Origin of the sequence: Kluyvera sp. (genome assembly GCF_047971185.1) — a bacterium.
Taxonomy (GTDB): domain Bacteria; phylum Pseudomonadota; class Gammaproteobacteria; order Enterobacterales; family Enterobacteriaceae; genus Kluyvera.
Genome location: NZ_JBKDZH010000049.1, coordinates 54,483 through 105,105 on the forward strand (window position 1 = coordinate 54,483; position 50,623 = coordinate 105,105).

Genomic DNA, 50,623 nt, shown 5'->3' on the forward strand with positions numbered 1-50,623 from the left:
CTTTGGTAATAAACCCGCCCAGCGGCGGCCCGATAATGGGGGCGATCAGCGCGGGCCAGGTGAGGGTGGCAATGGCGGTGATGAGCAGGTGTTTAGGCGTGGTTCGAAGCACCGCTAGCCTGCCCACCGGGACCATCAACGCGCCGCCTACGCCCTGCAGGATCCGCATCGCCACAAAGCTGTGGGCGCTGGTGGCGAGGCCGCAAAATACGGAAGAGACGGTAAAGATGGCCAGCGCGAGGCTGAAGATGGTGCGGGCGCCGAAGCGATCGGCTATCCAGCCGCTGGCGGGGATCAGCACCGCGAGGGTGATCAGATAAGCGCTAATGCCGATATTCAGGTCAACGGCTTCGACGCCAAAGGTTTTCGCCATGTCTGGCAGGGCGGTGGCGATCACCGTCCCATCAAGGAACTCCATAAAGAACGCACCGGCCACCAGCAGCGCGGCAGGGGATACCCCGCGGGTCGCCTGGGCCTGGAGAGGCTCATTCATCGTTATGTTACCCTATCAAAATAATGCGTAAAATTTATAGATTTTGTAGATGTCGTAAGTAGTAGATTTTTATAACAAAAATTTTATAAATTTAACTTTTATGATGATTATTATGTGATGCAGCTCGTAAAATGGTTGATTTTTGTGATGGTGGTCATATTATGTACCTAAAGACAATAACACCTGCATAACAAAAAACCGGAGCATCAACATGAAACAGCGCATGCGTAAAATCCTCAAAAGCATGTTTGAAAACTATTGCAAGACTTTCAAAGACGTACCGCCAGGCGCTATGTTCTGATAAAAAAAACCTGCTGCGGCAGGTTTTTTTATCTTCAGCAAAAGTAGGTTACTATTACGCTCCGCAAAATAGGAGCAAAAAATGTCTCAGAACCTCACCCCTAACGATGAACTGGTTTCCGACGTCGTTGCCTGCCAGCTCGTTATCAAACAGATCCTTGACGTTATCGACGTCATCGCCCCGGTTGAAGTGCGCGAAAAGATGGCGACTCAGCTGAAAGCGATCGACTTTGCCTCTCATCCGGCAGGGGCGGACCCGGTCACGCTGCGGGCGATTCAGAAAGCGATTGCGCTGATTGAGCTGAAGTTTACGCCGCAGGATACGACGCACTAAATCTGAATTGACGGCTTCAGGACACGGTCCTGAACACGGAAAGAACAAGGGCGGCCATGGCCGCCCTGGTTGCGTTATTAATGATGCTGTTGGTTGACGATATTCAGCAGATGCTGGTCGGTTTGCTGGATGCAGAGGCCGGCTTTACGCGCGCTGCGCACTTCATCCAGAATAGTCTTCAGCAAGATACCATCCTGTTCCTGCTCTTCTTCCAGCGCATTGAGGAAACTCAGGGTGCTATCGTCATGAAGCACTTTTGCCTGTTCGGTCAGCTCAGACAGCGTCGAGCTACGCTGCGCATGATCTTCAATGGTTTTCAGGAAAAGATCTTCGAGAGTTGCGCACTTATCTTCACTGGCTTCAAAGGCTTTCACCACCGGATACGCGCCGGAGTTCTTCATATATTCGAACACCCGCATCATTTGCGTGACGCTGGACTGTGCCCGGGAACGTAAGAACGTCGCGGTACCATTCAATCGATGTTCTGAGCACCACTCGCTCAAACGCAAATAATGATTAGATGCATAAAATTCGAGATTCATCTGAGCATTAAGCTTTTGAGCCATTCCTGGAACTGCCATATAAATATCCTTATTACTGGTAGGAACGATACGCGTGACACCGCATAGTTCTAAATAGCCGCTTACCATGCGCTATTTACGCGTTTGAGTGTAACTACATATTACTCGTAGTCTTCAACCATGAACAAAAGATATAAATTATCCTGTGTTCAAAAAAAGAATACTCTTAGTTTGGATATAAGAAAACTCTTACGCGCCGCTTTTTACGTTTCGTTACAACCTATATTGGCATTACCTTAATTCACAAAACAATATTTTTGTAACTGTATGAATAATAGAGAATATAACTTTCCGGCATACACTCGGTAAGGCTTTGTTAACATACGGATTCTGTCTTACATCGTGTGCATTAAGAAGTGTGATCTGAATCTAATTTTTAGGCTGCCACCGATCGCTCGCATAGGCGCACTACGCTTTATTTGCTATCAATAGCGTATCATGAATAATAATCCTCATTTATAAATCATGATATGAGTCTGGACTCCCAATATTAGAATGAGAATAAATTTGTTTTAGATCATTTTTGATAATGGCCGGCGAGAGGATTATGTTCGCGGTAATGATCAGTACGACAAATTCTTCCCCAATCGTCACCTGGCGGGAGTCGTTTATATGAATTTACAGGAGTTAAAATGAAACAGGTTGCTGTACTGCTGGCCCCGGGTTTTGAAGAAGGGGAAGCGATTGTCACTATCGATATCCTGCGTCGTCTGCATATCGGCGTTGAGTTGGTATCGTGCGCTGAATCTCGCGCAGTGGTGAGCTATCACGATATCCCGATGGTGGCCGATGCCACGCTGGCAGAACGTCTCGATACCCTGTACGACGCGGTTGTTCTGCCGGGCGGCCCGCAGGGCAGCGTCAATCTGGCGGCGAATAAAGACGTCATCAATTTTGTGGCCGCCCACGATGCCGCCGGTAAATTCATCTGCCCAATCTGCTCTGCCGCCGCGCGCGTGCTGGCCGGTAACGACCTGCTGAAAGGCCGTCGCTATGTCTGCTCCGGCGATCTGTGGAAGGACGTCAAAAACGGCGAATACGTTGATGCGCCGGTCGTTGAAGACGGCAATCTGATCAGCGGTAAAGGCTTTGGCCACGTGTTTGACTTTGCCTTCACCGTGGCGGCGCGCCTGCTGGGTGACGAAGCGCCGGTTCGCGACCACGCCGACCATATCTATTACCGCTGGTAATTGATCCCACTTTCAGCGACAGGGATATCTTCGCTGAGAATATAGATAAAATAGCTATTCTTCAGCGCGAATTGTCTGACAATTCGCGCTTCTTATATGTACTCATCTGCTGAATATATGCATCACCCTACTGTTATTCTGCGGTGTGATGGCGCTCTCTTATGGATGATTAATTCCGGGCTATTAATGTTTCAACAACGTTAAGGCTGTTGCAGTACAGCTAATACTTTGTTTTATGTCTGATTTAAATCGTGAGTCTGATTTTTCCCTACATAAAAGAACATTAAGGCTGGAGTTAACCATGCACAAATTCACCAAAGCGCTGGCGGCCATTGGTCTGGCAGCGGTTATGTCACAATCGGCTATGGCCGAGAATTTAAAGCTCGGTTTTTTAGTTAAGCAACCGGAAGAACCGTGGTTCCAGACGGAATGGAAATTTGCCGATAAAGCCGGCAAAGACCTTGGTTTTGATGTCATTAAAATTGCCGTCCCCGACGGTGAGAAAACCCTCAACGCCATTGATAGCCTGGCGGCCAGCGGCGCCAAGGGCTTCGTTATTTGTACGCCGGATCCGAAACTCGGGCCCGCTATCGTGGCGAAAGCCCGTGGCTACGACATGAAGGTCATCACCGTCGATGACCAGTTCGTCAACGCCAAAGGCAAACCGATGGAAGATGTACCGCTGGTGATGATGGCGGCGAGCGAAATCGGCGCGCGCCAGGGGCAAGAGCTGTACAAAGAGATGCAAAAGCGCGGCTGGGACGTCAAAACCACCGGCGTGATGGCGATTACCGCCAACGAACTCGATACCGCACGTCGCCGTACTTCCGGCTCGATGGACGCGCTGAAGGCCGCCGGTTTCCCGGAAAAACAGATCTATCAGGTCCCGACCAAATCTAACGATATTCCTGGCGCCTTCGATGCCGGTAACTCGCTGCTGGTGCAGCATCCGGAAGTGAAGCAGTGGCTGATCGTCGGCATGAACGATAACACCGTGCTCGGCGGCGTACGCGCCACTGAAGGCCAGGGCTTCAAAGCCGCCAACGTGATTGGTATCGGCATCAACGGCGTAGACGCGGTGAACGAACTGTCGAAAGCGCAGGCCACCGGCTTCTTTGGCTCGCTGCTGCCGAGCCCGGATATTCACGGCTATAAAACCAGCGAACTGCTGTACAACTGGGTAGAGAAGGGCGTTGAACCGCCGAAATTTACCGCGGTGACCGACGTGGTGCTGATTACCCGCGACAATTTTAAAGAAGAGCTGGCGAAAAAAGGCCTCTGAGTCCTGATGGTTCTCCTCCCGCACGGGCGGGGGGAGAGGGATCGTGTCATTGTGGAGGTTGCGATGCAACAGTCTACCCCTTATCTCTCTTTCCGCGGTATCAGCAAAACCTTCCCCGGCGTTAAGGCCCTGACCGATATTAGCTTTGATTGCTATAGCGGGCAGGTACATGCGCTGATGGGCGAGAACGGCGCCGGTAAGTCGACGCTGCTGAAAATTCTTAGCGGTAACTATGCTCCGACGTCGGGTACGCTACTGCTGCGGGGAGAAGAGATCTCTTTTGCCGATACCACCGCGGCGCTGAACGCGGGTATCGCCATTATTTACCAGGAACTGCATCTCGTCCCGGAAATGACCGTGGCAGAAAATATCTACCTTGGCCAGCTGCCGAGCCGTGGCGGTATCGTCAACCGTAAGCTGCTGAACTATGAGGCGCGCATCCAGCTGGAGCACTTGGGGCTGGATATCGACCCGGATACGCCGCTTAAGTATCTGTCGATCGGCCAGTGGCAGATGGTCGAAATCGCCAAAGCGCTGGCGCGTAACGCCAAAGTGATCGCCTTCGATGAACCGACCAGTTCGCTCTCTGCCCGTGAAATCGACAACCTGTTCCGGGTGATCCGTGAACTGCGTAAAGAAGGGCGGGTGATCATCTACGTCTCTCACCGTATGGAAGAGATCTTTGCCCTGAGCGACGCCATTACCGTATTTAAAGACGGCCGCTATGTCTGCACCTTCGCCGACATGATGGAGGTGAGCCACGACCGGCTGGTACAGGCGATGGTGGGGCGCGACATCGGCGATATCTACGGCTGGCAGCCGCGTCAGTATGGTGAAGAACGTCTGCGCCTGTCGCAGGTGAAGGCGCCGGGCGTACGCACGCCGATTTCACTTACCGTTCGCAGCGGCGAAATCGTCGGCCTGTTCGGGCTGGTGGGGGCCGGGCGCAGCGAGCTGATGAAGGGGATCTTCGGCGGGACGAAAATAACCGGCGGTGAGATCTTTATCGACGGCGTGCCGGTCACCATCGACAAACCGGCGCAGGCGATTCGCGCGGGGATGATGCTGTGCCCGGAAGACCGGAAAGCCGAAGGGATTATCCCGGTGCATTCGGTGCGCGACAATATCAACATTAGCGCCCGTCGCAAACACATTCATGCTGGCTGTCTGATCAACAACGATTGGGAGGCCACGAACGCCGACCATCACATTCAGTCGCTCAATATCAAAACGCCGGGTGCCGAACAGCTGATTATGAACCTGTCCGGGGGAAATCAGCAGAAGGCGATTCTTGGCCGTTGGCTATCAGAGGAGATGAAAGTGATCCTCCTCGATGAGCCCACGCGCGGCATCGACGTTGGGGCAAAACATGAGATCTACAACGTGATATACGCGCTGGCGGCGTCGGGCGTGGCGGTGCTGTTTGCTTCCAGCGACCTGCCGGAAGTGCTGGGGGTTGCCGATCGGATCGTGGTGATGCGTGAAGGGGAAATCGCCGGCGAGTTGCTGCATGAGAGCGCCAATGAACAACAGGCGTTAAGCCTGGCTATGCCTAAAGTCAGTCAGGCCGTCGCCTGAGGAAGGAGGTTATGATGTCATCTGTTACTACGCCTGGCGCCCGCCGCTCGTCGTTGAGCTTTAGCCGTATCTGGGATCAGTACGGCATGCTGGTGGTATTTGCGGTGCTGTTTATCTGCTGTGCGATTTTCGTGCCAAACTTTGCCACCTTTATCAATATGAAGGGGCTTGGGCTGGCGATTTCGATGTCGGGGATGGTCGCCTGCGGGATGCTGTTCTGCCTGGCGTCCGGGGATTTTGACCTGTCCGTCGCGTCGGTGATTGCCTGTGCCGGCGTGACCACGGCGGTGGTGATTAACCTCACTGAAAGCCTGTGGGTTGGCGTGTTTGCCGGGCTGCTGCTGGGCGCGCTGTGCGGGCTGGTTAACGGCTTCGTGATTGCCCGACTCAAGATTAACGCCCTGATCACCACCCTTGCCACCATGCAGATTGTGCGCGGTCTGGCCTATATCATCTCCGACGGTAAAGCGGTCGGGATTGAGGACGAACGTTTCTTCTCGCTGGGCTACGCCAACTGGTTTGGGCTGCCGGCACCTATCTGGCTGACCGTCGGCTGTCTGATTATCTTCGGTCTGCTGCTCAACAAAACCACCTTTGGCCGCAATACGCTGGCCATCGGTGGTAATGAAGAAGCGGCGCGACTGGCGGGGGTTCCGGTGGTGCGCACCAAGATCATTATCTTTGTGCTCTCGGGTCTGGTGTCCGCCGCGGCGGGGATTATTCTGGCCTCACGTATGACCAGCGGCCAGCCGATGACCTCGATAGGCTATGAGCTGATCGTGATCTCGGCCTGCGTGCTGGGCGGCGTATCGTTGAAGGGCGGGATTGGCAAAATCTCATACGTGGTCGCCGGGATCCTGATTCTGGGCACCGTCGAGAACGCGATGAACCTGCTGAATATTTCGCCGTTCTCGCAGTATGTGGTGCGCGGGCTGATTCTGCTGGCGGCGGTGATTTTCGACCGCTACAAGCAGAAGGCGAAGCGTAGCGTATAAATTTGCCGGCAGGCGAAAGCAAACGTCATGAACCGGGGGAGCGCAAGCCACCCCGGTTTTTTATGTCGCTTATGCTGGTTTGTTACAACGTCACGAGTAAAACATCTACGCCGCTGTTGCCGACCACGCTTTTGGCAGAGCAGGTCGCGCGGGAAAAGAAGCTTTGGTTATGATTACCGCAGATAACCAGGTCAACCTGGTACTTTTTGCTGAAGGCGTTGATGTGCTCGCCCAGCTCGCCGCAGGCGATTTGGGTTTTCCAGATAGGGTAGTCGACCGCCTCAGCGAGGCTAAGCAGAAACTGCTGGGTCTCTTCGTGCATCAGTTCGCGCAGGTTTTCCATCATCGGCGCGGCAAACTGATTGTACATTTCCGGATCGGTAGCCAGAGTGATAAGGCTAACGCGTGCGTTGAGCGGTCGCGCAATCGCGACGGCTTTCCGTAGCAGGGCCTGACTTTCCGGCGTCGGCGCAACGGCCACTAATAGATGTGAGTAAGACATCAGACCTCCTTGCTCGAATAATACGCACTCTCTCTTTATTCTCTTACTCTTTTTGTCTCCCCCCTGCAAGAGGAAACCAGAATATGGCTGTTTAGAAATTAACCCAATACATAAGTTTTTTTTATGCGAATAATTGTGTGAATAGTGCACAGCTTGCATAAGCAGCGCTGGATATATCATGTAATCAACACCGGCAATAAACATTTAATTTTTGCTGAATTAATGTTAACGAGAAGTAAATAATATGCAAATGAATATGCGGCAAATGATTTAACTTTTCAATTTATTGAATTTACGATGAATTTTATATATCAGATGAAACCATGATCTGTGATAATTTTTTCGTAAATGTCTCACGTAAAGTTGCCGATCGTCGATCGTTGTTTAATAGTTTCGGTGAATGAATATCAGCCAGACAGGAATAAAATGGCGTTTTAAATGATTATTTATTGTTCAAAATACAACTATGACTGATGGATACGGTGAAAAAATGCGGTTTGATTTTGTGATGGCGATCACATAAATTTCAAATTAACAGCGAAGTAACATTGTATGTGTCACATCTGGCGAGTAAAGTTGCGTCGAATTAGGAAAAATCTTAGTAAATTGTAAGAAATGTTTAGATTTGTCGGGCCATGCGGTCAAAACGTTACCCGGCAATGAAGCAGAGATTCACCTAATCGGCTATGCATTTCGACCGATTCTTTTTTTTATCGGGCCTTGCCCGACGACATCACGGGGTATGCGGATTATCCGCATAAAGTACTAATTGGTTATTCGGGATGGGGAAAATGCATACATCCGAGTTGCTAAAGCACATCTATGACATCAACTTGTCTTACTTGCTTCTTGCACAGCGTTTGATCGGTCAGGATAAGGCTTCCGCCATGTTCCGCCTCGGTATCAACGAGGAGATGGCTAAAGTCCTTGGGGAACTGACGCTCCCACAGATGGTGAAGCTGGCCGAAACCAATCAGTTGGTTTGTCAGTTCCGTTTTGATGACTCCCAGACCATCACCCGTCTGACGCAGGAATCACGCGTCGACGATTTACAGCAAATCCACACGGGGATTCTGCTCTCCACCCGACTGCTGAACCAGGCCACGAAATCAGGCGAACCCGCCCGTAAGAAAAGGGCCTGACGATGAGCGAAAAAAGCATTGTTCAGGAAGCGCGCGATATTCAGCTTGCTATGGAGCTGATTACACTAGGCGCGCGTTTGCAGATGCTGGAAAGCGAAACACAGCTTAGCCGTGGCCGCCTGATTAAGCTCTACAAAGAACTTCGCGGCAGCCCGCCGCCGAAGGGAATGCTACCGTTCTCCACGGACTGGTTTATGACATGGGAGCAGAATATTCACTCTTCCATGTTCTGCAACGCCTGGCAGTTCTTACTTAAAAGTGGGCAGTCTTCCGGCGTCGACGCCGTGATCAAAGCTTACCGTCTCTACCTTGAGCAGTGCCCGCAACAGGATGCCGGGCCGTTGTTAGCCCTGACCCGCGCGTGGACCTTAGTCCGTTTCGTGGAAAGCGGCATGCTCGAACTCTCCAGCTGTAACGCCTGCGGTGGGAACTTTATTACCCACGCACATCAGCCCGTTGGCAGCTTTGTATGCAGCTTATGCCAGCCGCCATCACGGGCCGTAAAAAGACGTAAACTTTCCGGGGATCTTGCCGATAGTAATCCACAACTGCTGGATGAACAGATAGAGCAAGCTGTTTAGCCCCCACACGGTGTGGCGAAAACACGCCAGCAGCGGTCATTACGACCGCTGCTTTTTTTTACCCGTGCGCCGGTGAAATTGCTCATCTGTCTCCTCTCTTAGTCAACAGTGGAAGGATGATAGCGTGCTTATCTTAATAGGTTACCTGGTTGTTTTGGGGACAGTTTTCGGCGGTTACATGATGACCGGCGGACACCTTGGAGCACTGTATCAACCGGCCGAGCTGGTTATTATCGGCGGGGCGGGGGTTGGCGCTTTTATCGTGGGTAACAACGGCAAGGCCATCAAGGGCACGCTGAAAGCGCTGCCCTTATTGTTCCGCCGCTCGAAGTACACCAAAACGATGTATATGGATTTGCTGGCGCTGCTTTATCGCCTGATGGCCAAGTCGCGCCAGCAGGGGATGTTTTCGCTTGAGCGGGATATCGAAAACCCGAAAGAGAGCGAAATTTTCGCCAGCTATCCGCGCATTCTCGCCGATGCGGTGATGCTGGAATTTATCGTCGACTACCTGCGCCTGATCATCAGCGGCAATATGAACACCTTCGAAATTGAAGCGCTGATGGACGAAGAAATTGAAACCCACGAAAGCGAAAGCGAAGTGCCGGCCAACAGCCTGGCGCTGGTGGGCGACTCGCTGCCGGCGTTTGGTATCGTTGCTGCGGTGATGGGCGTGGTACACGCCTTAGGGTCTGCCGATCGTCCGGCGGCGGAGCTGGGGGCGCTGATCGCTCACGCAATGGTGGGCACGTTCCTCGGGATCCTGCTGGCCTACGGCTTTGTCTCACCGCTCGCCAGCGTGCTGCGGCAGAAGAGCGCGGAAACGACGAAAATGATGCAGTGCGTGAAAATCACGCTGCTGTCGAACCTCAACGGCTATGCGCCGCCGATCGCCGTCGAATTTGGCCGTAAAACGCTTTACACCAGCGAACGTCCGTCGTTTATCGAGCTGGAAGAGCACGTCCGCGCGGTGCGTAACCCGGCGGGGCAGCAGCAGACGACCACCGAGGACGCATGAAGAATCAATCGCATCCCATCGTCGTCGTTAAGCGGCGTAAACATAAATCTCACCATAGCGCTCATGGCTCGTGGAAGATTGCTTATGCCGACTTTATGACCGCGATGATGGCCTTCTTCCTGGTGATGTGGCTGATCTCCATCTCCAGCCCGAAAGAGCTGATTCAGATAGCCGAGTACTTCCGCACGCCGCTGGCAACCGCGATTACCGGCGGCCAGCGCATGGCCAACAGCGACAGCCCGATTCCCGGCGGCGGTGACGATGTCACCCAGCAGCAGGGCGAAGTACACAAGCAGCCGAATATGGAAGAGCTGCAAAAACGGATGGAAACCAACCGTCTGAAGCGTATTCGCGGCGAGCTGGACCAGCTTATCGAGGCCGACCCGAAGCTGCGCGCGCTGCGTCCGCATCTGAAGATCGATCTGGTGCAGGAAGGGCTGCGAATTCAGATTATCGACAGCCAGAACCGCCCGATGTTTAAAACCGGCAGCGCCGAAGTGGAGCCGTACATGCGCGACATTCTGCGCGCCATTGCGCCGGTGCTTAATGAGATCCCCAATCGTATCAGTCTCTCTGGTCATACGGATGACTACCCGTACGCCACCGGCGAGCGCGGCTACAGCAACTGGGAGCTGTCGGCGGACCGCGCCAACGCCTCGCGTCGCGAACTGGTGGCCGGTGGGCTGGACGATGGCAAAGTTTTACGCGTGATCGGGATGTCAAACTCGATGCGCTTATCAGAGCACGGCGGCAACGATGCGATTAACCGTCGCATCAGCCTGCTGGTGCTGAACAACCAGGCGGAGCAGGCCATTCTTCACGAGAATGCCGAGAGCCAGAATGAACCTTTAAGCGTATTACAGTCGCCGATGGCCCCGCCGTCTGCGCCAGGTACTACGACGCCACAACCCGACTCGAGGTGATAGCGTGAGCATGGATATCAGCGATTTTTATCAAACCTTTTTTGATGAGGCCGACGAGCTGTTGGCCGATATGGAACAGCATCTGCTGGATCTGGCGGTGGATGACCCTGACGCTGAACAGCTGAACGCGATCTTCCGCGCGGCGCACTCGATCAAGGGCGGAGCGGGCACCTTCGGCTTCTCGGTGCTGCAGGAAACGACGCACCTGATGGAGAACCTGCTGGACGAGGCCCGCCGGGGCGAGATGACGCTCAGCACCGATATTATCAACCTGTTTTTGGAAACCAAAGATATTATGCAGGAACAGCTCGACGCCTATAAAAGCTCCACCGAACCGGATGCTGCCAGCTTCGAATACATCTGCAACGCTCTGCGCCAGCTGGCGCTGGAAGCAAAAGGCGAAAGCGTCCCGCCGGTGGCCGGCAGCGCCCGCCTGAGCGTGGTCGACAACGCTCCGCAGGGCGAGACGGCGCCAATTGACGCCGCCGCGGCGGGCAAAACCCAGATCGTACTGTCGCGTCTGAAGCCCGGCGAGCCGGAAATGCTGGAAGAGGAGCTGGGCAATCTGGCGACGCTGAGTCAGGTCCAGAAAACTGCCGACAGCCTGACGGCGGTCCTTGACGGTAGCGTGGATCAGGACGACATCGTCGCCGTGCTCTGCTTCGTGATTGAGGCTGACCAGATAGCGTTCTCTACCGTCGCGGTAGCAGCAGAGCCTGTGGCGGTGGAAACCATTGAAGAAGAAACGGCCGTTGAACTGCCCGTTGCCGTACCGGCGGCTGCGCTGGCGACCACCAGCCCGGCGACGCCTCGCACCGAGCGTGAAAAACCGGCGGCGCGCAGCAGTGAATCCACCAGTATTCGCGTCGCGGTAGAGAAGGTCGATCAGCTGATTAACCTGGTGGGCGAGCTGGTCATTACCCAATCGATGCTGGCTCAGCGCTCCAGCGCGCTGGATCCGGTTTCGCACGGCGACCTGATCACCAGCATGGGCCAGCTCCAGCGCAACGCGCGCGACCTGCAGGAGTCGGTGATGTCCATCCGCATGATGCCGATGGAGTATGTCTTTAGCCGTTTCCCACGTCTGGTGCGCGACCTGGCGGGTAAGCTGGGTAAGCAGGTGGAGCTGACGCTGATGGGCAGCTCTACGGAACTCGATAAGAGCCTGATTGAACGCATTATCGACCCGCTCACGCACCTGGTGCGTAACAGCCTCGACCACGGGATCGAGCTGCCGGAAACGCGTCTGGCAGCGGGGAAATCCGCGGTGGGCAACCTGATTCTTTCCGCCGAACATCAGGGCGGCAATATTTGCATTGAAGTGACCGATGATGGCGCGGGGCTGAACCGCGAACGCATTCTGGCCAAAGCGTTGTCGCAGGGGATGGCGGTAAGCGACAGCATGACCGATGAAGAAGTGGGCATGCTGATCTTCGCGCCGGGCTTCTCCACCGCCGAACAGGTGACCGACGTCTCCGGGCGCGGCGTCGGCATGGACGTGGTGAAACGTAACATTCAGGAGATGGGCGGCCACGTCGAGATTCAGTCGAAGCAGGGGGCGGGCACCACGATCCGCATTCTGCTGCCGTTGACGCTGGCGATCCTCGATGGCATGTCGGTGAAGGTCAGCGAAGAGGTGTTTATCCTGCCGCTGAATGCAGTGATGGAATCGCTGCAGCCGCGTGAGGAAGATCTGCACCCGCTGGCGGGCGGCGAGCGCGTGCTGGAAGTGCGCGGCGAATACCTGCCGCTGGTGGAACTGTGGAAAGCCTTCGATGTGCAGGGCGCGAAAACCGAAGCCACGCAGGGCATTGTGGTCATCCTGCAAAGCGCCGGCCGCCGCTATGCGCTGCTGGTCGATCAGCTGATTGGTCAGCATCAGGTGGTGGTGAAAAACCTGGAGAGCAACTATCGCAAAGTGCCGGGCATCTCGGCGGCGACCATTCTTGGCGATGGCAGCGTCGCGCTGATTGTTGACGTCTCGGCCCTGCAGGGACTGAATCGTGATAAACGTCTGGCGAATACAGCCGCCTGAAACGCAGAAAAAAGGTAGAAAACATGACCGGTATGACGAACGTAACAAAACTGGCGGGTGAACCGACAGGACAGGAATTTCTGGTATTTACCCTCGGCAACGAAGAGTACGGCATTGATATCCTGAAAGTGCAGGAAATTCGCGGCTATGACCAGGTGACGCGTATCGCCAACACGCCCTCCTTTATTAAGGGCGTCACCAATCTGCGCGGCGTGATTGTGCCGATTGTCGACCTGCGGGTGAAGTTCAGCCAGCAGGACGTCGAGTACAACGACAACACCGTGGTGATCGTGCTGAACCTCGGGCAGCGCGTCGTCGGGATCGTGGTCGACGGCGTTTCCGATGTGCTGTCGCTGGCGGCGGAACAGATTCGCCCGGCGCCGGAATTTGCCGTGACGCTGTCGACGGAATATCTCACCGGGCTTGGCGCGCTGGGCGACCGGATGCTGATTCTGGTCAACATTGAGAAACTGCTGAACAGCGAAGAGATGGCGCTGCTGGATAGCGCGGCAAACCACGCCGCGTGATCGGGTGTGGGCTTAGCGTCCTGATCGCTAAGCCCACACAAACCGGCGTGAAAGGCCCGTAGCGTAAATCCAATTCATTTTAAAACGATAAAAACAAGAAGTGTGCGCTAGCGACGTGCAGCGATAACATTTTAACGATCATCTTTTCCTCGCGGTAAATTCCATTTTTCTCTATTTTTAAAACGTGTATTTGCTTGGTAAATATTACCCAAAGAACAATTCTTTAAATATATATCTCCATCCGGATAATGTATTTTTTATTTATTATGAATAAGCATTATTGAGGTTTTTCTTATCATGACGTTTGATAAATTAGCCTGCTATGATAATTTGTTGTTAAAAATTGGCGTGTTTAATGATGATTTTGCTATTTTATAGTGTTCCTTAATTATTATAATGAGGTGAGGTATTTACGTCCGGTAACACTTTATTTCATTAAATAGGTAAATTCTCAATAATTAGAATTAAATAATCATGTAGTTGTAAAATAATGGCCATTTTTGTGATGACTGGAAAGGAAATAATTCTTAGTGATCGCTCTCTTATTTTTTAATTTTAGACATAGAAAGTTATTCCCTCCTGTTATTAATATTTTGTCAGCGGAAATAATTAAACGTTCCCGCTTTATTTAATTTAAACAGTCTAAAAACAAACTTAAATATAAGTTAAGGGATTTCTATGCGCGTAAAAACAGTCATGATTAAACCGTCGATTATTGCTCTGGCGATTGCTGCGGCGGTCGGCGCTCCGGCCTGTGCGATGGCGAGCAGCGGCGACTATGCCGCGCCAGCGTATACGGCGACGCAAACCAAAGGCGAAATGGTCTATAAAAGCGATGATACCGCCGTATCGATTATGGGGTCGGTGCGGTTAATGGCGAAAGACGATTCGGCGCATAGCGTAGAACATAATATTCAGAACAATGACTCACGTCTGGGCGTGGCGTTGCGGCAGAAAATTAATGACAAAGGCTACTATGCGGTCGGCTATTACGAAACCGGGATGCACGGTCTGGATTCCGCGACCGACGATCAGGGCAACGACGTTTATACCCGTCAGGCCTATGCCGGTCTGGGCAACGACCAGTACGGCGTGGTCACTTTTGGTAAACAGTATGCGCCGACCGACTGGGGCCTGGGGATTGATACCACCTATGCGTACGGCGGTAAGGCCAAACACGACACCGCCGGGATGTCGACGGATATCATCAACTCTGCCGCCATTTATTACTACAACACGCAGGCATTTACCGTTGGCGTGATGGGCCAGGGCAATGACGACGTGGATAAAATTGGCTTCGGCAGCGGCTACGGCGACGGCCCGGATATGCACGACGCCTATCACGACGGTTCGGCTACCGTTCACGGCGGTGCGGCGCTGGCGGCGCAGTATCGCTTTGACAACGGCTTCGCGATTTCCGGCGCGGCGGCGTACAACAACTATACGGTCAATCAGGGAACCACGACGACCAATATGACCTATTACGATCGGAACGGTAACCCGATGGGCACCGTACCGGTCACTAACGTCACCGGCCCGTCCTACGACGGTAATACCTATTCGATGGGCTTAAACGCGAAATACACCGCGAACTTCGATGGTTTCAGCTGGTATAACGCCGCGCAGGCGACCTACTACGTCAACAAAGTTGACGACGTACATGCGGCGGTCAGCGGCACCAGCAACGCCACCGACGATCAGGAAACCATTCTCGGTCTGGAATATGCGTCGCAGTTTAAAATTACCCCGGAGTGGAGCGTTTACGCTAACTTCGACTGGACGGAAGGCGGCGATGCGATGGACGGGCAGCACTTCCAGTCCACCACGCTGGGCACCGATTACTGGTTAGGTAAAAACGCAGTGACCTATATTGAATACGGCTATGAGAAAGCCAGCGGTAATACCGATGATTCTTATAACGTCTCCGATCACCTGGCGGCGGTTGGCCTGCGTATCTTCATCTGATTGCTGTAAACCCCTGTCTTATGCCAGTGGGGTGGGGGTCGTACTTTTCATTTGCTCTTGTTATTTTTGTGCTGATATTGCCGGGGGAGAGAGAAGTGCTTCGCGGTAGTGATGGCAGCTTGCTGACTGATTTAGCCAGACCCTGAGGTCTGGCTTTTGTTTTGTGCGTTGATCCGCCGCTTACATATTCTGCTGCGCGACCTGCGCCAGCTCGCCTTCGTTCTGCGACAGCATTGCCGTCGCCACGCCGTTGCCCAGCACGTTAATCGCCGAACGGCCCATATCGAGGAAGTGGTCAATGCCCATCAGCAGCAGAATGCCCGCCACCGGAATATTGAAGCTCGGAATGGTCGCCGCCAGCACCACCAGCGCCGAACGCGGTACCCCGGCAATCCCTTTGGAGGCCAGCATCAGCGTCAGCATCAGCACCGCAATCTCGGAGAAGCTCAGCTGGATGTTATAGGCCTGGGCGATAAACATCGACGCGAAGGAGCAGTACACCATTGAACCGACCAGGTTAAAGGAGTAGCCAATCGGCAGCACGAAGGAGACGATGTTGCGCGAGCAGCCGAATTTGGTCAGCTGTTCAAGCGTTTTCGGATAGGCGGCCTCAGAGCTGCTGGTGGTGAACGCGACCAGCACCGGATCTTTGAGCATGCTCAGCAGGCGGAACACCTCTTTTTTCAGCACCATGTAGCCGATGGCCACCAGCACGCCGCAGGTCAGCACAATCGCCACGTAGTAGCCGCCGATAAACGAGGCGTAGTTCAGCAGGATCCCCAGCCCTTCGGTCGCGATGACCGACGAGATGGCGGCGAAAATCGCCAGCGGCGCAACGTACATCACGTAGCCGGTGACCTTCAGCATGATATGTGAGACCACGTCGAGCGACGCCACCAGCGGCGCGTTGAACTTCTGGCCCAGCGACGCGCCGCCGATGCCGAAGAACATCGAGAACACCACAATCTGCAGAATTTCGTTATCGGCCATTGCGCCGACGATGCTGGTTGGGATGGTATGCGACAGGAAGCCCTTCAGGCTCATGCCGCTCACCGCCAGACCGGTATCTACCGTGTCCTTTGGAATCGTCAGATTCAGACCGGCGCCCGGATGCTGCAGGGTGACGATAAACAGGCCTACCAGAATCGACAGCACCGAAGAGCTGATAAACCACACCATCGCTTTACCACCGATGCGGCCAATGGTGGAGGTTTCACCCAGCTTCATGATCCCGACCGTTAAGGTGCTAAACACCAACGGTGCAATGACCATTTTGATTAGCCGGAGGAATATATCCGTCAGCAGAGTGATGTTGCTGGACCAGACTTCGATGGTGGTTGCTGATGCGTAAGAATGGATCATTGCGCCGGTGAGAATCCCCGCCAGCATGAAAATCACGATAAAAATCGTGAGCTTGTTTGCGTTTGCCACAAAAAATTACCCCGTCAGATTACGAAAATGCCCTGCGATGAAGAAATGATTTTTTAGTTATGTAATACATCAATTCATTCACTATATAAATTGTATGAAAGTAAGGGTATTTACAACTTTTTTTTATATTTTATAAAAAGCGTTGTGATTCAGTGGCTCGCCAGCACCGCCGCTCCGCCGGCTGAGAAGGCTCACGATTTTTAGCCCCCGTGCGCATAAAGTTTCTATTTGGGATGCCGATAACACCGAATAACAAGTCATTGGGAAGGTGTTGTATGTTAAACCGTATCCGCGTTGTCACGCTGCTGATGTTGGTGCTGGTGGTCTTCGCACTTTTGCAGTTGATCTCCGGGGGCTTTTTATTCTCCTCGCTGCATCAGAACCAACAAAGCTTTGCGCAATCCAACACGCTTCGTACGCAACAGGCCGAGCTCACCACCGCGTGGGATCTGCTGCTGCAAACCCGCATCAACCTCAGCCGTTCCTCGGCGCGGATGATGATGGATACCGCCAATCAGCAGAGCAGCGCCAAAACCGAACTGCTGAAAAACGCGCGCACCACGCTGGCGCAGGCGGCCGACCACTTCGCGCGCTTTAGCGAGCTGCCTTCGCAGCCGGCGATGAATGACGCCAGCGCGCAGGTGAGCAAAACCTACCAGAACTACTTTGCGGCGTTGCAGGAGCTGGTGGGCTTCCTGGAAGGCGGCAATATGGACGCCTATTTTGCCCAGCCGACGCAGGGCATGCAGAACGCGATGGGCGAGGCGATGAACCTGTACGCCCGCCAAAGCGAAGCGCTGTATCAGCGCGCCTTTACGACCAGCAGCAGCGATTATCAGATTGCCCGCTGGCAGCTGGCGATACTGGCAGTGGTGCTGGTTATCGTGGTGGTTGGCGTCTGGTTCGGCATCCGCGCGATCCTGCTCAAGCCGCTGGCCTCGGTCATGGGCCACATCCGCCAGATTGCCGCCGGCGATCTCACCCAGCGTCTGACGCTGAGCGGGCGTAACGAAATTACCGAGCTGGCCGATACCGTCACCCATATGCAGAGCGCGCTGATTGATACCGTCACCCACGTGCGGGAAGGCGCGGAAGCTATCTATCACGGCTCCAGCGAAATTGCCGCGGGCAATAACGACCTTTCCGCCCGCACCGAGCAGCAGTCGGCGTCGCTGGAAGAGACGGCGGCCAGCATGGAACAGCTGACGGCAACCGTGAAGCAGAACGCGGAAAATGCCCGTCAGGCATCGCAGCTGGCGCAAAGCGCGTCAGAAACCGCCCAGCACGGCGGCAGCGTGGTGAAGGGCGTGGTGAACACCATGCACGAGATTGCCGCCAGCTCGCAGAAAATTTCCGATATTACCGGCGTTATCGACGGTATTGCCTTCCAGACCAATATCCTGGCGCTGAACGCCGCGGTGGAAGCCGCGCGGGCGGGCGAGCAGGGGCGTGGCTTTGCGGTGGTTGCCGGCGAAGTGCGTAATCTGGCAAGCCGCAGCGCGCAGGCGGCAAAAGAGATTAAAGCGCTGATTGAAGACTCCGTCGCGCGCGTCGAAAGCGGTTCGGCGCAGGTGGAAACGGCGGGAGAAACGATGACTGATATCGTCAATGCCGTGACCCGGGTGACCGACATTATGGGCGAAATCGCCTCGGCGTCTGACGAACAGAGCCGCGGGATCGATCAGGTGGCGATCGCCGTCGCCGAGATGGACAGCGTAACGCAGCAAAACGCCTCGCTGGTGGAAGAGTCCGCCACCGCCGCCGCGGCGCTGGAAGAACAAGCCGAACGCCTCAATCAGGCCGTAGCGGCATTTCGATTGAACGTCGCCTCAGGAAATAGAGCGACGGCATCTGTCCCGGCAGCCCCCGCGCTGGCGTCTAAACGCCTCGCATCCGCCGCCGAAAATACCTCTGATTCAAACTGGGAAACTTTTTAATTTTATCCGCGGTCCAGGGCCGCCTGTAGGAGTGTGGTGATGCTTTATCGTATTCGAATCTCTACCACGTTGTTTCTGATTTTGATTCTCTGCGGCATTTTGCAGATTGGCAGTAACGGACTCTCTTTTTGGGCTTTTCGCGACGGACAAAATAATATTTATCAGGTGGATCAGAGCAGCCAGCAGTTGAGCACGCTGACGGAATCGCGCGCCGCGATGCTGCAGGCCAGCACCATGCTGAACAAAGCCGGGACGCTGGCGGCGCTGAGCTATCCGCCGAATGAAGTGCGCGGCATGATTGACGACGTGAAGCAAAATCTATCGCAGGGCGAGGCGCTGTTTCAGGGCTTTATGGCGTTGCCGCTGATGAGCGAGCGCGATAAGGCATTGCAGGAGCAGACGGCGGCCAGCTTTACCACCTGGCATGAGATGCTGGCGCACCAGGTGGCCTGGCTCGAAAACAATCAGCTGTCCGAATATGTCGCCGCGCCGGTGCAGAAAACCCAGGACCAGTTTGACAACAACTATGAAAGCTGGCGCAAGAACATTGAGCACTATGTCGCAGAAGCGAAAAACGAAAGCCAGAGCGATTATGCGCGCTCAACGATGATGTTTATCGCGATGGTCATTATCTCCGTGGCGATCACCATCGCCGCCCTGTGGTGGGTACGCCGGATGGTGGTGAAACCGCTGGCGATTATCAGCAGCCACTTCGACAGCATCGCGAAAGGCAATCTGGCACGCCCGATTGCGGTCTACGGCAAAAACGAAATCAGCGCCATTTTCGGCGGGCTAAAGTCGATGCAGCAGTCGCTGCGCGAAACCGTGGGCGAAGTGCGTCAGGGCAGCTACGCGATGCACACCGGGATCTCGGAAATCGCCGCCGGCAATAACGACCTCTCGTCCCGCACCGAACAGCAGGCGGCGTCGCTGGCGGAAACGGCGGCCAGCATGGAGCAGCTGACGGCGACCGTCGGCCAGAACGCCGACAACGCGCGTCAGGCCTCCCATCTGGCCCACGGCGCGGCGGATACCGCTAAACGCGGCGGCGAGCAGGCCAACCATGTCGCGCAGACTATGCACAATATTGCCACCAGTTCGAAGAAAATCAGCGACATTATCAGCGTTATCGACGGAATTGCTTTCCAGACCAACATTCTGGCGCTGAACGCCGCCGTCGAAGCGGCGCGCGCCGGTGAGCAGGGCCGTGGCTTTGCGGTGGTGGCGGGCGAGGTGCGTAACCTGGCCAGCCGCAGCGCCCAGGCGGCCAAAGAGATCAAAGTGCTGATCGAAGAGTCCGTTGCCCGCGTGCAGGAAGGATCGGCGCTGGTAGAAACCTCGGCCAGCACCATGAATGAGATCGTGCAGTCGGTCACCCGGGTAAACGACATCATGGGCGAAATCGCCTCCGCGTCGGACGAGCAGCGCCGTGGCATCGAACAGGTGGCGCTAGCGGTCAGCCAGATGGATCAGGTGACGCAACAGAACGCCGCGCTGGTGGAAGAGGGGGCCGCTGCCACCGAACAGCTGGCCGGCCAGGCCGATCGCCTAACCTCGGTGGTATCGGTGTTTCAACTTGAAGAAGTGCAGGTAGCCGCCGAGCGTGAACACGTTCCGTTGGCCGCCGTACCCGCAGTTTCCTGAATGATGTGATGTAAGAAGGCGCTATGACTGTATCTCTGCCAAATGGGCAATCGCAATTACTGAGCCAGCTGACGCAGCGCCTGACGCTCACCGACGCGCAGTTTCGTCGGATATGCCAACTGATCTACCAGCGCGCCGGGATCGTGCTGGCGGATCACAAACGTGACATGGTTTACAACCGCCTGGTCCGGCGCCTGCGGGCGCTGAATCTGGACGATTTTGGCCACTACCTCGGCCAGCTGGAAGCCAATGGCGACAGCGCGGAGTGGCAGGCGTTTATCAATTCGCTGACCACCAACCTGACGGCGTTCTTCCGCGAGGCGCACCACTTCCCGACGCTGGCGGAACACGCCGCGCGTCGGCAGGGGGAATACCGGGTATGGAGCGCGGCGGCGTCGACGGGGGAAGAGCCGTACTCCATCGCCATTACCCTTGCCGATACCCTGGGCACCGCGCCGGGGCGCTGGAAGGTGTACGCCACCGATATCGACACCGAGGTGCTGGAAAAAGCGCAGAGCGGTATTTACCGGCTGGACGAGCTGAAAACGCTCTCCCAGCAGCAGCTACAGCGCTATTTCATGCGCGGCACCGGCCCGCATGCCGGGCTGGTGCGGGTGCGCAGCGAGCTGGCGAACTACGTGGATTTCAGCACCCTGAATCTGCTTAACGCGCACTACAACGTTCCCGGACCGTTTGATGCGATCTTCTGCCGCAACGTAATGATCTATTTCGATAAAACAACGCAGCAGGCGATCCTCAAGCGCTTCGTCCCCCTGCTGAAACCCGACGGACTGCTGTTTGCCGGACATTCGGAGAACTTTAGCCATCTCGCCCGTGAGTTCACCCTGCGCGGCCAGACGGTCTATGCGCTAAGTAAGGGAAGAGCATGAGTAAAATCAGAGTGTTGTCGGTCGATGATTCGGCGCTGATGCGTCAGATCATGACGGAGATTGTTAACAGCCACGACGACATGGAGATGGTCGCTACCGCGCCGGATCCGCTGGTCGCGCGCGACCTGATTAAAAAATTCAATCCGGACGTGCTGACGCTGGACGTAGAAATGCCGCGGATGGACGGCCTCGATTTTCTCGAGAAGCTGATGCGCCTGCGGCCGATGCCGGTGGTGATGGTCTCCTCGCTGACCGGCAAAGGGTCGGAGGTGACGCTGCGCGCGCTGGAGCTGGGCGCGGTGGATTTTGTCACCAAGCCGCAGCTGGGCATTCGTGAAGGGATGCTGGCCTACAGCGAAACCATTGCCGATAAAGTGCGCGCCGCCTCCCGCGCGCGCATTAGCGCCCATAAGCCATTAGCCGCGCCGGCGACGCTAAAAGCCGGCCCGCTGCTCAGCTCTGAGAAGCTGATTGCTATCGGCGCGTCGACCGGCGGCACCGAGGCGATTCGCCACGTGCTGCAGCCGCTGCCGCTCTCCAGCCCCGCGCTGCTGATTACTCAGCATATGCCGCCGGGCTTTACCCGTTCGTTTGCCGAGCGGCTCAACAAGCTGTGCCAGATTACGGTGAAAGAGGCGGAAGACGGCGAGCGCGTGCTGCCGGGTCACGCCTACATCGCGCCGGGCGACAAGCATATGGAGCTGGCGCGTAGCGGCGCGAACTATCAAATCAAAATTCACGACGGGCCGCCGGTTAATCGCCATCGCCCGTCGGTTGATGTGCTGTTTCATTCGGTCGCGAAGTACGCGGGGCGCAACGCCGTGGGGGTGATCCTTACCGGTATGGGCAACGACGGTGCGGCCGGGATGCACGCGATGTACCAGGCCGGAGCCTGGACCATCGCGCAGAATGAAGCCAGTTGTGTGGTGTTCGGCATGCCGCGCGAGGCCATCAATACCGGTGGCGTCAGCGAAGTGGTCGATCTTAGCCAGGTAAGCCAGCAGATGCTGGCGAAAATCAGTGCCGGACAGGCAATACGTATTTGATCAGGAGAATTATTTTATGGCGGATAAAGAGCTTAAGTTTTTGGTTGTGGATGACTTTTCCACCATGCGTCGCATCGTACGCAACCTGTTAAAGGAACTGGGATTTAACAACGTTGAAGAAGCGGAAGACGGCGTTGACGCGTTGAACAAATTGCAGGCGGGCGGTTTTGGTTTTGTCATTTCTGACTGGAACATGCCGAACATGGACGGCCTGGAACTGCTGAAAACCATTCGCGCCGACGGTGCGATGGCGGCGATGCCGGTGCTGATGGTGACTGCGGAAGCCAAGAAAGAGAACATTATTGCTGCCGCGCAGGCTGGCGCTAGCGGATATGTGGTGAAGCCGTTTACCGCCGCGACGCTGGAAGAGAAGCTGAACAAGATCTTCGAGAAACTGGGCATGTAAGGTGACGAACATGATGCATTCTTCCATCAAGCCCGGCGATGAACACTCCGCCGCGGATATTATTAGCCGCATCGGCAATCTGACCCGCATGCTGCGCGATAGCCTGCGCGAGCTGGGGCTGGATCAGGCCATTGCGGAAGCGGCAGAGGCGATCCCCGATGCCCGCGACCGTCTTGATTACGTGGTGCAGATGACCGCGCAGGCGGCCGAGCGCGCGCTCAACAGCGTTGAAGCGTCGCAGCCGCATCAGGACGAAATGGAAAAAGGGGCGAAGGCCCTGACGCAGCGCTGGGACGCATGGTTTGAGAACCCGATTGAACTGTCGGATGCCCGCGAACTGGTTAGCGATACGCGTAAATACCTGGGCGACGTGCCGGGGCATACCAGCTTTACCAACGCCCAGCTGCTCGACATCATGATGGCGCAGGATTTCCAGGACCTTACCGGTCAGGTGATCAAGCGCATGATGGATGTGATTCAGGAAATTGAGCGCCAGCTGCTGATGGTGCTGCTGGAGAACATGCCGGAGCAGGGCGCGCGACAAAAACGCGAGAACGACAGCCTGCTCAACGGGCCGCAGGTCGATACCTCCAAAGCGGGCGTTGTCGCCAGTCAGGATCAGGTGGACGATTTGCTCGATAGTCTGGGGTTCTAGTCCCACCGCACAGGTTTGTGCCGGGTGGCGCTATCGCACCCGGCAATTCCTTTTCCCGTACGATCATTTCTCAAAATGAAACCGCCATCACGGCGGATTACGTCTAAGTGCCACCCCGATATATAGACTTGTCATAACTATTGCGCTTAAATAGTTATCAATGAGACCTGAGGTAATATTTATTTTTCCAACCTTATTATTTAGTAAGGTCACGGCGTTATTGTCTAAATAAACTCGGGAGTACACATGCGAATACTGCGGGATAGTGAGTTCTTTCATTCTGAGCAGCATGCCTTCTGTCTTTTTACGATGAATAACCAGCTAATGGAAGGCGTTCACGGACATGAATTCGATGAACTTGTTATTGTCCGCAACGGGAGTGGTTTTCATATTATTAATGACGTGGTGAAATTTATTTGTCAGGGCGATTATTTCCTTGTCACCACCAATGATACCCACAGCTATGTTTCGACCAACCATCTTTCAGTTATTAATATTCTGATCCGCCGGGCTCCTCGTTTTCATTTTCTGCAAGCCGTCGACACGCTGCTGGTGCGGGTGAAAGCCCAACTGCACCAACATGATAGAACGCTTTCCCCCGCCTCGCTGGCCAATATTGAGCGCTGGAGTCAGGAGATACTGGCCCGTAACGAGAGCCATTATGATGCGCTCTATTTCTCCCTGTGCGAGGCGGCATTACTCAATATCATTAACACCTTATGCGAGTGCGGCTGCCAACCCGCATCGCAGACTGCCGAAGAACGCGGGCGTGCCAATCTGATTAAGGCGTTAAAAACCAGCAGTCTGCGCCAGCTCGACTGGAATGCGCTGAGTGAGGATAACGGCGTGGCCCGGCGTACGATGTTCCGTTTTATTAAGCGCATTACGGGCTATACCCCGGTGAAATTCCAGATGTTGTACCGTGTTTTAAAAGCTCAGGAGTTGCTACGAACCACCGATAAGACCGTAAGCGAAATTGCTGCCCGCTGCGGATTTATGAATGCAATAAGATTAACCGAATCATACAAACGTTATTTTAAATACTCGCCAACTCACGAGCGAGAGCTGCACTCAAGGGTGCTGACGAATATCTGATTTTCTGGCTGATAACGACTTAAAAACAGTAGGGATTTTATCGCAGCAGGTGCTGTGAGGGAGAAACGCACCGTTTATTTCTCCCTTCATCTTCTATGGATTAAAGGAAACGTTATGTCAAAAAATAAAACACCCAACCCCTGGTATGTCGGGGTGGTATCAGGGATGGCATCGTATATAGATTCGGCGGCGATTGTCTCGAATGGCACCGCGCTGGTTATTTATCAAAAGACGATCGGTATTACCGCGCTGGAAATTGGCATTTTATCCGGATTGTTAACCCTCAGTATTGCCGCAGGGGCCTTTGGCGGTGGACGCCTCGGGGATCGTATTGGGCGGCGAAACGTCTTTATCATCACCATGGCGATGATTCTCCTTGGCACGCTGGCGCTGGCCTTTGGTCAGAGCTTCTTCCTGCTGGTGGTTGGCACGCTGCTCGTCGGGCTGGCGACCGGTGCGGACCTGCCCGTTTCGCTGGCGACTATCTCTGAAGCGGCCAGCGACCAGAACCGCGGCAAAATTATCGGCCTGTCGAATCTACTGTGGCTGGTGGGCATTGGCGCCACGATGGGTATTTCCGCCATCGTGGGCGACTGGGGGCGGGTTGGTGCGCAGATCATGTATTTGCACGTTGGCCTGGTGGCGCTGGTGCTGCTGGTATTGCGCTGGTCTATCCCGGAGTCGCCGCTGTGGCTGGCGGCGCGTGATGAGCAACGTCGGGGCGTGGCCACCGTACGCGCGCAGAAAAACGGCTGGCGCGATCTGCTGGATGCGAAATACCTGTGGCCATTTCTCTCGCTGTGCGCCTTTTACACCTTCACCAACCTGGCGGCCAATACCGGCGGGCAGTTTGGCACCTTTGTGGCCGTCAACGTGGTCGGTATCTCGGTCAGCACTAACTCGCTGTGGGGATTGTTGATCCTGCCCGTTAGCGTCGCCTCGGGGCTGCTATTTATGCGCATTGTCGATACCTCAAAGCGCATCCCGTTCTTTATTTTCGGCGCGGTGATGATGTCCGGCGGCTACTTTGTGCCGGTACTGCTCAACTTCTCGCCGCTGTCGTGGTTTTGCTGCCTGTTATTCACCAACATCGGCACCGGTTTTGCCTTTGAAGGCATTATGAAAGTGTGGGCCCAGGAGTCGTTTCCGACCATGCTGCGCGCCACCGCCCAGGGCGTGATTGTCGGCGTCGCCCGCCTGACCTGCGGGCTGCTGGCTTTCGTCACGCCGGTGCTGCTGAACGCCGGGCCAACCGTCCTTTACTGCCTGCTGACGGCGATTGTGGTAGCGGGGATGGTGATTGGCTGGCTCTGTTTCCACGGTAAGCAGCGCAATGAGTTCAACGCCGAAACGGAAATGGTTGCGACGCCGGATGCGCGCCGCGATTCGCACGACACTCTGCGGGCGAAAGCCTGAGATAGGGATCATTGAGGAAATCACTATGTTGGCAATAGAAAAAATTACGCTCAATTATGAAAGCACGCTTGCGGGCTGCGAAATACTCCCGGTTTTTGGCTGGACTATCGCCAGCGATCGCCGCAACGTGGAACAGCGCAGCTGGCAGCTTCAACTGTCGGCGGATGAACGCTTTAGCGAGCTGCTGTATGACAGCGGCGAAGTGCCGGACGACCATTCGAACAATATTACGCTGCCCGCGCTGACGTGGGCGTATTCGACCCGTTATTTTGCGCGCGTACGGATCAGCGACAACCACGGTGAGTACAGCGGCTGGAGCCCTGTGGCGACGTTAATTACCGGGCTACCGTCAGCGCAGTGGCAGGGCGTATTTATCTCAGCCGAAACGCCGCAGGATAAAGATAACTCGGCAGGTACGCTGCTTCGCCACGACTTTACGCTGCCGGAACGCCATGACATTGTCTCTGCGGTGGTACATGCCAGCGCGCTGGGGCTGTATCAGCTGTGGTTGAACGGCGAGAAGGTGGGGCATGACGAACTGGCTCCGGGTTGGACCAGCTATCATCATCACCTGTTGTACCAGACCTGGGATGTGACCCATCTGCTACATGACGGCGACAACGCCATCGGCGCGATGGTTGGCGCGGGCTGGTACAAAGGCGATATGAGCTTTAACCGCTACCGCAACTACTATGGCGAGCAGACCGGGTTTATTTGCCATCTAGTGGTGACTCTGCGTGACGGCAGCCAGCAGGTTATTGCTACCGACGAGAACTGGCTGGCCAGCGATTCGGCGATTCTGTTTTCGGAAATCTATGATGGCGAAACATATGACGCACGCCGTGAGCAACAAGGCTGGAGCGAGCCGGGCTATACGGCGGACGGCTGGCGCGCGGTAAATCTGCTGGCAGCAAACAAAACGGTGTTGCAACCGCAAACCGCTTGCCCGGTACAGGAAATTGAGCGACTCACACCCTGGAAGCTGTTTACTACGCCGAAGGGTGAAACGGTGCTCGACTTCGGGCAGAACCTTAGCGGCTGGGTGGAATTCCGCGTCCGCGGGGCGGCGGGCGATAACGTTGTGTTGCGCCATTTTGAGGTGCTGGATGCCGAGGGCAACGTCTATCTGGCCAATCTGCGTACCGCCAAACAGCGCATTGACTACACGCTGCGCGGCGACGAGGAAGAGCGGTACCATCCGCACTTTACCTTCCAGGGTTTCCGCTACGTGCAGATTGAGCGCTGGCCGGGTATCCCAACGCTGGACGATTTTGTGGCCGTTGTGCTGCATTCCGCCATGACGCCGATCGGCAATATGGAAACCTCTAACCCCGAGTTGAATCAGCTGCATCACAACATCCTCTGGGGGCTGAAGGGCAATTTTGTTGATATCCCGACCGACTGCCCGCAGCGCGATGAGCGGTTGGGCTGGACCGGCGATGCGCAGATTTTCTGCCGTACCGCTAGCTACCTGATGCAGACGCACACTTTCTTCGCGAAATGGCTGGCCGACCTGCAACATGACCAGACTCCGGAAGGCGGCGTGCCGCACGTAATCCCGGATATTCTTACCGGCAAATGTGATAACGACCGCTTCCTGTCGCAGGGGCGTACCCATTCGGCAGCCGCGTGGGCCGACGCGGCGGTTATTAACCCGTGGACGCTGTATCTGATGTACGGGGATACCCAGACGCTGGCGCGCCAGTACGGCAGCATGAAGGCGTGGGTGGAATTTATGCGCGCCAATGCCGTCGACAATATCTGGTCGTGGAAGCTGCAGTTTGGCGATTGGGTGGCGCTGGATGCCAAAGAAGGCAGCTATTTTGGCGCAACGCCGAATGAGCTGACCTGCATGGCCTACTACGCGCTTTCAACGCTGCTGCTGGCGAAGTCGGCAAAAGTCCTGGGGCATGAGGAGGATTACGCCAGCTACGTGGCGCTGCATGAATCGATCGTTGCTAGTTTCCGCAATGAGTTTTTCACCCCCAGCGGCCGCCTGGCGGCTCGCACGCAAACCGCGCACATTCTGGCGCTGTACTTCCAGCTGGTGCCGGATGCTTACCGTGAACGTACCGTGCAGACGCTGCTGGAACTGCTGGCGGAGCACGACGGGCATCTGGTGACCGGATTTGTGGGCACGCCGTACTTCTGCCATGCGCTGAGCGAAAACGGCCAGGCCGATGCCGCATGGCAGCTGCTGCTGAAAGACGATTTCCCGTCCTGGCTGTACCAGGTGAAGGCGGGCGCGACCACCATCTGGGAGCACTGGGACGGCGTCAAGCCGGACGGTACGATGTGGAGCCCGGATATGAACTCCTTTAACCACTACGCCTACGGCGCTATCGGCGAATGGCTGTATCGGGTCGCGGCAGGGATCAATACCCGGGAAGATGAACCTGGATTTAAGCATTCCATCTTGCGCCCGATGCCCGGTGGCGGCCTGGCGTGGCTGAAGGCGCGCTATGGCTCGGTGTATGGTGATATCCGCGTGCACTGGCAGCAGCAGGCGCAGAGGGTCACGCTGGAGGTGGAGATTCCGGCCAATACCCGCTCGACGCTGATTCTGGACGGCGCGCAGGCGCTGCTGGAGGCTGACGGTATCGACTTTACCCCGACGCAGGATGGCTACGCTGGCGAAATCGGCTCCGGTCGCTATCGGGTTATCTTCCAGCGTTAACGTCTCGTGATTAACGGCGGCCATCGTGCCGCCGTGACCGGCTAACGGCTAAACTCCTCCCTTTTCACACCTCTATTCTGCGCATTGGCCTCCCTGCGCCTCGCGATAATACTCGTGACCGTATTTGCGAGAGTGATGCCGTGGCAGAAGAAAGCGACGACGACGACAAAACAGAAGACCCCACACCCCAACGGCTTGAAAAAGCGCGTGAGGAGGGGCAGATCCCGCGTTCCCGCGAGCTGACATCGCTGCTGATGCTGCTGGTGGGCGTTTGCGTGCTCTGGCTGGGCGGGGAATCCCTTGCCCGTCGGTTGGCCAATCTGCTCTCGGGCGGGCTGCGTTTTGACCACTGCATCGTCAGCGATCCCAATCTGATCCTCGGACAAATCATTCTGCTGCTCAAAGAAGCCATGCTGGCGCTGCTGCCGCTGATAGTCGGCGTGGTGACGGTGGCGCTGGTGGCGCCGATGATGCTCGGCGGGCTGGTGTTCAGCACCAAATCGCTGGCCTTCAAGCTCGATAAGCTCAACCCGCTGCCGGGCATTAAGCGCATGTTCTCGGCGCAGACCGCGGCGGAGCTCACCAAAGCCATTATGAAAGCGGTGCTGATGGGCACCGTGGCGGGCTTTTTCCTGTGGATGCACTGGCCGCAGATGATGCGGCTGGTCAGCGAGTCGCCGCTGTCGGCGATGGGGGATGCGCTGAACATGGTCGGGCTGTGCGCGCTGCTGGTGGCGCTTGGCATCATTCCGATGGTGGGGTTCGACGTCTTCTGGCAGATCCACAGCCATCTGAAGAAGCTGCGCATGTCGCGCCAGGATATCCGCGATGAATTCAAGCAGAGCGAGGGCGACCCGCACGTGAAGGGGCGTATTCGCCAGATGCAGCGGGCGGCGGCGCGGCGGCGGATGATGGCGGATGTGCCGAAGGCCGACGTGATCGTCAATAACCCGACCCACTACTCGGTGGCCCTGCAGTACGACGAAAACAAAATGAGCGCGCCGAAGGTGGTGGCAAAAGGCGCGGGGCTGGTGGCGCTACGCATTCGCGAAATTGGCGAAGAGAACCGCATCCCAATGCTGGAAGCGCCGCCGCTGGCGCGCGCGCTGTATCGCCATGCCGATATCGGCCAGCAAATACCCGGCCAGCTTTATGCGGCGGTCGCCGAAGTGCTGGCGTGGGTATGGCAACTGAAGCGCTGGCGGCTGGCGGGCGGCGAGCCGCCGAAAAAACCGGATAACATACCGGTGCCTGAGGCACTGGATTTTTTGAACGAGAAGGACTCCGATGGCTAATCTTGTCGCAATGCTGCGTCTTCCCAACGACCTGAAAACCACCCAGTGGCAGGTGCTTGCCGGGCCGGTGCTGATCCTGCTGATTTTGTCGATGATGGTGCTGCCGCTGCCGGCGTTCGTCCTCGACCTGCTGTTCACCTTTAACATTGCGCTCTCCATTATGGTGCTGCTGGTGGCGATGTTCACCCAGCGCACGCTGGAATTTGCCGCTTTCCCCACCATTCTGCTGTTTACCACGCTGCTGCGCCTGGCGCTGAACGTGGCTTCCACGCGTATCATTCTGATGGAAGGCCATACCGGCGGCGCGGCGGCGGGGAAGGTGGTCGAAGCGTTCGGCCACTTCCTGGTGGGCGGCAACTTCGCCATCGGGATCGTGGTGTTTATTATCCTCGTGATCATCAACTTTATGGTTATCACCAAAGGCGCGGGCCGTATCGCGGAAGTGGGCGCGCGCTTCGTGCTGGATGGTATGCCGGGTAAGCAGATGGCGATTGACGCCGACCTTAACGCCGGGATTATCGGCGAAGACGAGGCGAAAAAGCGCCGCGCCGAGGTAACGCAGGAAGCCGATTTCTACGGCTCAATGGACGGTGCCAGTAAGTTCGTGCGCGGCGACGCCATCGCCGGGATCCTGATTATGGTGATCAACGTCATTGGTGGTCTACTGGTGGGGGTATTGCAGCACGGGCTGGAGTTGGGCAAGGCGGCGGAGTCGTATACCCTGCTGACCATCGGTGATGGGCTGGTCGCCCAGATCCCGGCGCTGGTTATCTCCACGGCCGCGGGCGTGATTGTGACGCGGGTGAGCACCGAGCAGGACGTCGGCGAACAGATGGTGGGGCAGTTGTTCAGCAACCCGCGCGTGATGCTGCTGAGCGCCGGGGTGCTCGGCCTGTTGGGCCTGGTGCCGGGGATGCCGAACCTGGTGTTTCTGCTGTTTACCGCCGCGCTGCTGGGGCTGGCCTGGTGGATCCGTGGGCGCGAAATGAAAGCGCCGGAGCAGCCGCAGCCGGTGAAAGCGCCGGAAAGCAGTTCACAGGCGGTTGAGGCCACCTGGAGCGACGTGCAGTTGGAAGATACGCTGGGGATGGAGGTGGGCTACCGGCTGATCCCAATGGTCGACTTTCAGCAGGACGGCGAGCTGCTGGGGCGTATTCGCAGCATCCGTAAGAAGTTTGCGCAGGAGATGGGCTTCCTGCCGCCGGTGGTGCACATCCGCGACAATATGGACCTATCGCCCGCGCTGTACCGCATTTTACTGAAGGGCGTTGAAATTGGCAGCGGCGAAGCCTACCCGGGCCGCTGGCTGGCGATTAACCCCGGCACCGCTGCGGGTACGCTGCCGGGCGAGGTGACGACTGACCCGGCGTTTGGGCTCGACGCCATCTGGATCGAAAGCGCGCTGAAAGAGCAGGCGCAGATTCAGGGCTTTACGGTGGTGGAGGCCAGCACGGTGGTGGCGACGCACCTGAACCATCTGATTAGCCTGCACGCCTCCGAGCTGTTTGGCCGTCAGGAAGCGCAGCAGCTGCTGGACCGCGTGACCCAGGAGATGCCGAAGCTGACCGAAGATTTAGTGCCGGGCGTGGTGACGCTGACCACGCTGCATAAAGTGTTGCAAAATCTGCTGGACGAGAAAGTGCCGATTCGCGATATGCGCACCATTCTGGAAACGCTGGCGGAGCACGCGCCGATTCAGGCCGACCCGGGCGAGCTGACCTCGGTGGTGCGCGTGGCGCTGGGCCGGGCGATTACCCAGCGCTGGTTCCCGGGCAATGACGAAGTGCAGGTGATTGGCCTCGATACTCCGCTGGAGCGATTATTGCTCCAGGCGCTTCAGGGCGGCGGTGGTCTGGAGCCGGGGCTGGCGGACCGGCTGCTGGCGCAGTCGCAGGAGGCGCTGGCGCGTCAGGAGATGCTGGGCGCGCCGCCGGTGCTGCTGGTTAACCACGCGCTGCGCCCGCTGCTGTCGCGCTTCCTGCGTCGCAGCCTGCCGCAGCTGGTAGTGCTGTCGAACTTGGAGCTCTCCGACAATCGCAACATCCGCATGACCGCCACCATCGGAGGCAAATAATGCGTCGACTTCTTGCGCTACTGTGCCTGTTACCGTGCCTGGTGCAGGCGGCGGGCGAGGGGGCCTGGCAGGCCAGCAATATCGGCATAACCCTTAACCACCGCGGCGTGGCGGCCTCGTCGCGGCCGCTGGCGTCATCACAGCCGGCGCAGGGGGCGATTACCCTCGTTGCCTGGCGCTACGAGCTGAACGGGCCGATTCCCGCCGGGCTGCGCACGCGGCTGTGTTCGCTCTCCCGCTGTACCGAGCTGGATGCCCTTAGCGGCACCACCATGGCGTTCCATCAGGTTTCCGCCGCCGAGCCGTTTCGTTTTATTTGGGAAATCCCCGGCGGTGGGCGATTAATTCCTGCTCTGAGTGTGAAAAGTATTCAAATTATCGTTAACTACCGCTAATCGCCGCATAATCCTCCACTCGCCGCTGGATTCTGGTGGCGAGCTCGCATTTCTGACCCTCGCTTTTGATCGTAAAGAAACGTTGTTTTATAAATCAGTGATGCATATGCCACGACTCTTTGCATTTTTGCCAATCCGACGCCCGCACTGGCAGAAATAGGAAGGTATCCCTTAACGCATACTTTTACTGTAGCCGTGTCAGTACTCCTTTTGGCTAAGCCTTAGCTAGCGAAGGAGATTCATAATAAAAGGCACAGGATTGACGGCTAATGAATAGAACGCGAAAAATAGGACTGGTAAACTACTTCGCCTACGGATCGGGAGATTTTCTCGGCGCGGGTACCACCGCGCTGACCGCAGCATGGCTTCTCTATTTCTACACCACTTTCTGTGGGTTAAGCCCCATCGAAGCCACCTTTATCTTTGCCACCGCCAGGGTTCTGGATGCGGTGGTTAGCCCGCTGATGGGCTTCTTGACCGATAACTTCGGCTCTACCTGGTTGGGTAAGCGCTTTGGTCGTCGTAAGTTCTTTATTCTGTTGGGTATACCGTGCGTGTTTAGCTATTCCTTTATGTGGATAGGGGATATGGGCTTCTGGTATTACCTCCTGACCTACCTGATTTTTGACGTGGTCTACACCATGATCCTGGTACCGTACGAAACGCTGGTACCGGAAATGACCGACGACTTCAAACAGAAAACCAAGTTCTCCGGCGCGCGCATCGGTATGGCGCAGATGTCCGCGATTCTGGCCTCCTTCCTGCCGGGTATCCTGCTGACTCACTTCGGCAAAGACAACGCGATTTCCTTCTTCTACGCCAGCCTGGTGTTCTCCGTGCTGTGCGCGATGATGCTGACCTTCGTCTGGTTCTTCACCTGGGAACGTCCGCGTGAAGAGTGGACCGCCGCGGCGCTGAAGGCGGAAGAAGAGAAGAAACACCTGACCTTCGGCCAGAGCATGAGCCGTCTGTTTATTGAACTGAGCTCCACGCTGCGCATTAAGATTTTCCGTCAGCATCTGGGCATGTACCTCGGCGGCTATATCGCCCAGGACGTGTTCAACGCCGTCTTCACCTACTACGTGGTGTTTGTGCTGATGCAGGAAGCCTCCATGGCCTCTAACCTGCTCGGTACCATGGCTATCTTCCAGTTCATCGCCGTTATCGCCATGATCCCGCTGTGCATCCGCTTCGGACCGGCGCCGTCTTATCGCATGGTGGTGGTGCTGTTTGGTCTGGGATCTTTCTCCTACGCGGCGCTGTACTACGCTGGTATGAGCGATATCTATGCGCTGCTGCTGCTGATCTCCGCTATCGCCGGTCTGGGCCGTGGGGGCATCAACTACGTACCGTGGAACACCTACACCTACATTTCTGACGTTGATGAAGTGATCACCGGTCAGCGTCGCGAGGGGATCTTCGCGGGCATCATGACCCTGACGCGTAAAGCCTCTCAGGCCGGTGCGGTCATGCTGGTGGGGATCATCATGCAGCTGTCCGGCTTCGTCTCCGGCCAGAAAACGCAGCCGCCTGAAGTCAGCCACACCATCCTGATGATCCTCAGCATGGGCACCATCATTGTACTGGCTTTGGGTTTCCTCGTTTCCCTGCGCTTTAAGCTGAACCTGAAAACGCACGGCGTGCTGCGTGAAGAGACCGCGAAAATGCGCGAATCTGGCCACGTGGTGCCGGAAACCGTTACGCCGCAAGCGCGCGCGACGGTCGAAATGCTGGCGGGGATGCCGTACGAATCCCTGTGGGGCAACAACAACATTGGCTACCTGAATCGTAACAAACCTGCTGCACCTTCGCTGAAGCAGGCTGCAACATTGAATTCGACTTACAACAGAGGTTAAGAATATGAAAGTTTGGCCCGTCAAACATAGCCCATTATTACGTCAGCCGGAGCGTTTTATCTCCCGGGAAGAGCTGAAAGCCTTGATTCAGACGGTGACGAACAATCTGGTGAATATCAAGGATGAGACAGGTCAATTTCTGCTGCGCCTGGACGATGGCCGCGTGATTGATACCAAAGGATGGGCAGGCTGGGAATGGACGCACGGTGTTGGTCTGTACGGTATCTATCAGTACTACCAGCAGACCGGCGACGTGGCGATGCGCGATATCATCGACAACTGGTTCGCCGACCGCTTCGCGGAAGGCGCCACCACTAAAAACGTCAACACCATGGCGCCGTTCCTGACGCTGGCCTATCGCTATGAAGAGACGGGCAACCCGGCGTACCTGCCGTGGCTGGATACCTGGGCGGAGTGGGCGATGAACGAAATGCCGCGCACCGACCACGGCGGCATGCAGCACATTACCCTGGCGGAAGAGAATCACCAGCAGATGTGGGACGATACGCTGATGATGACCGTGCTGCCGCTGGCGAAAATCGGCAAACTGCTGAATCGCCCGGAGTACGTGGAAGAAGCGGTGTATCAGTTCCTGCTGCACGTGCAGAATCTGATGGACCGGGAAACCGGCCTGTGGTTCCACGGCTGGAACTATGAAGGTCACCACAACTTTGCCAACGCGCGCTGGGCGCGCGGCAACAGCTGGCTGACCATCGTCATTCCAGACTTCCTGGAGCTGGTGGATCTGCCGGAGAACAACGCCACGCGCCGCTATCTGGTGCAGGTGCTGAACGCGCAGATCGCCGCGCTGGCGAAATGCCAGGACGAGAGCGGCCTGTGGCATACGCTGCTGGACGATCCTGACTCGTATCTGGAAGCGTCGGCGACCGCCGGTTTTGCCTACGGCATTCTGAAGGCGGTGCGTAAGCGCTACGTGGGTCAGGAATACGCGATCGTTGCCGAAAAGGCGATTCAAGGCATCGTGAAGCACGTATCCCCGGAAGGCGAGCTGCTGCAAACCTCCTTCGGCACCGGTATGGGCTCTAACCTCGATTTCTATCGTGAAATCCCGCTGACCTCTATGCCTTATGGCCAGGCGATGGCGATCCTGTGCCTGACCGAGTATCTGCGTAAATTCTTCTAAGCTTTCACCTTTCAGCAAGCCCGGCCACGAAAGTTGCCGGGCTTTTTATTACCTTGCTAATCAAAATTATTTTAAATTTTCATTTTTGGTTATAAAAAAATTTTAACTAGATCGCATTCCTGCGTGACCGGTAATAGCCTCAATGACAATAGTGATATAGCTCACGTTTTGAACCGCGCCATAAGAATATAAAAACAGTGTTTCAAAATAATAAAACATGAGGTTTATTTTTTATGGCAAGAAATGCGGCTTCAGCCCCCCACGGGCTGCAGGGAAGACCTGTCAATCTGCGCCATCAACTGGCATACGGAGGCGGAAACCTCTTAGGCAGCGGCGCGCTGGCGATTAGCGGCGCGTGGCTTCTGTACTTTTACACCACCTTCTGCGGCCTGACGTTAATCGAGGCGGCGTTTATTTTCTCTGTTGCCAGCGTCATTGACGCTATCAGTAACCCGCTGATGGGCTACCTCACCGATAACTTCGGCAAAACGCGCCTCGGTAAGCGCTTCGGTCGTCGCCGTTTCTTCCTGCTGATCGGCATTCCGCTGATGATGTTCTACCCGCTGCTGTGGGTGGAAGGGCTGAGCTTCTGGTACTACCTGTGTACCTACGTAATGTTCGAAATTATTTATACCTCGGTTATGGTGCCGTACGAAACATTGGCGACCGAAATGACCGACGATTTTGCGCTGCGTTCAAAGTTGACCGGCTATAAAGCGATCTTCGGCAAACTGGCCAACTTCCTCGCCGCGTTTATCCCGGGGCAGTTTATCCTGCTGTACGGTAAAGACTCGGCCACGCCGTTCTTCCTCACCGGGCTGACCTACGGCGTCATCCTGATCGTGGCGGTCGCTAGCCTGTGGTACAACAGCTGGGAGCGTCCGCGCGAAGAAGAGCCGGAAACGCAGGTGAAAAGCGGCCTGCTGAATACGCTGCTGTCGCTGGCAAAAGACATGCGCTCCACCTTCTATCTGCGCGTGTTCCGTAAGCATCTGGGGATGTATCTGTGCGGCTTTGGCGCAGAGTGGCTGTTTGCCTCTATCTTCACCTACTTCGTGATTTTTGTACTCCAGCACGATCCGGCGATGGTGGCGGGGCTGAACAGCCTGAACTCCATTCTGCAGCTGATTTCTACGGCGCTGTTTATCGGCCTGTGCGTGAAAAAGGGCTTCAGTAAGCCATACATTATCGCCCTCGGGATCGTGGTGTTCGCCGTGCTGCTCTACACCTCGCTGTGGTTCTTCCATCTGCCCGCGCATCTGGCGACCATTCTGATGTTCGGTATTACGATTATCTTCGGCCTGGGGACCGGCGGCGTGTACTACATTCCGTGGACGGTTTACACCTTCCTGGCGGACGTGGATGAGATTTACACCGGCCGCCGTCGTGAAGGCATCTACGCCGGGGCGATGACTTTCTCCGGTAAGATCCTGCGCTCGGTGATTGTGTTTGTGATGGGGGCCATCCTCAGCTACTACGGCTTCCAGTCAAAAGCGCACGTCCAGCCGGAAAGCGCGGTCAACGCCATTGCGGTGGTGTTCTGCGGCGGCGTCGCGCTGCTGGCGCTGATGGCGATTGTCTTCAGTAAGCAGATGAAGCTGGATCGCGAAACGCACAAAGTGGTGCTGCAGGAAGTGGCCCGTATCAAAGCCGGCGGCAAGCTGGAAGATATCACCCCGGAAGTGCGCGCGGTAGTGGAAGATCTGGTCGGTCACCGCTATGAAGAGTGCTGGGGCAACAGTCCGCTGTTTAAAGCTGACCAGGCGCCAGCCGTGGTTGAAGCGGTTTCCGCCGGGCGCTAAGCACCCGACGTTCACCTCTCTTACCCCCGGGACGGCGGCTGCGGCTGGTCGTTCTGGGGGGCGAACAAATGGTCGAGAATCTGGCGCATCACCGGCGCCGCGACCACCCCGTCACTCCCGCCATTTTCCAGCACCAGCGCGACGGCCACCTGCGGATTTTTATACGGCGCAAAGGCGGTATAAAAAATATGATCGCGCAGCCGGGTGGGGATCATCTTCGCGTTATAGGTCTGATTCTCTTTCAGGCTGAACACCTGCGAGGTGCCGCTTTTCGCCGCAATACCGTACGGTGCGGTGTGGAAAAACTTGTAGCCGGTGCCGTTTGGCGCGTTGGCCATGCCGAACATCGCCTGACGGACCAGGCTCCAGTACGGAGAGCTGGCGCTGGCAATCTGAGTTTCATTTTTGGGCTCGCGATACGGCGTCACCGTGTTGCCGGACTCTTCATCCTTCAGCAGATGAGGGGGAATAACCCGGCCATTGTTCAGCAATGCCACCATCGCTTTCACCATCTGGATCGGCGTGGCGATCCAGTAGCCCTGGCCGATGCCGACCGAGATGGTATCCCCCTGATACCACGCTTTTTTATGCACTCGCTCTTTCCAGCTTCGGCTTGGCAGCAGGCCGTTGTACTCTTCATCAAGGTCGATGCCGGTAGGCTTACCGTAGCCGAACTGGCTGAGCATATCGTGAATGCGATCGATGCCCATCATATACGCCACCTGATAGAAAAAGGTGTCGGCAGACTCTTCAATCGCTTTGGTGACATCCAGCATGCCGTGGCCGCTTTTTTTCCAGTCGCGATAGCGGCGCTGGGTGCCCGGCAGCGTCCAGGTCGGCGCGCCGAAGAAGCTGGTTTGCGGGGAAATCACGCCGTCGAGCAGCGCCGACATCGCCATGTAGGGTTTAACCGTCGACGCCGGCGGATACAGCCCCTGGGTGACGCGGTTGATGAGCGGCAGATTTTTATCCTGCAACAGCGAGTTGTAGTCCTGATAGCTGATCCCTTTTACGAACGGGTTAGGGTCATAGCTTGGATTGGAGACCATCGCCAGCACCGAACCATCGTGCGGGTCTTCCACCAGCACCGCGGCGCGCTGGCCGACCAGCAGGCTTTCGATATACTCCTGCAGGTGCAGATCCAGCGTCAGATGAATATCTTTCCCCGCCACCGGCGGCACGTCCTTCAGCAGGCGAACGATGCGCCCGTGGTTGTCGACCTCGACTTCCTGATAGCCGGTTTTGCCGTGTAGCTCGTCTTCGTAATAGCGCTCGATCCCCTGTTTGCCGATGTTATGGTCGGCGGCATAGTTCTCGGCGATCCCCTTTTTATCCAGCGCCTTCAGGTCGCTGTCGTTGATTTTGGACACGTAGCCGAGTACGTGCGCCAGCTCGGCGCCGTAGGGGTACTGGCGGTCTTCGTAGCTGTCGACGGTTACGCCGCTGAAGCGGAACTGGTTAACGGAGAAGCGGGCGATTTCGACGTCGGTCAGGGCGTTTTTTAACACCACCGGGCGATAGCGGCTGCTGGACTTTAATGCCTTGTGGAACTGGTCGATATCATCTGGGGTCAGGTCGACGAGGGGAGTAAGCTGGCGCAGCAGCGCATCCATATCGCTGATTTTATAGGGGGTAACGGCAATATCATACCAGGTGACGTTCTTGACCAGCGGAATGCCGTTGCGATCGTAGATGATGCCGCGGGTCGGGGCGACCGGCAGCATTTTAATGTCGTTGGCGTCCGAGCGGGTGGTGTAGTAATCGTGTTCATCGACCTGAAGGCGATAGAGGTTGAAAATCAATATGCTAAAGCAGATGACGACCAGACCGAAGGCCACTAGCGCACGACGCAGAAAGAGCTTTCGCTCCGCTTCATAATCTCTAAATGTCATTACCGATACCCACCGTTTGAGCCGCCTAATGATACGGAGCGGTCACCGGCATGACAGACAAAAAATGTACCATCCTTCAGGTTAAATGTGTCATTCCTTGAGTTTTGTAACAAATTGCGGTTTTTTCACCGGGGTCGGCGTTCCGCCTCGCCCGGGCTACACGAATAAAAAAACCCGCGCTTTGGCGCGGGCTTTGTTTTATAGCATAACCGGATTACATGCGTTCTACGGTTTCAATACCCAGCGTATCCAGACCCAGCTTCAGCGTTTTCGCCGTCAGCAGCGCCAGCTTCAGGCGGCTATTACGCACCGCTTCGCTCTCGGCGGAGAGAATCGGGCAGTGCTCGTAGAAGCCGGAGAACAGACCGGCCAGATCGTACAGGTAGGCGCACATCACGTGCGGCGTACCGTCGCGGGCAACCACGTTCAGCGTCTCTTCGAACTGCAGCAGGCGCGCGGCCAGCTGAGCTTCACGATCTTCGCTGATGGTCACGGCTGCGTTAACGATCGCGCTTTCATCCAGCTCCGCTTTACGGAACACGGACAGCACGCGGGTGTAGGCATACTGCATATACGGCGCGGTGTTGCCTTCGAAGGCCAGCATATTGTCCCAGTCGAACACGTAGTCGGTGGTGCGGTTTTTGGAGAGATCCGCGTATTTCACCGCGCCGATACCGACGACGTTAGCTAGTTTTTCCAGCTCGTCGGCCGGCATATCCGGGTTCTTCTCGGCGACCAGACGACGCGCGCGTTCCAGCGCTTCATCCAGCAGGTCGGCCAGCTTCACGGTACCGCCGGCGCGGGTTTTGAACGGCTTGCCGTCTTTACCCAGCATCATGCCGAACATGTGGTGTTCCAGCGGCACGGAATCCGGCACGTAGCCCGCTTTACGCACGATGGTCCACGCCTGCATCAGGTGCTGGTGCTGACGGGAATCGATGTAGTACAGCACGCGGTCGGCGTGCAGGGTTTCGTAGCGATATTTCGCACAGGCGATATCGGTGGTGGTGTACAGGTAGCCGCCATCCTTTTTCTGGATGATGACGCCCATCGGCTCACCTTCTTTGTTCTTGAACTCGTCAAGGAACACTACGGTCGCGCCTTCGCTCTCCACCGCCAGACCTTTCGCTTTCAGATCGGTCACAATACCCGGCAGCATCGGGTTGTACAGGCTTTCGCCCATCACGTCATCGCGGGTGAGGGTAACGTTCAGACGGTCGTAGGTCAGCTGGTTTTGCGACATGGTGATGTCGACTAACTGACGCCACATTTTACGGAAGTACTCGTCGCCGCCCTGCAGCTTAACCACGTAGCTGCGCGCGCGCTCGGCGAAGGCTTCGTCTTCGTCGTAGTGCTTTTTCGCTTCGCGGTAGAAACCTTCGAGGTCCGCCAGCGCCATTTCACCGGCGTTTTCCTGCTGCTGTTTTTCCAGGTAGGCGATCAGCATCCCGAACTGGGTGCCCCAGTCGCCAACGTGGTTGGCGCGGATAACCTTGTGGCCCATTAGCTCAAGAGTACGTACCGCGGCGTCGCCGATGATGGTGGAGCGCAGGTGGCCGACGTGCATCTCTTTCGCCACGTTCGGTGCGGAGTAGTCCACCACGATGGTCTGCGGCGTCGGCTGCGCGATGCCCAGACGGTCGCTTTTCAGCGCCTGGTTTACGTGCTCGGCGAGGAAGGCGGGATCGAGGACAATATTGATAAAGCCCGGCCCGGCGATTTCCACTTTGCTGGCGATGCCATCAAGCTGGAGATGAGACAGTACCTGCTCTGCCAGTTGTCGCGGCGCCATGCCCAGTTTTTTAGCAACTGCCATCATGCCGTTGGCCTGATAGTCGCCGAACTGTACTTTTGCTGACTGACGAACCTGCGGTTCGCAATCGGCAGGCGCGCCTGCCGCAATCATGGCCTGACTGACTTTTTCTGAGAGAAGAGCCTGAATATTCACCGGAATACCTTACGTTTTAGACGCTGTCACCGTGGTGGTACAGCGCCGGGTGTGGATAAATTAAGGCGGGAGTATACTGCATTTGCCGGATGCCGTCAGCATCGGCCCAACGCCGCCTGCGCAGGGATTAATCGCTTGTCCGTCTCGCCGGTTGGTTCTGCGCCAACAACAGGGTAGATTAGCCTTTTCATTGATTAAGAGTAGGGCTGAAATGGCAAACTGGCAGACGATTGAGCAGCTACAGGATATTACGGCGGATCTCCCGCGCTTCACCGAGGCGCTCAGCGCCCTTGCTCAGCGCCTGGGGCTGGATATTGCCCCGCTCGACGCCGACCATATCTCCCTGCGCTGCCACCAGAACGCCACCGCCGAGCGCTGGCGTGCCGGGTTTGAGCAGTGTGGCACGCTGCTGTCGGAAAACATCATCAACGGCCGACCAATCTGCTTGTTCAAACTGGATGAGCCGGTGTGCGTTGCGCACTGGCGGTTTACGGTTGTGGAACTGCCGTGGCCGGACGAAAAACGTTATCCGCACGAAGGCTGGGAGCATATTGAAATCGTCCTGCCGGGGGAACCGGCGCAGCTTAACGCCCGGGCGCTGGCGCTGTTATCCGATGAGGGGCTCAGCCAGCCGGGCATTTCGGTGAAAACCAGCTCGCCGAAAGGGGAACGTGAACGGCTGCCTAACCCCACTATGGCGGTGACCGACGGTAAAGTGACGGTGAAATTTCATCCATGGACCATCGAAGAGATCGTTGCCAGTGAACGGGCTGTGTAACAATGTGAGCTAACGCGGGGTCTGCCGCGCGGAACGGTGGCATGATCGGACGCTGGAAAAATACGGAGAGAAAAATGGCATTGCTGGAGATCTGCTGTTACAGCACGGAATGCGCGGTTACCGCGCAGCAGAACGGGGCCGACCGCATTGAGCTTTGCGCCGCGCCGCTGGAAGGGGGGCTGACGCCATCCTACGGCGTGCTCAGAGCCACGCGCCAGCGGGTGACCATTCCCGTGCATCCCATTATTCGCCCGCGCGGCGGTGATTTTTGCTATACCGACGGCGAGTTTGCCGCCATGCTGGAAGATGTTCGCCAGATTCGTTCGCTGGGCTATCCCGGTTTTGTGATTGGCGTACTGAATCCTGAAGGGCAGGTCGACGTGCCGCGGATGAGGCAAATTATGGTGGCCGCCGGGCCGCTGGCGGTGACCTTCCACCGCGCATTTGATATGTGCGCAAACCCACAGCAAGCCTTTGATACGCTTGCGGAACTGGGCGTTGCCCGGGTGCTGACGTCCGGCCAGCAGCCGTCGGCGGAAAAAGGTATTTTATTAATTCGGGAACTAATTGCCCGTAACGATACTCCAACCGTTATGGCGGGTGCGGGCGTAAGAGCGAGCAACCTTTCGCTCTTCCTGGACGCCGGTGTCAAAGAAGTGCACAGTTCAGCCGGGCAATGGTTGCCCTCCGAAATGCGTTACCGCAATCCCGGACTCTCCATGTCAACGGATCCTGAAGCTGATGAGTATTCGCGTTATGCCGTCGACGGCGCGGCAGTGGCCGCAATGAAAGCGATCATCACGCAGAGTGAGTAGCTAAACGTTTTTTACCGCGCGTCATATCGCCCAATATGATGCTTGCTTGTACCAGGCCCCTGCCCATTAAACAGGGGCCTTTTTTTCTCCGTCATATTTCAACCTGCCACTGCGTTGGCTTTCCTCGCTCGCCCCAGTCACATACTGATGTACGCTCCTGAGGACTCGCTGCGTCGCCGCCTTGTTGCAGGCTGAAATAGTTAGGAGAAAATGTGCCAGGGAACGCAAAAATAGGGTTATGGCTTGCGGGCAATCAGCACCGCGCGCAGCGGGGCAGGATAGCCTTCCACCGTTTTGCTCGGGTCGTTCGGGTCAAGGAAGTCGGCCAGCGACTCGGTCACCATCCACTCGGTGCGGCGCTGTTCTTCGGTGCTGGTCACGCTCATATCGGCGATGCGCACGTCAACGAAGCCGCACTTCTCCAGCCAGTTTTTCAGCGCCAGCGCCGACGGAATAAAGTAGACGTTGCGCATCTGCGCATAGCGGTCGCCCGGCACCAGTACCGTGTTTTCGTCGCCTTCCACGACCAGCGTCTCCAGCACCAGCTCACCGTCGCTGACCAGCTGATCTTTCAGCTGCCAGAGGTGCTCCAGCGGCGAGCGGCGATGGTACAGCACGCCCATTGAGAAGACGGTATCAAATGCTTTCAAGGCCGGAAGCTGCTCAATACCGAGCGGCAGCAGATGCGCGCGCTGATCGTTGCCCAGCAGCTTACGTACCGCTTCAAACTGGCACAGGAACAGCTGGGTTGGGTCAATACCGACCGCCAGGTGCGCGCCCGCGCCAATCATTCGCCACAGGTGATAGCCGCTGCCGCAGCCGACGTCGAGAATGGTGCGGCCGCTGAGGTCGGACAGGTGCGGCAACACGCGCTCCCATTTCCAGTCGGAGCGCCATTCGGTGTCGATATTGACGCCGTACAGCGAGAACGGCCCTTTACGCCACGGCATCAGGTTACGCATCAGCGTATCAATGCGCTTCATCTGGCCTTCGCTGAGCGGCGTTTCACTTTCGGCGGTGACGCTGTGCAGCAGGTCGAGCTTCCACGGCTGAATCTCCGGCAGAAACTCAACGGCGTTGGACCATTGTTTAAACAGGCCGTGCTGATCGCGCTGCCAGGCACCGATCTGCGCGGGCAGCGTTTCCAGCCAGTGGGACAGCGGACTTTTGGCGATAAGCTGATAAAAATTGCCGAACTCGATCATGCCGGGGTTCCCGCTTTCAGTGCCACCAGGGAGCCAAAGTTAAAGCACTGGAACCACAGTTCGCTGTGCTCAAACCCGGCCTGTTGCAGGCGTGCTTTATGTACTTCGACGGAGTCGGTCAGCATCACGTTTTCCAGCATGCTGCGCTTCTGGCTAATTTCCAGTTCGCTATAGCCGTTGGCCCGCTTGAAGTCGTGGTGCATGTTAAACAGCAGCTCGCCGACGGTGGCGTCTTCGAAGCTGAACTTCTCTGACAGCACCAGCGCGCCGCCCGGATTCAGCCCCTGATAAATTTTGTTCAGCAGCGCCTGGCGCTCTGCCGGCTCGAGGAACTGCACGGTAAAGTTCAGCACCACCATGGAGGCGTTCTGAATGTCGATATCGCGGATGTCACCTTCAATGACGTCAACCGGCGTCGGCGCTTTGTAGGCGTCGATATGGCGGCGGCAGCGTTCAATCATCGCCGGTGAGTTGTCGACGGCAATAATCCGGCAGTCGTGATGGGCGATGTTGCGACGAATCGAAAGCGTGGCCGCACCCAGCGAACAGCCCAGATCGTACACCTGCGTGCCTGGCTGCACGAAGCGCTCGGCCAGCATGCCAATCATGGAGATAATGTTCGAGTATCCCGGTACGGAGCGTTGGATCATATCCGGGAAGACTTCGGCTACCCGTTCGTCGAAAGTCCAGTCGCCAAGATGGGCGATCGGGGCAGAAAATAGCGTGTCGCGGTCAGACATAAGGTGAAATCCGGAAAAATAAAAACGGCGTATTGTGCGCTAACGGAAGGAGAAAACCAACTCCCACGGCATATACCAGAGGTTCGCCAGCACCATTAGCAACAGCGAAATGTAGGTTGCGCCCATGCCCGAGCGCCGCCAGCGGAAGAGGCGATGATGAAAACCGTAATAGTGCATCAGCCGCCCGGCCAGCAGCAGCAGGCCGCAAAAATGCACCATCCAGGTCTCAGCCCCGTTCATTTCCATAAACAGCAGCAGGACGACGCCGATGGGGATATATTCCACTGCGTTGCCATGAATACGAATGGCGCTCTGAAGCTCGCTAAACCCGCCGTCGCCGTAGGCAACGCGGTACAACATACGCAGGCGAACGACATCGAAGGAAAACTTTATCAGCAACAATGCCGCCAGGACGGCATACAGCGCGCTAACCATACAAACTCCCTTTCTGTTGGCAGATGGCACTCATTATCATAGGTAGGAACGTCAGAAAAGAGAAGATTGTTGTGGAATTGCCGGTGCGTCACCCAGCTCGGGAAGGGCGGCGCGCAGCGTATTCCACAGAGCATCGACCAGCTCGGGTGCCTGTGCGATATCCGGTGTGTGCAGGAATAAATAAGGCGTGGTGGTCTGCTGCCACTGCGGCAATTTTTCCCGCCACGGTGTAAACATCGCCAGATTTTGCGCCATATTATCGCTGCCGATAAAGCGCACCATCGGCTGCCCGGCGGTCACCACCGCGTGTACCGGTACTTTCGGTTTTTTGCGCTGTGCGTCGATGATGGCTTGATTGTGCGGGATGGCGGCATGCACCGGGCGACTATCGAGTATCACGCGGTTAACGCCGCGTTCGTGCAGGCCGCGATTCAGCAACCGTTCTTCCTCGCCTTTACTGAAAAAGCCGGGGTGGCGGACTTCCACGCCGTAATTAAAATCTTTTGGCAGACCGTCGAGGAAAGCCCACAGCGCAGGCAGGTCGCGTGGCCCAAAGGTCGCGGGAAGCTGCAGCCAGTACTGGCCGATACGCCCGGCGAGCGGCGACAGGCGCTGGAAAAATTCCAGCGTGAGATCGTCACACTGGCGCAGCGCGGCCTGGTGCGAAATGGTCGCCGGGAACTTAAAGCAAAAACGGAAGCTATCGTCCGTCTGCGCCTGCCAGCGGGAGACGATTTCCGCCTTCGGCAGCGCATACAGCGTCGTGTTGCCCTCCACGCAGTTGAAGTGGCGGGCATACTGCTCAAGGCTGGTGATACCCAGGCGCACCCATTTCGGGTGCGACCATTGGGGAAGTCCAAGATAAATCATAAGGCCGCAAGGATCTCCTCGGTGCTGCGTACGCGGGCAATGCGGGGGAAAATGTGCGTCATGCTGCCCTGATGCTGCTCAGCGGAGGCCGCGCTGCAGGCGTCTTCGGCGATAATCAGGTTGAAGCCGAGTTCCCAGGCGTTACGCGCGGTGGATTCAACGCCGATGTTGGTGGAAATCCCGCACAGAATAAGGGTGTCGATACCGCGGCGACGCAGCTGCATTTCAAGGTCGGTACCGTAGAATGCGCCCCACTGGCGTTTGGTCACTTCAATATCGCCGTCCTGCTTGCCCAGCTCGGCCGGGTAGGTCCACCAGTTGCCCGGCAGCGCGTGCGCCGGAGCCTGTGCGTCAACCGGCTGCTTTAACGCTTCGGCGAAATCGGCAGACCAGCCCACGCGAACCATCACCACCGGCGCGGACGCGGCGCGGCATTTTTCGGCCAGACGCGCGGCGCGAGCCACCACATCGCTTGCCATGTGCGGGCCGCCGGCGAACGGCAGAATGCCTTCCTGCAGGTCAATCACCACCAGGGCGGTTTTGTTTGCGTCTAAATTCAGCATGGTTGTTCCTCTGTAAACGGGCTGTCGGGGGCATACCTTACAATCGTCGCCAGGTGATTGAATGGATAATTATTGTTAATTTTTGTGAGCGTAAGCAATAAGCGTTCAGCAAACAGGCGTATAAACCGCACTGGGCTTATCGTCAGCGAGAATTTCCAGTATAATAGCCCCCTTTTTTCATCCAGTAGTGACATTCAGCTAAAGCTGCGACAGTAAAGCCTGCACGGCAGGCGACAATCCGCCGACGGCTAAGTTAAGGGATATCTCATGCGTACAGAATATTGCGGACAGCTTCGACAGTCCCACGTTGGGCAGCAGGTGACTCTGTGTGGTTGGGTCAACCGCCGTCGTGATCTCGGTAGCCTCATTTTTATCGATATGCGCGACCGTGAAGGCATCGTACAGGTGTTCTTCGATCCGGACCGTGCGGATGCGTTGAAGTTAGCCTCTGAACTGCGTAATGAGTTCTGCATTCAGGTTACCGGCACCGTACGCGCGCGTGATGAAAAGAACATCAACGCCGACATGGCGACGGGCGCGATTGAAGTTCTGGCTTCCGATCTGGTTATCATCAACCGTTCAGAATCGCTGCCGCTGGATTCCAATCACGTAAACACCGAAGAAGCGCGTCTGAAGTACCGCTATCTCGACCTGCGTCGTCCGGAAATGGCTAATCGCCTGAAGACTCGCGCCAAAATCACCAGCTTCGTGCGTCGCTTTATGGACGATCACGGCTTCCTCGACATCGAAACCCCGATGCTGACCAAAGCCACGCCGGAAGGCGCGCGTGATTACCTGGTGCCGTCCCGTGTCCACAAAGGCAAATTCTACGCGCTGCCGCAGTCTCCGCAGCTGTTCAAACAGCTGCTGATGATGTCCGGTTTTGACCGCTACTATCAGATCGTAAAATGCTTCCGTGACGAAGACCTGCGTGCTGACCGCCAGCCGGAATTTACCCAGATCGACGTCGAGACTTCCTTTATGACCGCGCCGCAGGTGCGTGAAGTGATGGAAGCGCTGGTGCACCAGCTGTGGCTGGACGTCAAAGGTGACGATCTGGGCGCGTTCCCGATCATGACCTTTGCAGAAGCCGAGCGCCGCTACGGCTCTGATAAACCGGATCTGCGTAACCCGATGGAGCTGGTCGATATTGCCGATCTGGTGAAAGCGGTTGAGTTTGCGGTCTTCTCCGGCCCGGCGAACGACGCCAAAGGCCGCGTTGCCGCGCTGCGCGTTCCGGGTGGGGCTGCACTGACCCGTAAGCAGATTGATGAATACGGCAAGTTCGTGCAGATCTACGGCGCCAAAGGCCTGGCCTACATGAAAGTCAACGAGCGCGCGAAAGGCCTCGAAGGCATCAACAGCCCGGTGGCGAAATTCCTCAACGCTGAGATCGTTGAAGCAATCCTTGAGCGTACTGCCGCTCAGGACGGCGACATGATTTTCTTCGGCGCCGACAACAAAAAAGTTGTTGCCGATGCGCTGGGCGCACTGCGTCTGAAGCTGGGTAAAGACCTGAGCATCACCGACGAAGACAAATGGGCACCGCTGTGGGTTATCGACTTCCCGATGTTTGAAGACGACGGTGAAGGCGGCCTGACCGCAATGCACCACCCGTTCACCTCGCCGAAAGGCATGACCGCGGACGAACTGAAAGCCGCACCGGAAACCGCGATTGCGAACGCCTACGATATGGTTATCAACGGCTACGAAGTGGGTGGCGGTTCCGTGCGTATTCACAGCGGTGACATGCAGCAGACCGTCTTCGGCATTCTTGGCATTAATGAACAAGAACAGCGTGAGAAGTTTGGCTTCCTGCTCGACGCCCTGAAGTACGGCACCCCGCCGCACGCTGGCCTGGCCTTCGGTCTGGATCGTCTGACCATGCTGCTGACCGGTACCGACAACATCCGTGACGTTATCGCCTTCCCGAAAACCACGGCAGCGGCCTGTCTGATGACGGAAGCGCCGAGCTTCGCGAATCCTGCGTCTCTGGGTGAATTAGGTATCCAGGTTGTGGCGAAAGAGACAAAAGAGTCTCTGGAGAATAAGTAAGATGTCATTCAAGCTTCCCGTTTCTGTTCTGGTGGTGATTTATGCCGAAGATACGAAGCGGGTGCTGATGTTGCAGCGACGCGACGATCCTGCTTTCTGGCAGTCGGTTACCGGCAGTCTGGAAGCGGGGGAGAGCGCAGCGCAAGCCGCCGTGCGTGAAGTAAAGGAAGAGGTCGCAATTGACGTTGCCCACGAGCAACTGGCCTTAATTGACTGTCAGCGCACGGTGGATTTCGAAATATTTTCGCATTTACGTCATCGCTACGCGCCGGGCGTTGAGCGCAATACTGAATATTGGTACAGTCTTGCGCTCCCGCATGAACGCCAGATTGTCTTTACTGAGCACCTGGATTACCGCTGGGTTAATGCGACGGAAGCCGCCGCATTAACCAAGTCGTGGAGCAACCGGCAGGCGATTGAAGAATTTGTAATTAACGCCAACTAATTTTCCCCGGACTTTTAGCGGTCGGGAAAAGGCTTTTTTGGAGATATTATTTATGGCAGGTCACAGTAAATGGGCCAACACCAAGCACCGCAAAGCAGCACAGGATGCGAAGCGCGGTAAGATCTTTACTAAAATCATTCGTGAGCTGGTTACCGCTGCACGTCTGGGCGGCGGCGACATCGCCTCTAACCCACGTCTGCGCGCGGCTGTTGATAAGGCGCTGTCTAACAACATGACGCGTGACACCCTGAACCGTGCGATCGCGCGTGGTGTCGGTGGCGATGACGACGCGAACATGGAAACCATCATCTATGAAGGTTACGGCCCTGGCGGCACCGCGGTCATGGTTGAATGTCTGAGTGATAACCGCAACCGTACCGTTGCCGAAGTGCGTCACGCGTTCACCAAAACCGGCGGCAATCTTGGCACCGATGGTTCCGTGGCCTATCTGTTTAGCAAAAAAGGGGTTATCTCTTTTGAAGCTGGCGATGAAGACGTGATCATGGAAGCGGCGCTGGAAGCCGGTGCTGAAGACGTGGTGACCTATGACGACGGCGCGATCGACGTCTATACCGCATGGGAAGAGATGGGTAGCGTACGTGACGCGCTGGAAGCCGCTGGGCTGAAAGCGGATGCCGCTGAAGTCTCCATGATCCCATCAACGAAAGCCGATATGGATGCGGAAACCGCGCCGAAACTGCTGCGTCTGATCGATATGCTGGAAGATTGCGACGACGTGCAGGAAGTGTATCACAACGGCGAGATCTCTGATGAGGTCGCCGCAACGCTGTGATTCCCGTAATCTTTCAGCCCACAGCGGTGTCGGCTCTCCTCGTTGTCCCCGGTCACGTAGTTAATCTATGTTGCAGGGGATTCGCCGGGTGGTCGTCTGGCTGTGAACTGAAATATTCAGGATCTCAGGAGTTAGTTATTACCGGAGAGGCGTGATGGCTATTATTCTCGGCATTGACCCGGGCTCGCGCATCACCGGCTATGGCGTTATCCGCCAGGTTGGGCGGCAGTTAAGTTACCTTGGCAGCGGCTGTATTCGCACCAAAGTTGACGACCTGCCGTCGCGACTGAAGCTGATTTATGCTGGCGTGACGGAAATCATCACCCAGTTCCAGCCGGATTATTTTGCCATTGAACAGGTGTTTATGGCGAAAAATGCCGATTCAGCGTTGAAGCTGGGACAGGCACGCGGTGTGGCGATTGTCGCGGCGACGAATCAGGACCTGCCGGTCTTTGAGTATGCCGCGCGACAGGTGAAGCAAACCGTGGTAGGTATCGGTAGTGCGGAAAAGAGTCAGGTGCAGCACATGGTGCGCACGCTGCTTAAGCTTCCCGCCAATCCCCAGGCGGATGCGGCGGACGCCCTGGCGATTGCCATTACCCACTGCCACGTCAGCCAGAACGCGGCTCAAATCAGCGAGGCGCGGCTCAATCTGGCGCGTGGACGCCTACGATAACCTCAAATCAGGCTGGATATTTATCCAGCCTTTTTTTATGATACCGCAGATACTATAGCCCTTAACGCAGGAGCATTATGTGATAGGCAGACTCAGAGGCATCGTTCTCGAAAAACAACCCCCGCTGGTCTTACTGGAAACGGGAGGCGTGGGCTATGAAGTTCATATGCCGATGACCTGTTTTTATGAACTGCCGGAA

46 protein-coding genes (1 of these 46 running past the window's edge) are annotated in these 50,623 nt (G+C 56.4%); 35 read left to right on the plus strand and 11 right to left on the minus strand.

Annotated features, from left to right (window positions below):
• Positions 1-493, minus strand: the 5' end (the start) of a protein-coding gene (locus ACK5JN_RS13995) for an MFS transporter (RefSeq protein WP_416870739.1). It extends 932 nt beyond the left edge of the window; the window shows 493 of its 1,425 coding nt (coding positions 1-493); its start codon is at positions 491-493; its stop codon lies off the left edge, out of view.
• A 211-nt stretch (positions 494-704) separates the two neighbouring features.
• Between ACK5JN_RS13995 and azuC the strand changes: the two genes are divergently transcribed.
• Positions 705-794, plus strand: coding sequence for a stress response protein AzuC (gene azuC / locus ACK5JN_RS14000; RefSeq protein ID WP_015963980.1), 90 nt, complete (start codon positions 705-707; stop codon positions 792-794).
• Positions 795-875: 81 nt separating this feature from the next.
• Entirely contained in the window at positions 876-1,127 is a 252-nt protein-coding gene (locus ACK5JN_RS14005; protein ID WP_416870740.1) for a DUF2766 family protein, read from the plus strand.
• Positions 1,128-1,204: 77 nt separating this feature from the next.
• Here ACK5JN_RS14005 and ACK5JN_RS14010 read toward each other — a convergent pair whose 3' ends face one another.
• Entirely contained in the window at positions 1,205-1,708 is a 504-nt protein-coding gene (locus ACK5JN_RS14010) for a non-heme ferritin-like protein (RefSeq protein ID WP_416870741.1), read from the minus strand.
• 632 nt (positions 1,709-2,340) lie between these two features.
• Between ACK5JN_RS14010 and ACK5JN_RS14015 the strand changes: the two genes are divergently transcribed.
• The 4 genes from ACK5JN_RS14015 to araH all read left to right on the plus strand — a co-directional run bounded on the left by ACK5JN_RS14015 (position 2,341) and on the right by araH (position 6,753).
• Positions 2,341-2,898 (plus strand): DJ-1/PfpI family protein, encoded by a 558-nt coding sequence (locus ACK5JN_RS14015; protein WP_416870742.1) that lies wholly within the window; start codon positions 2,341-2,343, stop codon positions 2,896-2,898.
• A 301-nt stretch (positions 2,899-3,199) separates the two neighbouring features.
• On the plus strand, positions 3,200-4,180 hold the full coding sequence (locus tag ACK5JN_RS14020; protein ID WP_416870743.1) for an arabinose ABC transporter substrate-binding protein: 981 nt from the start codon (positions 3,200-3,202) through the stop codon (positions 4,178-4,180).
• A 63-nt stretch (positions 4,181-4,243) separates the two neighbouring features.
• Positions 4,244-5,758 (plus strand): L-arabinose ABC transporter ATP-binding protein AraG, encoded by a 1,515-nt coding sequence (araG, locus tag ACK5JN_RS14025; protein ID WP_416870744.1) that lies wholly within the window; start codon positions 4,244-4,246, stop codon positions 5,756-5,758.
• Between the two features lie 14 nt (positions 5,759-5,772).
• A complete protein-coding gene (gene araH, locus ACK5JN_RS14030; protein ID WP_416870780.1) occupies positions 5,773-6,753 on the plus strand; it encodes an arabinose ABC transporter permease AraH in 981 nt (326 codons plus the stop codon).
• Positions 6,754-6,835: 82 nt separating this feature from the next.
• Here the strand turns inward: araH and uspC are convergent, their stop codons facing one another.
• Positions 6,836-7,255, minus strand: coding sequence for a universal stress protein UspC (gene uspC / locus ACK5JN_RS14035; RefSeq protein WP_416870745.1), 420 nt, complete (start codon positions 7,253-7,255; stop codon positions 6,836-6,838).
• A gap of 791 nt (positions 7,256-8,046) precedes the next feature.
• Between uspC and flhD the strand changes: the two genes are divergently transcribed.
• From flhD to ACK5JN_RS14070, 7 genes are all read left to right on the plus strand, one after another.
• Positions 8,047-8,397 carry a flagellar transcriptional regulator FlhD gene (flhD, locus tag ACK5JN_RS14040; protein ID WP_416870746.1) on the plus strand — a complete coding sequence of 117 codons (351 nt, stop codon included), beginning with the start codon at positions 8,047-8,049 and terminating at the stop codon, positions 8,395-8,397.
• The gene (gene flhC, locus ACK5JN_RS14045) at positions 8,394-8,978 is read left to right on the plus strand and encodes a flagellar transcriptional regulator FlhC (protein ID WP_416870781.1); all 585 of its coding nucleotides are present in this window, start codon (positions 8,394-8,396) and stop codon (positions 8,976-8,978) included. Before flhD ends, flhC begins: the two co-directional genes overlap by 4 nt.
• Before the next feature lie 124 nt (positions 8,979-9,102).
• Positions 9,103-9,996, plus strand: a complete 894-nt coding sequence (motA, locus tag ACK5JN_RS14050) for a flagellar motor stator protein MotA (protein WP_416870747.1) — start codon at positions 9,103-9,105, stop codon at positions 9,994-9,996.
• Positions 9,993-10,919, plus strand: a complete 927-nt coding sequence (gene motB, locus ACK5JN_RS14055) for a flagellar motor protein MotB (RefSeq protein WP_416870748.1) — start codon at positions 9,993-9,995, stop codon at positions 10,917-10,919. The genes motA and motB overlap by 4 nt, the downstream gene beginning before the upstream one ends.
• Positions 10,920-10,929: 10 nt before the next feature.
• Positions 10,930-12,954: a chemotaxis protein CheA gene (cheA, locus tag ACK5JN_RS14060; RefSeq protein ID WP_416870782.1), complete on the plus strand. Its 2,025-nt coding sequence runs from the start codon at positions 10,930-10,932 to the stop codon at positions 12,952-12,954.
• Between the two features lie 23 nt (positions 12,955-12,977).
• A complete protein-coding gene (gene cheW / locus ACK5JN_RS14065; protein WP_065357835.1) occupies positions 12,978-13,481 on the plus strand; it encodes a chemotaxis protein CheW in 504 nt (167 codons plus the stop codon).
• A gap of 678 nt (positions 13,482-14,159) precedes the next feature.
• Positions 14,160-15,446 (plus strand): porin, encoded by a 1,287-nt coding sequence (locus ACK5JN_RS14070; protein ID WP_416870749.1) that lies wholly within the window; start codon positions 14,160-14,162, stop codon positions 15,444-15,446.
• Positions 15,447-15,626: 180 nt separating this feature from the next.
• Here the strand turns inward: ACK5JN_RS14070 and ACK5JN_RS14075 are convergent, their stop codons facing one another.
• Positions 15,627-16,877 carry a dicarboxylate/amino acid:cation symporter gene (locus ACK5JN_RS14075; protein ID WP_416870750.1) on the minus strand — a complete coding sequence of 417 codons (1,251 nt, stop codon included), beginning with the start codon at positions 16,875-16,877 and terminating at the stop codon, positions 15,627-15,629.
• Between the two features lie 275 nt (positions 16,878-17,152).
• Between ACK5JN_RS14075 and tar the strand changes: the two genes are divergently transcribed.
• From tar to ACK5JN_RS14150, 15 genes are all read left to right on the plus strand, one after another.
• Positions 17,153-18,814 (plus strand): methyl-accepting chemotaxis protein II, encoded by a 1,662-nt coding sequence (gene tar, locus ACK5JN_RS14080; RefSeq protein ID WP_416870751.1) that lies wholly within the window; start codon positions 17,153-17,155, stop codon positions 18,812-18,814.
• 39 nt (positions 18,815-18,853) lie between these two features.
• Complete coding sequence (locus ACK5JN_RS14085; protein WP_416870752.1) at positions 18,854-20,458, plus strand: methyl-accepting chemotaxis protein; 1,605 nt, start codon at positions 18,854-18,856, stop codon at positions 20,456-20,458.
• Positions 20,459-20,481: 23 nt separating this feature from the next.
• Positions 20,482-21,348, plus strand: a complete 867-nt coding sequence (gene cheR / locus ACK5JN_RS14090) for a protein-glutamate O-methyltransferase CheR (protein WP_416870753.1) — start codon at positions 20,482-20,484, stop codon at positions 21,346-21,348.
• Positions 21,345-22,394 carry a protein-glutamate methylesterase/protein-glutamine glutaminase gene (locus tag ACK5JN_RS14095; RefSeq protein ID WP_416870754.1) on the plus strand — a complete coding sequence of 350 codons (1,050 nt, stop codon included), beginning with the start codon at positions 21,345-21,347 and terminating at the stop codon, positions 22,392-22,394. Before cheR ends, ACK5JN_RS14095 begins: the two co-directional genes overlap by 4 nt.
• Positions 22,395-22,410: 16 nt before the next feature.
• A complete protein-coding gene (gene cheY / locus ACK5JN_RS14100; protein WP_024552273.1) occupies positions 22,411-22,800 on the plus strand; it encodes a chemotaxis response regulator CheY in 390 nt (129 codons plus the stop codon).
• A 10-nt stretch (positions 22,801-22,810) separates the two neighbouring features.
• Positions 22,811-23,455, plus strand: coding sequence for a protein phosphatase CheZ (gene cheZ / locus ACK5JN_RS14105; RefSeq protein WP_416870755.1), 645 nt, complete (start codon positions 22,811-22,813; stop codon positions 23,453-23,455).
• 246 nt (positions 23,456-23,701) lie between these two features.
• On the plus strand, positions 23,702-24,550 hold the full coding sequence (locus tag ACK5JN_RS14110; protein ID WP_416870756.1) for a helix-turn-helix domain-containing protein: 849 nt from the start codon (positions 23,702-23,704) through the stop codon (positions 24,548-24,550).
• A 114-nt stretch (positions 24,551-24,664) separates the two neighbouring features.
• Positions 24,665-25,966, plus strand: coding sequence for an MFS transporter (locus ACK5JN_RS14115; RefSeq protein WP_416870757.1), 1,302 nt, complete (start codon positions 24,665-24,667; stop codon positions 25,964-25,966).
• Between the two features lie 25 nt (positions 25,967-25,991).
• Entirely contained in the window at positions 25,992-28,643 is a 2,652-nt protein-coding gene (locus ACK5JN_RS14120) for a family 78 glycoside hydrolase catalytic domain (protein ID WP_416870758.1), read from the plus strand.
• A gap of 140 nt (positions 28,644-28,783) precedes the next feature.
• On the plus strand, positions 28,784-29,938 hold the full coding sequence (gene flhB / locus ACK5JN_RS14125; RefSeq protein ID WP_416870759.1) for a flagellar biosynthesis protein FlhB: 1,155 nt from the start codon (positions 28,784-28,786) through the stop codon (positions 29,936-29,938).
• Positions 29,931-32,012 (plus strand): flagellar biosynthesis protein FlhA, encoded by a 2,082-nt coding sequence (gene flhA, locus ACK5JN_RS14130; protein ID WP_416870760.1) that lies wholly within the window; start codon positions 29,931-29,933, stop codon positions 32,010-32,012. The genes flhB and flhA overlap by 8 nt, the downstream gene beginning before the upstream one ends.
• Positions 32,012-32,407: a flagellar protein FlhE gene (gene flhE / locus ACK5JN_RS14135; protein ID WP_416870761.1), complete on the plus strand. Its 396-nt coding sequence runs from the start codon at positions 32,012-32,014 to the stop codon at positions 32,405-32,407. Before flhA ends, flhE begins: the two co-directional genes overlap by 1 nt.
• Positions 32,408-32,676: 269 nt before the next feature.
• Positions 32,677-34,263: an MFS transporter gene (locus ACK5JN_RS14140; protein ID WP_416870762.1), complete on the plus strand. Its 1,587-nt coding sequence runs from the start codon at positions 32,677-32,679 to the stop codon at positions 34,261-34,263.
• A 4-nt stretch (positions 34,264-34,267) separates the two neighbouring features.
• Positions 34,268-35,407, plus strand: coding sequence for a glycoside hydrolase family 88/105 protein (locus ACK5JN_RS14145; RefSeq protein ID WP_416870763.1), 1,140 nt, complete (start codon positions 34,268-34,270; stop codon positions 35,405-35,407).
• A 233-nt stretch (positions 35,408-35,640) separates the two neighbouring features.
• On the plus strand, positions 35,641-37,209 hold the full coding sequence (locus tag ACK5JN_RS14150) for an MFS transporter (protein WP_416870764.1): 1,569 nt from the start codon (positions 35,641-35,643) through the stop codon (positions 37,207-37,209).
• Positions 37,210-37,229: 20 nt separating this feature from the next.
• Here the strand turns inward: ACK5JN_RS14150 and mrdA are convergent, their stop codons facing one another.
• Positions 37,230-39,101: a penicillin-binding protein 2 gene (mrdA, locus tag ACK5JN_RS14155; RefSeq protein WP_416870765.1), complete on the minus strand. Its 1,872-nt coding sequence runs from the start codon at positions 39,099-39,101 to the stop codon at positions 37,230-37,232.
• A gap of 214 nt (positions 39,102-39,315) precedes the next feature.
• Positions 39,316-41,049 (minus strand): arginine--tRNA ligase, encoded by a 1,734-nt coding sequence (argS, locus tag ACK5JN_RS14160; protein ID WP_416870766.1) that lies wholly within the window; start codon positions 41,047-41,049, stop codon positions 39,316-39,318.
• Between the two features lie 211 nt (positions 41,050-41,260).
• Here argS and ACK5JN_RS14165 point away from each other — a divergent pair, with 211 nt between their 5' ends.
• Complete coding sequence (locus ACK5JN_RS14165; RefSeq protein WP_416870767.1) at positions 41,261-41,827, plus strand: VOC family protein; 567 nt, start codon at positions 41,261-41,263, stop codon at positions 41,825-41,827.
• Between the two features lie 74 nt (positions 41,828-41,901).
• Positions 41,902-42,642, plus strand: a complete 741-nt coding sequence (gene cutC, locus ACK5JN_RS14170) for a copper homeostasis protein CutC (protein WP_416870768.1) — start codon at positions 41,902-41,904, stop codon at positions 42,640-42,642.
• 236 nt (positions 42,643-42,878) lie between these two features.
• On the opposite strand, the gene cmoB is transcribed toward cutC, so the two are convergent.
• Genes cmoB through ACK5JN_RS14195 form a run of 5 tightly spaced genes read right to left on the minus strand, consistent with a single transcriptional unit; the run spans position 42,879 to position 46,455 of the window.
• Complete coding sequence (cmoB, locus tag ACK5JN_RS14175; protein WP_416870769.1) at positions 42,879-43,847, minus strand: tRNA 5-methoxyuridine(34)/uridine 5-oxyacetic acid(34) synthase CmoB; 969 nt, start codon at positions 43,845-43,847, stop codon at positions 42,879-42,881.
• Positions 43,844-44,587 (minus strand): carboxy-S-adenosyl-L-methionine synthase CmoA, encoded by a 744-nt coding sequence (gene cmoA / locus ACK5JN_RS14180; RefSeq protein WP_416870770.1) that lies wholly within the window; start codon positions 44,585-44,587, stop codon positions 43,844-43,846. The genes cmoB and cmoA overlap by 4 nt, the downstream gene beginning before the upstream one ends.
• Before the next feature lie 39 nt (positions 44,588-44,626).
• Positions 44,627-45,022, minus strand: a complete 396-nt coding sequence (locus tag ACK5JN_RS14185) for an MAPEG family protein (RefSeq protein WP_416870771.1) — start codon at positions 45,020-45,022, stop codon at positions 44,627-44,629.
• 51 nt (positions 45,023-45,073) lie between these two features.
• Positions 45,074-45,892, minus strand: a complete 819-nt coding sequence (locus tag ACK5JN_RS14190) for a DUF72 domain-containing protein (protein ID WP_416870772.1) — start codon at positions 45,890-45,892, stop codon at positions 45,074-45,076.
• The gene (locus ACK5JN_RS14195) at positions 45,889-46,455 is read right to left on the minus strand and encodes a hydrolase (protein WP_416870773.1); all 567 of its coding nucleotides are present in this window, start codon (positions 46,453-46,455) and stop codon (positions 45,889-45,891) included. Before ACK5JN_RS14195 ends, ACK5JN_RS14190 begins: the two co-directional genes overlap by 4 nt.
• A 267-nt stretch (positions 46,456-46,722) precedes the next feature.
• Between ACK5JN_RS14195 and aspS the strand changes: the two genes are divergently transcribed.
• The 5 genes from aspS to ACK5JN_RS14220 all read left to right on the plus strand — a co-directional run.
• Positions 46,723-48,510: an aspartate--tRNA ligase gene (gene aspS / locus ACK5JN_RS14200; protein WP_416870774.1), complete on the plus strand. Its 1,788-nt coding sequence runs from the start codon at positions 46,723-46,725 to the stop codon at positions 48,508-48,510.
• Position 48,511: 1 nt separating this feature from the next.
• Positions 48,512-48,955, plus strand: coding sequence for a dihydroneopterin triphosphate diphosphatase (gene nudB, locus ACK5JN_RS14205; protein ID WP_416870775.1), 444 nt, complete (start codon positions 48,512-48,514; stop codon positions 48,953-48,955).
• 52 nt (positions 48,956-49,007) lie between these two features.
• Positions 49,008-49,748 carry a YebC/PmpR family DNA-binding transcriptional regulator gene (locus ACK5JN_RS14210; protein ID WP_123754915.1) on the plus strand — a complete coding sequence of 247 codons (741 nt, stop codon included), beginning with the start codon at positions 49,008-49,010 and terminating at the stop codon, positions 49,746-49,748.
• 154 nt (positions 49,749-49,902) lie between these two features.
• Entirely contained in the window at positions 49,903-50,424 is a 522-nt protein-coding gene (gene ruvC, locus ACK5JN_RS14215) for a crossover junction endodeoxyribonuclease RuvC (protein ID WP_416870776.1), read from the plus strand.
• Between the two features lie 79 nt (positions 50,425-50,503).
• Positions 50,504-50,623, plus strand: a 120-nt coding sequence (locus ACK5JN_RS14220) for an OB-fold domain-containing protein (RefSeq protein ID WP_416870783.1), incomplete at its 3' end; no start/stop codon positions are given.

Bases quoted from the DNA above. Each gene is read 5' to 3' on its own strand.
- cheA (WP_416870782.1), top strand. From the start codon at position 10,930: ATGGATATCAGCGATTTTTATCAAACCTTTTTTGATGAGGCCGACGAG.
- ACK5JN_RS14190 (WP_416870772.1), bottom strand. From the start codon at position 45,892: ATGATTTATCTTGGACTTCCCCAATGGTCGCACCCGAAATGGGTGCGC.
- ACK5JN_RS14020 (WP_416870743.1), top strand. From the start codon at position 3,200: ATGCACAAATTCACCAAAGCGCTGGCGGCCATTGGTCTGGCAGCGGTT.
- ACK5JN_RS14070 (WP_416870749.1), top strand. From the start codon at position 14,160: ATGCGCGTAAAAACAGTCATGATTAAACCGTCGATTATTGCTCTGGCG.
- cheY (WP_024552273.1), top strand. From the start codon at position 22,411: ATGGCGGATAAAGAGCTTAAGTTTTTGGTTGTGGATGACTTTTCCACC.
- aspS (WP_416870774.1), top strand. From the start codon at position 46,723: ATGCGTACAGAATATTGCGGACAGCTTCGACAGTCCCACGTTGGGCAG.
- ACK5JN_RS14095 (WP_416870754.1), top strand. From the start codon at position 21,345: ATGAGTAAAATCAGAGTGTTGTCGGTCGATGATTCGGCGCTGATGCGT.
- ACK5JN_RS14010 (WP_416870741.1), bottom strand. From the start codon at position 1,708: ATGGCAGTTCCAGGAATGGCTCAAAAGCTTAATGCTCAGATGAATCTC.
- ACK5JN_RS14005 (WP_416870740.1), top strand. From the start codon at position 876: ATGTCTCAGAACCTCACCCCTAACGATGAACTGGTTTCCGACGTCGTT.
- araH (WP_416870780.1), top strand. From the start codon at position 5,773: ATGTCATCTGTTACTACGCCTGGCGCCCGCCGCTCGTCGTTGAGCTTT.
- ACK5JN_RS14210 (WP_123754915.1), top strand. From the start codon at position 49,008: ATGGCAGGTCACAGTAAATGGGCCAACACCAAGCACCGCAAAGCAGCA.
- azuC (WP_015963980.1), top strand. From the start codon at position 705: ATGAAACAGCGCATGCGTAAAATCCTCAAAAGCATGTTTGAAAACTAT.
- cheZ (WP_416870755.1), top strand. From the start codon at position 22,811: ATGATGCATTCTTCCATCAAGCCCGGCGATGAACACTCCGCCGCGGAT.
- ACK5JN_RS14110 (WP_416870756.1), top strand. From the start codon at position 23,702: ATGCGAATACTGCGGGATAGTGAGTTCTTTCATTCTGAGCAGCATGCC.
- ACK5JN_RS14140 (WP_416870762.1), top strand. From the start codon at position 32,677: ATGAATAGAACGCGAAAAATAGGACTGGTAAACTACTTCGCCTACGGA.
- ACK5JN_RS14150 (WP_416870764.1), top strand. From the start codon at position 35,641: ATGGCAAGAAATGCGGCTTCAGCCCCCCACGGGCTGCAGGGAAGACCT.
- mrdA (WP_416870765.1), bottom strand. From the start codon at position 39,101: ATGACATTTAGAGATTATGAAGCGGAGCGAAAGCTCTTTCTGCGTCGT.
- araG (WP_416870744.1), top strand. From the start codon at position 4,244: ATGCAACAGTCTACCCCTTATCTCTCTTTCCGCGGTATCAGCAAAACC.
- cheW (WP_065357835.1), top strand. From the start codon at position 12,978: ATGACCGGTATGACGAACGTAACAAAACTGGCGGGTGAACCGACAGGA.
- ruvC (WP_416870776.1), top strand. From the start codon at position 49,903: ATGGCTATTATTCTCGGCATTGACCCGGGCTCGCGCATCACCGGCTAT.
- ACK5JN_RS14185 (WP_416870771.1), bottom strand. From the start codon at position 45,022: ATGGTTAGCGCGCTGTATGCCGTCCTGGCGGCATTGTTGCTGATAAAG.
- tar (WP_416870751.1), top strand. From the start codon at position 17,153: ATGTTAAACCGTATCCGCGTTGTCACGCTGCTGATGTTGGTGCTGGTG.
- ACK5JN_RS14085 (WP_416870752.1), top strand. From the start codon at position 18,854: ATGCTTTATCGTATTCGAATCTCTACCACGTTGTTTCTGATTTTGATT.
- nudB (WP_416870775.1), top strand. From the start codon at position 48,512: ATGTCATTCAAGCTTCCCGTTTCTGTTCTGGTGGTGATTTATGCCGAA.
- ACK5JN_RS14115 (WP_416870757.1), top strand. From the start codon at position 24,665: ATGTCAAAAAATAAAACACCCAACCCCTGGTATGTCGGGGTGGTATCA.
- cutC (WP_416870768.1), top strand. From the start codon at position 41,902: ATGGCATTGCTGGAGATCTGCTGTTACAGCACGGAATGCGCGGTTACC.
- flhA (WP_416870760.1), top strand. From the start codon at position 29,931: ATGGCTAATCTTGTCGCAATGCTGCGTCTTCCCAACGACCTGAAAACC.
- ACK5JN_RS14015 (WP_416870742.1), top strand. From the start codon at position 2,341: ATGAAACAGGTTGCTGTACTGCTGGCCCCGGGTTTTGAAGAAGGGGAA.
- cheR (WP_416870753.1), top strand. From the start codon at position 20,482: ATGACTGTATCTCTGCCAAATGGGCAATCGCAATTACTGAGCCAGCTG.
- cmoA (WP_416870770.1), bottom strand. From the start codon at position 44,587: ATGTCTGACCGCGACACGCTATTTTCTGCCCCGATCGCCCATCTTGGC.
- ACK5JN_RS14120 (WP_416870758.1), top strand. From the start codon at position 25,992: ATGTTGGCAATAGAAAAAATTACGCTCAATTATGAAAGCACGCTTGCG.
- ACK5JN_RS14165 (WP_416870767.1), top strand. From the start codon at position 41,261: ATGGCAAACTGGCAGACGATTGAGCAGCTACAGGATATTACGGCGGAT.
- motB (WP_416870748.1), top strand. From the start codon at position 9,993: ATGAAGAATCAATCGCATCCCATCGTCGTCGTTAAGCGGCGTAAACAT.
- flhD (WP_416870746.1), top strand. From the start codon at position 8,047: ATGCATACATCCGAGTTGCTAAAGCACATCTATGACATCAACTTGTCT.
- ACK5JN_RS14145 (WP_416870763.1), top strand. From the start codon at position 34,268: ATGAAAGTTTGGCCCGTCAAACATAGCCCATTATTACGTCAGCCGGAG.
- cmoB (WP_416870769.1), bottom strand. From the start codon at position 43,847: ATGATCGAGTTCGGCAATTTTTATCAGCTTATCGCCAAAAGTCCGCTG.
- flhE (WP_416870761.1), top strand. From the start codon at position 32,012: ATGCGTCGACTTCTTGCGCTACTGTGCCTGTTACCGTGCCTGGTGCAG.
- ACK5JN_RS14195 (WP_416870773.1), bottom strand. From the start codon at position 46,455: ATGCTGAATTTAGACGCAAACAAAACCGCCCTGGTGGTGATTGACCTG.
- uspC (WP_416870745.1), bottom strand. From the start codon at position 7,255: ATGTCTTACTCACATCTATTAGTGGCCGTTGCGCCGACGCCGGAAAGT.